The following is a 57,671-nucleotide window of genomic DNA, read 5'->3' as shown; positions in this document are numbered from 1 at the left end:
AAAATTTAGCCCCAGCTAAACCCTCAGAGAGTTCACGAATCGATAAGCGATGTAAATCTGTCATGAGAAATGTCTTTACGTTAATTTTTACAAAATAATGGTTTAACTGAATAGAAATTATTCAATCACGCGAGGAACTAGGTACAAACCGTCTTGCACTTGCGGTGCAATGGCTTGATATTCATCACGATGATTGGTTTCTGAAACCACATCTTCACGTAAGGGTTGTGGGTGATCAAATGGGCTTTTAAGCGGCTCAACACCATTGGTGTCGATGCCTTTTAAGGTTTCCATCATGCCTAAAATTTTATTTAGACTTTGAGCATATTCAGCAGATTGCGTATCATCTAGCGACAATCGAGCAAGATTGGCGATTGCTGAAACTGTTTGTGCATTTAAATCTGCAGAATGCTGTGCATCCGATGTAGACATAACATCACCTGAGTCAGTATTAAAAAATTTCAAAATATCGTGCGTTATAATAAGCGATTGACTTGTTCAAATCATCACATTTAGTTAAAGTTGCCACCTTGCGTCCACATAAAGTTTAATCGAGAACGTCTCCGTGATTCTAAAAAGACTAATTGGCTTGTTTTCGCCCGATCTAGCCATTGATTTAGGTACAGCAAATACACTTATTTATGCACCAGGACGAGGCATTATATTAAATGAACCGACAGTTGTGGCGATTCGTCACAGTGGTTCACAAAAAATCGTTGCCGCGGTAGGTCTTGATGCAAAGCAAATGCTGGGCCGTACACCTGCAAATATCTCTGCCATTCGTCCAATGAAGGATGGTGTGATTGCCGATTTTGAAGTGACCGAAACTATGCTGAACCAATTTATTGGTAAAGTACATGAAAAACGTCTGTTCCCACCTGCACCTCGTGTTGTGGTGTGTGTGCCTTGTAAATCAACTTTGGTTGAACGTCGTGCTATTCGTGAAGCTGTATTTAATGCAGGCGCGCGTGATGTTCGTTTGATTGAAGAGCCAATGGCTGCTGCAATTGGTGCCGGTATGCCAGTTGAACAAGCATGCGGCTCTATGGTGGTAGATGTTGGTGGTGGTACAACTGAAATTGCGATCATTTCGCTTCAAGGTTGTGTCTATGCTGACTCACTACGTATTGGTGGTGATGTATTTGATGAACAAATCATTAACTACGTACGTAAAGCACATGGTTGCGTGATTGGTGAAACCACCGCTGAAATTATCAAGAAAGAAGTGGGTATGGCTTTACCAGAACCTGATTCTAAAACACTTGAAATTGAAGTTCGCGGCCGTAACCTTGCTGAAGGTGTGCCACGTGCGATCACTGTGACTTCGGACGAAATCACGCAAGCGATTTCTGATCCATTACAAAGTATTGTTTCAGCTGTGAAATCTGCACTTGAGCAAACGCCTCCTGAGCTGTCTTCAGACATCGCTGAGCGCGGTATAGTATTGACAGGTGGTGGTGCATTACTGCGTAACCTCGATAAACTTCTTGCGCAAGAAACAGGCTTACCTGTTGTGGTTGCAGAAGATCCTCTAACGTGCGTCACTCGTGGTGGTGGTAAAGTTTTAGAATTCTTCGATAATCCAAATCACGACATGTTATTTGTAGGCTAATAAAGGAATCGGCGGGTGCAAACAAATCTGTTTTCCAGACAACCGCCATCTTTTCGCTCATTTATCATTGCAGTGATCACATGCTTGGTCGTGCTGTTTTTTAACTGGCGCATGCCGCATGTGATTCAACCTGCAAGAGATGTCTTGTACGCCGCTTATAATCCAATTTATGCCGTAGCAAGTTATCCCGTGTTATCGCGAGAGTGGCTGAATCAACAAACCAAGTCTGAAGCTCAATTGCGCCGTGAAAATACCGCGATGCAAGCCGAGTTATTGCAGGCGCAGGTGCGTTTACAAAAATTATCTGAATTATCTGCGGAAAATACGCGTTTACGCGGTCTGTTAGATACACCTTTGATCATTGATGGTCGTATGGAAATTGCAGAAGTCATTGGGACAGATGCCGATCCATTGCGTCATATTATTGTGGTAAACCGTGGTGCCAACAGTCAGTTGAAGGTCGGGCAAACCGTGCTCGATGACAAAGGTATTATGGGACAGATTATTAATGTCTATCCGCATAGTAGTCGTGTCATGTTGCTTTCAGATAAAGAACATTCTCTTTCGGTTCGCTTAGAGCGATCTGGAATGCGTGCCATTGTTTCAGGGACTGGAGATTTGGGTCATTTGAAAATGGAATACGTGCCGACCAGTGCCGAAATCAAAGTGGGTGAAAAAGTGTATAGCTCTGGTTTAGGTGAGCATTTTCCAGCAGGTTATCTGGTGGGCACCATTTCAAAAATCAGTCGTCATAATTCAGGCGAGTTTGCTCAAATTGATGTTGTTCCTGCTGCACAGTTAGCGGGTGGGCATCATGTCGTTGTGTTATTTTCCGATTCTTTAGCGATGGAGCAACCACATGCCGATCGCTAAACTTCGTGCTGCCAAACAGCGTGACCCCTTATTTCCGATCATTTTTTCGGTGATCATTGCTTCAGTGTTGATGGTTTATCCCTTGTCTTATGCGCTCTCTGGTTGGCGTCCACTGTTTATGATGATGGTGATGCTGTTTTGGGTGCTATGCCAGCCGACATGGAGCGGGATTTGGTTTGCCTTTGCAGTCGGGATTTTCACCGATTTACTACTTGATGCACCTTTGGGCTTAAACGCGCTCAGCTTTGTCCTGATTACATTTGTGTCCCGTTTTTTAACGCGGGAACGTCGAATTATGACCTTTGCCAATATTTGGGTCATCGCTACCTTGGCTGTGATCGCGCATTTGTTTATTACCTGGATCGCACAAATTATGATTGGGGCACAGTTTTCCCTTGCACGTCATTGGCAACCGTTGTTGAGTAGTGTGCTGACTTTCCCTATGGTCTATTTCATCTTGAAGAAATGGCGCGTTTAATTTTAGCATCCAGTTCGCCCCGTCGCCGTGAGCTGCTTGAGCAGCTCGGTCTAGTATTTGATATCTATAGTCCAGATATTGATGAGTCTGTACAAGCAGGCGAGTCGGTAGCTCATTATGTGGAGCGACTGGCATGTGCCAAAGCTGAGGCAGTGCAGCTTCAATATCCTGATGCAATTGTGATTGCTGCCGATACCAGTTTAGGGGTCGATCAAGAGATTTTAGGCAAACCAGAATCTAAGCAGCATGCATTTGAAATGTGGGAAAAAATTTCCGGGCGTAAGCATGATGTATATACTGCGGTTTGTGTCCGTACAAATACGCAAATTTCAAGTATAGTAGTTCGTACTGAAGTCGAATTTCAGCATTTAAGCCTGAATGATATGGAAGCATATTGGGCTACATCTGAACCCATTGGCAAGACGGGAGCCTATGCTATACAAGGCATTGCAGCACGTTATATTCCACGTATAGAGGGAAGCTATAGCAATGTCGTGGGACTTCCGTTGCATGAAACGGTACAATTATTACAGGCAGTTAAGGCACTAAATTAACTGTCTCAAAAGATTTTTTATAATGTTTTGAGTTTGTTATGTCTGACGAGTTATTAATTAACGTCACGCCTATGGAATGTCGCGTCGCGTTAATTGAAAACGGCACGGTCAATGAATTATTTATTGAGCGTACGGTGAAACGTGGTTTAGTGGGCAATATTTATAAAGGTAAAGTGGTTCGTGTTCTTCCGGGAATGCAGGCTGCTTTTGTCGATATCGGGCTGTCACGAACTGCTTTTTTACATATTAATGATATGGTTTGGTCACGTAATCAACCCACCCCGAATGTTTTTGAGCTCTTACAGCCGGGACAAATTCTTACTGTTCAAGTCATGAAAGATATGCTGGGAACCAAAGGGGCTCGGCTTTCAACCGACCTTTCTATTCCTTCGCGCTATTTAGTGATGATGCCTTATGGCAATCATACGGGTGTGTCTCAACGCATTGAGTCTGAAGCTGAACGTGATCGTTTACGTTCGATGATTGAGCGTATTCAAGCGGAACATAAGCTCCCAGGTTCAGTGATTGTTCGTACCGCCGCTGATGGAATTGCGGAAGCTGCTATTGCACAAGATATGGCTTATTTGGCAAAACTTTGGGAATTTATTCAGCGCAAGCAAATCAGTATTGCGGTGCCATCGTTAATTTTTGAAGAACTGCCTTTACCCCAACGCATTATTCGCGATCTTGCGAGTGAAAAGACCGCTAAAATTTCAGTCGACTCGCGTGAAATACATGGCAAGCTCCAAGAGTTCGTAGAAGAATTTGTCCCGAATATCAAAGAACGTCTCATTCACTATCCGGGTGAGCGCCCAATTTTTGACTTGTATAATGTCGAAGAAGACATTCAAAGAGCACTACAGACGCGTGTTGCGTTGAAGTCTGGCGGTTATTTGATGATAGACCAGACTGAAGCTATGACGACTATTGATGTCAATACAGGGTCATATGTGGGTGGCCGCTCTTTAGAAGATACTGTGTTTAAAACCAATATGGAAGCGACACAGGTCATTGCGCGCCAGCTGAGACTACGCAATTTAGGCGGTATTATTATTATCGACTTTATTGACATGCAAGAGCAGGAACATCGAACTGAGGTCATGACTCAGTTTGAGCGGATGCTTGAGCAAGACCATGCAAAAACCAAAATTACACAGGTTTCTGAGCTTGGTTTGGTCGAAATGACACGTAAACGTACGCGTGAATCATTAGAGCACTTATTATGTGAATCTTGCCCGACCTGTCAGGGACGAGGTTATGTGAAAACAGCTGAGTCTGTATGTTACGAAATCTTTCGAGAAATCATGAGATATACACGTGCGTATCAATCTCAGACTGGCTTTACTGTCGTTGCGCATCCATCGGTGATTGACCGCTTATTAACCGCAGAAGCGCCAGCAGTCGCGGATTTAGAGCATTTCATTGGTCGTGTGATTAAATTTCAGGTGGAAAATTTATATACGCAAGAGCAATACGATATCATTCTGAGCTGAAATTGTAACAATATATGGTTAAATAGTTGTTACAACTGAAATTTTACTTTCGATCTTAGATTTTTAATACTAGAAACACGGAAATAGCCAAAGCTTATTCTCCCAAATAGGTTTAGCAAATGAGGTGTGATATGGGTGTTAGAGAAGCAATTATTCAACCTAGTTTGAAACATTTATTAGATGCGAAAGTAACGCATAATGCGTATATTGTGGATGATCAGGGTAAAGAAGTACAAATTACAACTGCCATGATTCGTACTGCGTGTCATCAATTATTAAAACAATGTCGTAGCATTAAAAACTAAGGGGCTTATCGAAGCCCCTTAGTTTTATTGATTATTCTTGTATTTCTGATTCGTTTTGCGGCATCAACTGACCGCTTGCAACTTTGGGCCTTCGACCCCCACAATCGCTTCAAAGCGTTGAATCTCTTCTTCTAAGTGCGTGAGTAGATTCTGCATCTTCGGCAGTGCATTTCGGCAAGCAGTCAAACCAACTTCAAGTTTATCTAAATAACTGGTCATAGTGATGTTGAGTGCCTGACCATCCAAAATGATTGAGGCAGGGTATAGCGCATCGAGTCGTGCCCCGTTCCAATACAATGGTTCACGTGGGCCAGGAACATTTGAAATCACTAGATTAAACGCTTGGCGCTTAGGCAGTAAGCCTGAGGCAATGTTGAGTCCAGCCGCACTATAAACAAACGCACTATAGTTCAAAATTTGGTTTGAGTTCATGCGTTTGAACTTTTCTTTGGCATTTTGCACACTGCGACGAACAATTGCAAGGCGCTCTAAAGGATCCTCTTTATGCGTGCCTAAATTTGCCAAAATCATGGTGATACGATTCGACATAGACGAATCATCATCGCGAACCGAGGCAGGCACCATGGCTATTAAAGGCTTTTTAGGAAGTGCGTCTTGGGACAATAAATATTCACGTAAGGCACCTGAACAAATAGCCAGTACGATGTCATTAATCGTGACACCCAAACTTTTAGAAATATGACGTAAACGGTCAAACTCAAAAGACTGTGCTGCAAAACGGCGGGAGGAGCTAACCCGCTGGTTAAGAATAGAGCTGGGTGCTTGGAAGCTTGAAACATAATCAGGATTACGTCCCATGTCTTTCATGACGGTTTGTGACAATTCATACATGACACGCGGTGTGGACTCAAGCTGGCCCATTACGCCATTCATTATTTTCTTAAAGCGACTAACATTCGGTTCTTTTAAACGCTTCGCACGAGGGCCTTCAACACACCATGGTGGCACAATACTCTTTGCGTTTGGATCTTGTGATAATGATTTTTCCACCAAACGCATACCCGCAATACCATCCACCATCGCATGGTGAATTTTGAAGTACATGGCAAAACGATTCCCTTCAATGCCTTCAATAATATGACAGGTCCATAACGGTTTAGCGCGGTCAATTAAACTACTGTGTTCCTGTGAAATGTAAGTGAGCAGTTCAAGAATACGCCCCGGTTGTGGGAGTGCGATATGACGAAAATGGTGATCAAGATCAAACTCTTCATCTTCATCCCAAAATAAACCGTTGAGTTTGTTGTTAAATGGAGGAATAGGAATAGATTTGGAGTTACGAATATCTGCAACTAAATTTTGAATGAAGCTGGCAGGTGCATTTTCAGGGATTTGGAATAAGAATAATCCACCGACATGCATGGGTTGCTGGCGTTTTTCAAGCGATAAAAAAATAAAGTCAATCGGATGTAATGGACGCATAGTCTGGATTGCCTCACTGCAATATCTGACCGCTCCTATGTGAGCAATCTTGTTAGAATTATAGAACTTAAAGCTAGTATATCGATTTTTTTTAACAATGGGAGCGCTTTGTGTGTATCCATTGGTTGCGAAAAACCACTGCGAAGCAGTGGTTTTGGTCTTTACTTTTTCAAATTACCTGCATGCAGGCCACATTCTTTGTGTGTCGCTTCCTCCCACCACCAACGTCCTTCACGTTCATGTTGGTTTGGTAGCACTGGACGTGTACATGGTTCACAGCCGATAGAAATAAAACCGCGTTCATGTAATGGGTTATAAGGCACTTCCATCATGCGGATGTAGCTCCACACATCGGCACTGGACCAGTTGGCAAGAGGATTGTATTTAATCAACTGTTTGCCTTCACCTGAAAATCCTACATCTGCTTGAACAACTGGAATCTCAGTTCGTGTGCCGGGACTTTGGTCTTTACGTTGACCCGTAATCCAACCATCTAAAGTCGCCAATTTTTTACGTAAAGGCTGAACTTTACGGATACCACAACACTCTTTATGATCATCTTGATAAAAGCTGAATAAACCTTTTTCATTGACCAGTTGTTGAACGGCATCTGCTTCTGGGAAACAAATTTCGATATTAATGTTGTAGTGTTTACGTACAGTCTCGATAAATTGATAGGTTTCTGCATGTAAACGTCCAGTGTCTAAGCTAAAGACACGAAAGGGTTTACCTAAGTTAGCAGCCATATCAATAAGTACGACATCTTCTGCACCTGAAAACGAGATGGCAATTTCACCCGTTTGATTTAGTGCGAGTGCTAAAATTTCACTTGGCGATTTATCAGCATATTCAGCTGCGAGAGCATCAACAAGATCAATAGTTGGAATGGTTGTCATGAGTATCCTGGCAATAGGCTTGGAATCTAACAAGACCTATATTACGTTATTTGCTGCGTATTTTAATAGAGTTGAAATAAGCCACTTATCACTAAAAAATAAATGCTTATGAAAAAAATAGATTTAAAAAACATCAATGCATTAGACAAATATTAAGCTATGATAGTTCAAAATTTTTCCACGTAAATAAAAGGGAGTATTCATGGAAGTTGTTTGCCTTGATCTAGAAGGGGTGTTAGTTCCAGAGATTTGGATTAACTTTGCTAAAAAAACAGGCATTAAAGCGCTTGAAGCAACCACACGTGATATTCCTGATTATGATGTGCTCATGACACAGCGTTTGAATATATTAAAAGAACATGGTTTAGGCTTAAATGATATTCAAGAAGTCATTGCTGAGATGGGCCCATTTCCAGGCGCAAAAGAATTTGTTGAATGGTTACGTACACATTTTCAGCTGATTATTTTGTCAGACACTTTCTATGAGTTTGCACACCCATTAATGAAACAACTGGGCTGGCCAACGATTTTTTGCCATAAGTTAGAAACTGATGAAAAGGGTATGATTACAGCCTATAAGCTCCGCCAACCTGACCAAAAACGTGAAGCAGTTAAAGGATTGCATGGACTAAATTACCGTGTGATTGCCGCAGGTGATTCTTATAATGACACGACTATGTTAGGTGAAGCGGATAAAGGTTTTTTGTTTGATGCACCAGAAAATGTGATTAAAGAGTTCCCGCAATTCCCTGCAATTCATGGTTATGAAGCTTTAAAAGAGGCAATTCGTAATGCTTCAGTTCGTGATATCCCGGCTTAAAACAAACAAGCCATATCCACGAAAATAAAAAGGCGCATCTCAATAGATGCGCCTTTTTATTGGATCTGATGCTACGGTTTAGAATTTATAACCAAATTTTAAACCATAAGCGATAGCATCATTATCGCTGAAGTCGCCAACAACTGTACCGCCAGTTTGAGCTTTTGCATCACCCAACCAGAAGTATTTTACACCTGCTTGTACGAAATAGTTTTCAGCTGGGCTGTATTGACCACCTAAACCTACGCTCCAGAAGCCTTCAACAGGACCTAAAGTGGTTACAGGGTTACCGGCACCAGAATCCCAACCTACAGATGCAGAACCAGACCATTTGCTAGTAAATTTATGACCTACACCAACGGTTGCAGAAATTTGATCATCTGAGTAGTCAATTAAATTCTGAGCCTTACCTTTAGCGAGTTTACTGGCACTTGCTAAAGCTGCTGGGCTTACTGCAAACTGATCCCAATGTACCCAACGTACATTAGCAAAAGCTAAAGTATCTTTTGCAATACCTGTTTGGAAATCAAGGTTCACAGATTGTGGTGTAACCACTTCTGTTTGGCTTGTCACAGAACGTAGATCAATACCGTATGATGGAATATAGATATTTGATGTTTCAGTTGTATCTAATTCATGTTTAATTTCAGAACGGTAAGTAACAGCAGCTTTTAGTGCAATTTCAGGGATTTGGTAAGCTGCACCAGCTAACCAACCAACTGCATCATCTTCTTTTAGGTCAATGTTGTAGCCAGAAAGTAATGAGTAGGCTGTACCGCGTAAAGATACATTACCTTTAACTGTTTGGTAAACAGGACCTGCGTAGATGTTCCAGTTTTCGGTTGGCTGGTAACCTACAATTAATGAAAGATTATTGGTGCGTACTTTTACACTTGTTCCTTCAGTACCATCACCAAAAGCGCCTAGATCTGATGAATATTGTGAGTCAGCACCATAAGGTTGGTCATAAAGTAAACCGAAAGAAAAATGGTCGGTTGCTTGAACTTTAAGTGCAGCAGATGGGAAATAATAGTCATCCGCCATGTCAGTAACAGTTGCGCCGTTGTTGCTTTTGCCACTTACACTTGGGTCGAGCACACTAATCGATGCTTCTGCATAATTTCCAGATTGTAGAAATGGCAGAATAGATTGACCTGAACGATCAAGACCTGCAGCAAATACTGAAGTTGTTGGGATTAAGCTGAGCAAAATAGCAGAGCGAAGAGCTGTAAGCTTCATAGGGAACATTCCTTGTTGTAGCTTTATGTAAGTGATTGGCACGAAAAGTAACATAAATACAAAAAGAGTAAATGCTCAACTACGGTTGTAAAATGAACTGAAAAGTTAAAAATTGTACTTGTGTAGAGTAAAAACACTAAAAAAAAATATTAATTTTATGATTTATATGGATTTATTTTTAGATGCTGAGTGGCTGATTGAATATTATGCAAAATGTTTAAGTGTTTATTTGTTGCTCAAATGAATCACAAGTGTATAAAAAAGAGCGTGGATGTCATTGTTGAAAAGGAAAAAACCATCTTTACAGATGGTTTTTTCCTTTTTAGAAATTAGAAGCGGTAACCGATCTTTAAGCCGTATGCTAAAGCATCGTTGTCTTCAAAAGTGCCCGCTGCTGAATGTGCTCCTGTTTGAGCATCAGCATCGCCTAACCAGAAGTACTTTACACCACCAGCAATAAAGGTTGCTGGGGTTGGGCTATATTGAACACCTAAACCTACATTCCAGTAGCCTTCAGTTGGACCAAGAGTGGTTACAGGGTTGCCTGCACCAGAGTCCCAACCTACAGAAACGTTACCCGCCCATTGATCATTTAGTTTACGTCCTACACCAGTAGTTACTGACCATTGATCATCAGAGTAATCAACTAAATTAAAGCCATTTGGTTTCCCTAATGCAGGAAGTAATCCGCCAGCCAACTGTGATAGTGCGCCGAATTGAGTTGGTTGGATTTTAAAGTCTTTCCAATTGACCCAGCGGATATTGGCAAAGGCAACAGTATTTTCCATAATGCCAGATTGCAAGTCTAAATTGACAGATTGTGGTGTCGTAATGCGCGTTTTGCCATCTGCATTTTTAATAGCATCAACTTGGCTTTGAGTAACAGCACCGCCAGAAACCAATAATGTACCAAGTGGGTCAATTAAAGGAATATTTTCTTTAGCATCGACATCATGATCAATTTCAGAGCGATAAGTAATAGAAGCCTTTAATGCAATTTCAGGAATTTGATAAGCAATACCTGCTAGCCAGCCCACATCACCTGTTTCTTTGATACCTGCATCGTAGCCATTATATAAGCTATATGCTTGGCCTCGGAGTGAAACACTTCCTTTAATCGTCTGATAGACTGCGCCACCATAAAGGTTCCAGTTTTCAGTCGGCTGATAACCAAAAATAAAGTTCAGGCTTTGAGTATCCACTTCAACAGAAGTATTGCCTTCGATTGGTGTAGCTAAACCTATTGCAACAGGTACACCATTCACGACTATAGGCCCCAACGCTGACCCACCAGTCACTACTGGTAAGCCACCTGTTAATGCTGTTCCAGGCATTACACCGTCTGATGCGCTGGCAACAAAGTTATTTTTACCAGTATATTCTGCATCTGCACCAAATGGTTGGTCGTATAATAAACCAAAAGAGATATGATCGGTCAGTTGTAGTTTAAGCGCAGCGCTAGGGAAATAATAGTCACCCGCCATATCACCTGTATTATTGCCAGAATTATCTTTACCAGATACATCTGGATCTAATACAGAAATACCCGCTTCAAAGTAGTTACCCGGTTGTAAGAATGCAGAGATAGACTGACCTGAACGATCTAGAGCAGCGGCAAATGCTCCTGTCATTGGTACAGTTGCTAGAATCATTGCTGTAGTTAAAGTCTTTAATTTCATTCTACGTCTTTCCTTGAGGTGCAAATGCAAATGTTTGTTGCTCATTTTGTGTTTATGTTTTTTGGCTTTTGGAGAAGTCGGTTAACCGAAATCATTTGTTACTCCGTGTCACAAAAATAGCACAATTAAAATAAGAGTAAATGCTCTAGACATAACTAATCAGTTCAAAAAGTGATCACAATAGAGTTTTTATACTAAAAAAACATATTTTTTAAACTTAAGTTAATGAAAAATATAAATATATAATTTGAAATATAAAATTTATTTTTTGGTTAAAAATTACTCAATTAAGCGTGAACATAAATCCTTTTTGCGATGCGTATCACTGTTTTTCTTTACTGTTTTATAATACAAAATTATATTTTTTAAATCATTTATCGATTATTTTTATATAAGATCAAGTTATTGTTCTTTACATGATTAATATTGTCTACAGCAGCAATGATAATTGTTGCGGAATATTGTGCTGTGTTATAAAAAATATATAAAAGTTGAATCAAATATTAAGAGCAAAAATCCTTAGTTTTAAATATAGATGAATGAAGACAGATGGTCATTAAGCGGTGTAATCAGCACTCTATCTTGGCTTAAATAAGTTATCGTTTTGTTATACTGTTAAAAGCATAATTTATTAAAAAATTTAGAGTTTTAGTTCGCTATCGCTCTACTGTGAACCATAAATGATTAGAAGGATGGGCTTTGTTGTACAAACCTATTCTTAAAGCCATCTTTAGCAATATAATTTCCGAATGAAGAAGCCAGCACCTAAAATTTACCGTACAAGCAATTGCTCCACATATAACCGAGTTCTCATTAATCGTGGAAATATTGCCATTTGGTTTGATCTTGAAACTCAGAGGTATGCTCATTATTGAACAAAGTAGCAAAACCAGAAGTCATACAATATGGCTTCGACTTTTGTCTCTTAACTCGGTTGGAGGAACGCCAAACCAACTTTTAAAGTTGCGACTAAAAATAGATAACTCTGCATAGCCCAACTGTAGAGCAATATCCGTCAAATTCACATTGCCTGCATCAAGCATACGAAGTGCTTCTTTTTTTCGGACATTTTCGAGTATATCTCGATAGTTTGTTCCTTGCATTTTTAAAGTGCGTTGAAGCTTTTTCGGATGCATGCCCATACATAGTGCGATATTTTCAATGCTGCAGTCTCCTGTCGCCATCAGCATGCGGACTGAACTCTCTATCAGTGCCGTATTATCTTCAGTTTTGGTACTGCTTTGTGTTTCAAGCTGTTGTACGATCAGCTGATTGATGGCATCTTCATTAAAATTATAGGGTTTATAACTTAAAAAGCTTGCGGGAAAATAAAGCGCATCCTCATCGGTTTCAAACTCTACCTGACATGAAAAATGTGCTTGGAAAGTTTGAGCACTTTTTTGTGGTGCTTTTTGCTTGAAGCAAATTTTTTCTGCATGCCACTGTGGGCCAATCAAATCTTTGAGAATATTCGCGACAAGGCAAATGGCCAGTTGTGATTTTTGTGGTACATCGGTGTTGTATTCACTTAATCGAACAAAGTTCAACTTACAGAGTAGAGCATTATGCTGCGAAACGTGGAAGACAATGCCTTCAGCATGTAAATAGACATATTTTTGCGCCACGCTTAAGGCTTCAAGTATGCTCGTTTGTCGGGACATGTAGACGCCAATCAAACCGATTGTGCTAATATTTTGGAGTGCGCCGAGTTTTAAACCGAAGCAGTCATCCTGACAGGCTAAGGCCGCTTTTTCCAATAAATTTAAATAATGATCATAATGAATAAATGAATCTGGATCGCGGAGTAAAGCAGGTAAAATCCCGATCTCTTTCAAGATTTCTATAGGGTTGATGCCATAACTACGGACTAAGTCTTCAAAACCGCCGAGGCTGGCTGCACGAATATAACTTCCCATCACAACATTCCGTGTTGTCCTAAAAGATCAATTTAGTGTCCTAAAAAGTCAAGCATAATTCAAGCCATTTGTTAAAGTAGGATAAGAGATTATCTCAACCAACATAGAAAAGAAGTATTAAATCACCATTTTTAGCCGTGAAAGGAAAAGCATATGCAACTTACGGTTCAGCCTCATATCGAGCAAACAGTGATAGAACAGACATTACACGATTGTTTTCAATTGCAGCGCAAAAGCTTTCATCAACAAGGCATTGAAACAATTGCGCAACGCAAGCAACATTTACTGAATTTAAAAGCGCTGATTAATGATCACCGTGAAGCAATTATTGAAGCCCTGAATCGCGATTATGGCAATCGTTCACGCCATGAAACCTTACTGGCAGAAATTATTACGGTCACAGATGATATTAACGGCAGCATCAAACACTTGAAACAGTGGACTAAAGTACAAAAAAGACATGTCGATCATAGCTTGTATTTTGGTGCGAAGAACCGCGTAATTCCTCAGCCACTGGGGGTGATTGGAATTATTGTGCCGTGGAATTTCCCCATCAATTTGATGTTTTCACAGTTGTCGGCCGTGTTTGCTGCGGGAAATACGGCTATGGTTAAAATGTCTGAAAATTCAAGACATTTGGCTGAATTGCTGATTGAATTAAGCCCCAAATATTTTAAAGCGGAAAAATTACAGATTTTCGATGAGACTGGTGAAGTGGGCATCACTTTTTCAAAACTGCCGTTTGACCACCTGATGTTTACTGGCTCTGGTGCGACAGGGCGTAAAGTCATGGCTGCTGCAGCGCAAAACTTAACCCCTGTGACTCTGGAGCTAGGCGGAAAATCTCCTGCGGTGATAGACCCTGAGTATCCCATCGATAAAGCTGTAGAACGCATTATGTTTGTGAAACAGTTTAATGCGGGACAAATTTGTACCAATGTCGATTATTTATTTGTACATGAGTCGAAGTTACAAGCGTTTATTCAAGCGACATCAGTTTGGGTGCAGGAACATGTGCCTGATATTCATAGCAAAGATTATACTTCTGTGATTGATGAGCGCGCATTTCAGCGCTTAGTACATAGCTTGGCAGATGCTGAAGCCAAAGGGGCCAGTTTGATTAATTTAAATCGGCAAGAGCCTGATGCTGCGACACGAAAATTTCCACTGACTTTGGTGTTGAACAGTAATGATGAGATGGAAATTGATACGCGTGAAACCTTTGGCCCGATCTTGATGGTCAAAACCTACCAAAAGCCTGAAGATGTGGTTGACTATATTGTTCAGCGTGATCGTCCATTGGCCTTTTATCCATTTAGCAATAATAAAAGCTTAGTCGAATTTTATATCAGCCGAGTTATGTCGGGCGGGGTTTCGGTCAATGATGCCTTATTTCATGTTGGGCAGCATGACTTACCCTTTGGTGGGGTCGGCCCCAGTGGCATGGGGCACTATCATGGTTATGAAGGCTTTTTGACTTTTTCTAAAATGCGCCCTGTGTTTTATCAGGCAGGTTTTTCAAGTTTGAAGTTTCTCGCGCCACCGTATGGGAAATTTGCCAATTGGCTGTTGAATTTATTGATTCGGATGAAGTCATAAGCGCTTAAATTTTAAAACCTCAACATCACTTTTCACTTCAAGATGGATATTTTGAAGTGAAGGAATTAGTGTATTTAAAAACAGAAAAATAAAACTATTAAAGGAGTTAATAGGATGAATAATAAAGATTTTGATTTTGATTTTGATTTTGATTTTGATCAAATCGTGATTGGCTCAGGCTTTGGTGGATCGGTCAGTGCTTTACGCCTCAGTGAAAAAGGCTATAAAGTCCTGATTTTGGAGAAAGGCTTACGCCGTGAAGACAAGGATTTTCCAACCACCAATTTAGACACCAAAAACTATTTGTGGCGGCCTGAACTGGGATTCAGAGGTACGATGCAATTTACTTTCACCAGTAAAACCACCATTTTGCATGGGGTGGGCGTCGGTGGGGGCTCACAAATTTATGCCAATGTACATTTAATTCCACCTGATGCAGTTTTTGAGTCAGAGGCATGGACCAAGATTCGTAAAGACTGGAAAGAAACCTTAAAGCCGTTTTATGGTCTCGCTCAACGTATGTTGGGTACAGCGAATAATACTTATACCAATATTGCAGACGACACTTTAAAAGAAGTTGCGAGTGAAATTGGATATGCAGACTCTTTTAAAACGGTCAACACAGGGGTATTCTTTTCGCAAGCAGCTGGTCAGGAAGGTCAATTAGCGAAAGACCCGTATTTTAATGGAGAGGGGCCAGATCGTAACTCCTGTATTTATTGTGGCGCTTGTATGTTGGGGTGTCGCAGTAATGCCAAAAATACCCTCATGAAAAATTACTTGTATTTTGCTGAACGTAATGGCGTTGAAATTCGTCCAAGTTCTGAAGTGGTGAAAATTACACCACTGAATGAGGATGGTAGCGCAGGTTACGAAGTAATAGTCAAAGAAACTTTAGGAAAGAATGTTCGTCAGTATAGTTTGCGCAGTCGTGGGGTGGTGTTATCTGCGGGTGTAATGGGCACTGTACCGATGTTGTTAAAAATGCGTGATCAGCATAAAACTTTACCCAATATTTCTTCATTGCTGGGACAGGAAGTTCGGACGAATTCGGAAACCCTAACCACAGTAAACAACACAGGAAAAAAACTGGATGATGGGGTAGCAATCAGCTCTTTTATTTCGGTCGATGCAGATACCAATATCGAGGTCACACGTTTCCCTGAAGGTGCGGATGCTTCATGGATTTATATTCCATACGTGCCGATGGTGACCGGTCAGGGCTTTATGCGCTTTATGAAGTTTGTGTTCAATACACTGTTACATCCCTTAAAAACCTTTAAAGTACTGCGTTATAAGGGTAAAGCCAAAGATTCGATCATTTTATTGGTAATGCAGAAGTCTGAAGCATTCATTCATTTTGAATGGCGTAGAAAGTGGTATCGATTATTCCAGAATAGTATCACTGCCGTGCAAAAAGAAGGGGACACGCCACTCACCGTTTCATTCCCTGCGGCCGAAGAAGCCACTAAAATGATTGCACAAAAGTTAGGTGGAGAACCGGGTTCTGCACTTACCGAAATTTTACTGGGAACGCCAACAACAGCACATATTATGAGTGGTGTCGCGATGGGCAATGATAAGTCGAATGGCGTTGTGGACTTCACAGGTCAAGTCTTTGGTTATCAAAATTTACGCGTATTAGATGGTTCGATTGTACCTGGAAATTTAGGTGTGAATCCCTCACTGACCATTACCGCACTGTCCGAATTTGCGATGAGTCAAATCCCAGTGTTCTCCGCAGAGCGGGCAGCAAAGATTCAGCGTATCGAATTTAGTCGGCCTTTGGAGGGACAGGTGTCTGACTTGAAGGGTACTGGTGATTTAGCCAGTGCATTAAGTAATGCTTAAAAAAGGGAATATGGTTTGGGCTGGTGATGGTGCCTAATAAGGCAAAATAGACAGCCGAAGCAATACAATCTTTAGATCATTATCCCTCTAACGCTGTATTACAGCGTTAGAGGTCGTTGCTGATTTTATGGGCTATAATTCAGAAATTCCTAAGCTAAGAAGAGAGCAAAAAGCTATCTTACCTTTTTACCGATTAATTGGGGGGCATTACTGAGTCTATTCATAGACCCAAAAGCCATAGTTTATTTTTTCTTGTTATAAAATATGACTAGTAAAATCAAAATAATAACTAAGATCAAAGTAATCATGACTGTTTCCATAGTTTGACCTCTAAATCTTATATTTTATCTAATTTTAACATGCTCATTCGATCACTATATATTCAAAATAGATCATTTTTCATTCTTTAAATATGGAGTTGCATATATATGATTATACATATATAAATATATGTAAAGATTCCATTGAGTTTGAGTAAATGACTGCTACTCCAAAAGTGAAGATCTATCACAATCCTGAATGTGGTACATCACGTAATACATTGGCGTTAATCCGTAATGCCAATATTGAACCTGAAGTGATTGAGTACCTTGTAACACCTCCATCTAAAAATGAACTGATTCAAATGATCGCGGATGCAGGTTTAACGGTGAGAGAAGCGATTCGTAAAAATGTTGCTCCATATACAGAATTAGGAATTGATCAAGAGGATTGGACTGAAGATCAATTGCTTAACTTTATGCTTCAGTATCCAATTTTGATTAACCGCCCATTCGTGGTGACTGAACTAGGAACTCGTTTAAGTCGTCCGTCAGAACTGGTTTTAGAAATTCTGCCACTCCCACAAAAGGGTGCTTTCACTAAAGAAGATGGTGAACAAGTGTTGGATGCAAATGGACAGCGATTAAAATAAATATGTACTGGGTATCTGTAAGTATTGCTATATCCAGAGGTTTGAGTAGGTGAAAGTATGGATCAAATCAATTTTTTTAAATGTTTAGCTGATGAAACGCGATTCAATATCGTCATGTTGGTTCTTGGAAATAATGAACAGTGTGTTTGTGATTTGACTGAAAAACTACAACTCAGCCAACCTAAGATTTCGCGGCATTTAGCCTTACTGCGTTCTTCAGGTCTTTTACAAGATCGACGTCAAGGGCAATGGGTCTATTACAGTCTCAATCCTAATTTACCCACTTGGTGCGTAGACGTCTTAAATACCCTCAAAAATGCTGATTTACAGCCCCAAATTGAACGCCCTTTTTCGCAAATAAAGAGTTATTGCGAGTAGAACAATATGAAATTTCTTTTTTTATGCACAGGAAATAGCTGTCGCAGTATTTTGTCCGAAGTGTTGTTTAATAGTCGTGCCCTAGAGGGTTGGAAAGCCTATAGTGCAGGCAGCCAGCCATCTGGACAGGTGAATCCGTTGACCATTGAAACTCTAGAAAATCTTGCTCTTTCAACAGATGGCTTGTGGAGTAAAACCATTGATGAATGCGAACAATACCAACCTGACGTGGTGATTACGGTTTGTGATTCAGCAGCACAAGAAGCGTGTCCACTTTATTTGGGTGGTGCGATCAAAGCACATTGGGGCTTGGCTGATCCATCACATTTAGATTTACCGAAAGAAGAAAAGCTCAAAGCTTTCCAAGTGACAGTCGACCATATCAATCGCCGTTTAGATGCTTTACTTGCACTTGATACAGCATATATGTCTCGTCCTGAGTTGATTGCAGCGATCAATCAAATTTCGCATATTGAATGAGATCATCATGGCTCAACAAAGATTATCCTTTTTAGATCGTAACCTCACGCTATGGATTTTTATTGCCATGGCTTTAGGGATAGCGATAGGTGTGTTCTTTCCACAAGCCTCAGTGGCATTGGATAAAATGAGTGTGGATTCCGTTAATATTCCAATTGCGATTGGTTTAATTTTGATGATGTACCCACCATTAGCCAAAGTGGATTATGCAGCTTTGCCACAGGTGTTTAAAGATAAGAAAACGCTGACGCTATCCTTAGTACAAAACTGGCTCATCGCACCTGTTCTGATGTTTGCATTAGCCATCATTTTTCTACACAGCTATCCTGAATACATGACAGGCTTAATCTTGATAGGACTGGCTCGTTGTATTGCGATGGTCTTGGTGTGGAACGGTTTGGCCTGTGGGGATAACCAATATGTTGCTGCATTGGTGGCTTTTAACAGTATCTTCCAAATCTTATTCTTCAGTACCTATGCTTGGCTATTCTTAACCTTCTTGCCACCTTATTTTGGTGTTGCAGGACAGGTAATCAATGTAGATTTCTGGACCATTACCCATGCGGTACTGGTGTACTTAGGGATTCCATTTTTTCTTGGCTTTATGACCCGATTTATTTTGGTTCGTACGAAAGGTTTGGCTTGGTATCTAAATACCTTTTTACCCAAGATTAGTCCGCTGAGTTTACTGGCGTTATTGTTCACGATTGTGGCGATGTTTAGCCTTAAAGGAAACGATGTAGTGAGCTTGCCACTCGATGTCTTGCGTATTGCGATTCCATTGACGATTTACTTTATTGTGATGTTTTTCATTAGTTTCTTTATGAGTAAGTGGATGGGGAACGACTATCCTAAAACCACAGCTATTTCATTTACTGCTGCGGGAAATAACTTTGAACTCGCTTTAGCTGTCGCGATTGCAACCTTTGGTTTGGCTTCACCCGTCGCATTCACGACGGTGATTGGTCCACTGGTTGAAGTACCCGTGTTGATTGCTTTAGTCAGTGTGTCTTTGTGGCTTAGAAAAAAGTTTTTTAAAGCAGAGGTGTAATTTCTATGACTCTCCCAAATGTAGATATGAATCTTCTCGATCAACCTACTTTAGAAAAAGTACAAGCTAAAGCGCTGGATCATCCACCGCGTATTTTGCTGCTGTATGGTTCAAACCGTGAGCGCTCATACAGCCGATTGGCGGTGATGGAAGCAGGACGTATTTTGGAGCACTTTGGCGCTGAAGTAAAAATCTTTCATCCAAAAGGCCTACCCTTACCCGAAGATGCAGACACAGAACATCCAAAGGTTAAAGAATTGCATGATTTACTGGCTTGGTCAGAAGGTATGGTGTGGTGTTCGCCGGAACGTCATGGCTCAATGAGTTCAATTTTCAAATCGCAAATTGACTGGATACCTCTAGCGGGTGGTGCAATTCGTGCAACACAAGGAAAGACTTTGGCTTTGATGCAAGTCAGTGGTGGTTCGCAGTCCTTTAACAGCTTAAACCAGATGCGTATTTTAGGCCGTTGGATGCGCATGATCACCATTCCAAACCAATCGTCTATTCCCAAAGCTTTTTTAGAGTTTGAAGAAGATGGCAGGATGAAACCTTCAGCTTTCTATGATCGAATTGTCGATGTCATGGAGGAGCTGTATAAGTTCACCCTGCTCACCCGCGGACAAAGTCAGTACCTCACAAATCGTTATTCAGAACGAAAAGAGTCGGCAGAAGAATTATCTAAGCGTGTCAATCAACGGAGTTTATAAACTCTAGATGATCAAAGATGTTGAAAAGTAGCTTGTGCAATTGAAAAGCCCAATTACAGATTTGATCAATTTTTAAAAGTCGCTTAGTTTGTTGAATAGACTGAGATTTTTTAATTATGAATATGGCTTCACTATAGCAAATGGGAGAGTGGCTTTGGCACAACTACAAGCAGAAGTCGATGTGGTTATCATCGGTGGTGGTCAGTCGGCACTTGCTACAGCTTATTTTCTCAAACGTAAAAAAGTTTCATTTGTGATTTTAGATGATCAATCGCAAGCTGGCGGTGCATGGCTGCATGCATGGCAGTCGCTACGTCTTTTTTCACCGCATACATGGAGTTCGTTGTCGGGTTGGATGATGCCAACGACTGAACACACCTACCCAACGCGAAATGAAGTGATCGAATATTTGTCGGCATACGAGCAACGCTATCAATTTCCGACCATTCGGCCAGTCCATGTCGATCATATTGAACAAAAAGATGACTATTTAGATGTGTATGCTGGAGATCAATATTGGCGGGCAAAGGCTGTGGTCAGTGCAACAGGTACATGGAGCCAGCCTCATATTCCTAATGATATTGGACGTGAAAAATTTAAAGGAATACAGCTTCATTCAGCGGACTATGTCAATGCAGCGCCTTTTAAAAATAAGAAAGTCATCGTTGTCGGTGGTGGTAACTCAGGCGCACAAATTCTTGCCGAAGTTTCAAAAGTGGCAGAAACGACTTGGGTCACGATGACAGCACCAGCATTTTTATCAGATGATGTGGATGGGCGGGTCTTGTTTCTTCGTGCAACGGAGCGTTTAAAAGCACAACAGGAAGGTCGGAGTTTGGAACAGCTCGCAGGTGGGTTGGGAGATATTGTCATGATTGACAGTGTCAAAGAGGCAAGAACACGAGGAGTTTTGCACAGTCGAGAGCCTTTTGTAGCATTTGCTGAGCATTCGGTTATTTGGGCTGATGGTTCAACACAAGTGGTAGATGCTGTCATTTGGTGTACAGGATTTAACCCTGCACTTAATCATTTAAGAGGTCTTAGTGTGGTAGAGCCTGATCAAACGGTTGCTGTTCATAATGGGCGTTCAATGAAAGTAAATAACTTATGGTTGGTTGGCTATGGTGAGTGGACAGGCATGGCATCGGCGACTTTAATTGGAGTGTCCAGAACAGCAAGAGCTGCGGCTGATGAAATTGCTGCCTATTTGACTGGTGCTTAAACCTATAAGTTTAAAGGGATGCATAGACAGGTTTCATGCATGAACAATTTGATTCGATACGGATGAGGACGGAAATAGGATTCGCCGTGAAGCAAATGGAAAGCAATTATTGATGATTGATAGGAGATTTAAGGTACTCTAAGTAGCTAATTAAAATAAGAAATCCTATCTATTTAAATCATAAAAGCAGCCGAAGCTGCTTTGCGTTTTTTATCATCGTTGAAGTTGCCTCTAAGGCATTCACCATCAGCACAACTTCCGCCAGACTTAAGCGTCTACTTTGGCGGTACGAGAGTTTTGGCTTAATTCATCTGCATGTAGGAAGTGCGTATGCTGCGGTGCGCGTTTGGTTTTGCTCCATTCTTCCAGCATGTCATATTTCATTTGTTCTGTAATCATGGCAATTTTTTGTGGCGCTTTTTCATCGTCATAGGCCAGTTCCAAACGGTGGCCATTTGGATCAAAGAAATAAATTGAGTGGAAAATACCATGATTGGTAATGCCCAAGACCTCTATACCATTGGCTTCTAGGTGTTCTTTAGCATCAATCAGTGCCTGACGGTCTTTGACTTTGAGTGCAATGTGCTGCACCCATTTTGGGGTGTTTTCATCGCGGCCCATTTCAGGCTGGGTTGGCAGTTCAAAGAAAGCCAGAACATTACCATTTCCTGCGTCTAGGAATAGGTGCATATAGGGATCAAAGGCTTTGGTTGAAGGTACATGGTCTTCAGCAAAGGCGAGAATGAAATCCATATTTAGGTTTTTTTTGTACCATTCCACCGTTTCTTTGGCATCTTTACAACGGTAGGCCACGTGGTGGATTTTTTCAATTTGAATGGTCATTTTTATATCCTTATAAAAAACTTAAGCGGCTTCAGGCTGCATTTCAGGTGCAGCGTGTTGAAAGGCTTCTAAAGTGTTGCAATGGGTGTAAATCGAACAAATTTTTGGATAGGACGATAAATCAAGATTAAAACGTAGAGCGTTATAGACTTGTGGAATCAGGCAGCAGTCCGCTAGGGTAGGCTGATTGCCAAAACAGAATTTGCCATTTGACTGTTCTAGCTGTGCTTCAAGGGCTTTAAAGCCCGTTAAAACCCAGTGTTTATACCAAGCTATTTTCTGCGCATCACTTACTTCCAATGTACCCACCAGATACTGAAGTACCCGTAGGTTGTTGAGCGGATGGGTGTCGCAGGCGATACTTAAACTAAATGCACGGATCAAAGCACGCTGCTGCAAGTCTTGAGGGAGCAGGGCCGTGTCTGGGAATTTTTCTTCTAAATATTCAAGAATACTTAGCGATTGGGTCAAGACAAAATCTTGCTCTGCCCATGTGGGCACCAGCTCACTTGCATTGAGCTCACGGTAGCTTTCACTATGCTGTTCACCGCCATTATTGACTAAGTGGACAGGTACATGTTCAGCAGTCAGACCTTTTAAATTCAGGCCAATACGAACTCGGTAAGCCGCAGAACTACGAAAATAGGTATACAGTTTCATCAGCAACATCCTAGTCTGCAATTATTGGGTAAAACCAAAATCCACTGCTGGCAGAATTTTGCCACTGACTTCACCAAAGCCAATCCGTAAATCATCTTTTTCGCAATAGCCTTTTATAATGACGGTATCGCCGTCTTGAATGAAGTTACGCTGTTCGCCATTTGATAGCATTAAAGGTTTGGTGGCATTCCATGTGATTTCGAGCAATGAACCATAAGAATCTGGAGTTGGTCCTGAAATGGTCCCTGAACCCATCAAATCACCGACCTGCAAGTTACAGCCCGCAATCGTATGATGTGTGAGCTGCTGAGCCATGGACCAATACATATATTTAAAGTTGGTTGTGCAGATCACATCACTTTTGTCGTCATTCTCAGGCTGAATTTCTACCGAAAGATGAATGTCATAGCTGTTGCTGCTGTTGTCTTCACGTAGATAAGCCAAAGGTTTCGGTTCTTGTTCAGGTGAACTGGTTTTAAATGGCTCAAGTGCTTCTAGCGTCACAATCCAAGGTGAAATGGACGACGCAAAAGTTTTGGCATTAAATGGGCCAAGTGGCACGTATTCCCATTGTTGCAAGTCACGTGCAGACCAGTCATTAAACAGCACCATACCGAAAATATGATCCCAAGCGTTTTCAATTGAAACAGGTTGACCCAGTTGACTTGATTTGCCTACGATAAAACCAGTTTCCAGTTCAAAGTCGAGTTTACGACAAGCAGAAAATACAGGACGTTCTGAATCTGGCAGCTTGATTTGTCCTGATGGACGGACAATATCTGTACCACTCACAATGACCGAACTGGCACGACCGTTATAACCAACAGGGAGTTCTGACCAGTTGGGCAGCAGCGCATTTTTCGGGTCACGGAACATGCAACCGACATTGGTGGCATGTTCTTTAGATGAATAGAAATCGGTATAGCCTGAAATGTGTACCGGCATATGCATTTTGACGTCTGATTGTTTGAAGAAAACCTGATCACGCAGGGCCTGATTGTCACGAAGTTCAGGATTATCTGCGGACAACAAAGCTTGTAATTCTGCGCGGACCTGAGACCAATTGGCTTTACCTGATTCAATAAACGTGTTCAGTGTCGGCTGATTAAAGACCAGTTTGCCAGCTGCCACTTTGCAATAACCATGCGCTTCCAGTACTGCTAGATCAACCACCCATTCTCCCAGTGCTACGCCAGCACGGGCCTGTGAATTGTGTTTTTCACTAAAAATGCCATAAGGCAGGTTTTCTAGCGGGAAATCTGAATGTGCAGCAATTTCAACAAATGACTTCAAGCGTTTGCTCATGGATATTGATCCTTTCCGTGGAAAATTTAAGTTCTAGATAGAATCATACTTATATTTTTAAATTACGCAATAAATAATTTATTTATGAATAATGTAAATTATTAAGCTATACTCCTCTGAATGAGAGAGTCAGGTTTAGATGGCTCACATTTTTGATTTAAGTAGTACAATTCAGCGATGGAGTTATGACAACTAATGCAGCTAGCAGGGTAAAGCGATGAGTGTTGAGGAAGAAAAAATACAGGGAGGGGTTCAGTCTCTGGAAGTTGGATTAACCGTATTAGATGCATTAACTGCACATAATGCACCGATGATGTTAAAAGAGCTGTCCGAAGTTTTATCCATGCATCCGGCCAAAGTACACCGTTATGTGGTGAGCTTGATTCGTAAAGGCTATGCTCAGCAATTAACGGATGGGCGTTATAGTTTAGGTGAGCGTGCACATGCTTTTGGGGTGAATGCACTCAAACGAACAGATATGCTGGAATTAAGCCAGCGTTATATTCAGGACATTCAGCAACATCTGAATTGCAGTATTCATGTCAGTAAATGGTTTGCCGATGGCGCGGTCGTGGTTCAGTCTCTAGAATCTAACCATGTCTTTAATATTATTACCCGAGTCGGTTCACGCATGCCGCTGCTGAAATCTGCGACAGGGCGCTTGCATGCCTGCTATCAGTCTGAGCACATCATCAAGCCATTATTGGAAAAAGAATGGGAAAGTAGCGTTAAGTCAGAGCAGTATCCTGCAAATTGGGAGGATTTTTTAGAGCTGAAAGCGAAAATCCTGAGTCAAGGTTATGCTTCAGTCACAGGAGATATGATGGCTGGGATCAATGCGATTAGTATTCCAGTCTTTAATTTCACGCAGCAACTGGATCATGTCATTACTTGTATTGGCACAGAAGATCAGTTACCCGAAGGACAAATGCAGCAAGCAACTGATTATGTTCTTGGCGTACAGCGTCAGATCGATGCTTTATTTCATCCCGCCGCTGCCATATAAAAGCGTCGATGACATTGAAAAGATGAATTAAGTTTTAAATCCACCCTTTGGTGGATTTTTTTATTGGGCTGTGGAGCTTGGCAGTCGAAATATTTGATTTTTTACTGCGCTGTCTAAAGGCGAAGGGGGGAAGCACGAACTAGGTAGCTAAGCTGAAACCCGTAGACTTTGGTTGCCTTGATTCAAGTTCCGAATAATAACGATAAAAAAGGCTTCTGACCCTAGAGTGAGAAGCCTAAGTGAACATGATATATTTTAAGCAAGCACAGACTCAGCGGAGCTTGCAGCTTTAAGCACAGTTGCCATCGAGTCAGCCACATAATCAATATTGTTTAAATTCAAGCCAGCAGTACACATACGCCCGCTGCGGACTAAATAAATACCATAATCGTGTTTCAGCAAATCGACCTGTTCTGCACTTAAGCCCGTATAACTAAACATACCTTGTTGCTGGGTCAGATAGCTAAAGTCCATATCTGGTAGCGCTTGACTGAGTTTGTCTTCAAGTAAGCGACGCATCAGTAAAATACGCTGACGCATTTCTTCTAATTCAGACTGCCATAGCTGAGACAACGCTGTGTCATTTAATACCTGACTCACCAATAACGCACCGTTGGCTGCTGGGCTAGAATAAATGCGGCGGACTGTCGCTTTAAGCTGACCCAATACATTTTGGGCAATGTTTGCGTCATCACAGACAAAGCTTAAGCTACCAACGCGTTCGCCATATAGGGAGAAAATCTTGGAAAAAGAATGGCTGACAATAAAGTTCATACCAGACCGATCTAGCGCGTGTATCGCATAAGCATCTTGCTCCAAGCCTTGACCAAAGCCTTGATAGGCCATGTCCAAGAAAGGAATCAAGTCATTTGCTTTTAGAACCTCAATCACTTGATCCCATTCGTGAGGTGCTAAATCTGCACCTGTTGGGTTATGACAGCAAGGATGCAGTAGTACGATACTTTGAGCAGGCAGCTGCTTTAAGGTATCTAGCATCGCCGTGAGATTCACGGCATGGGTGTCCGCATCATAATAAGGGTAGAAATGGGTTTGAACACCCGCGCCATTAAAGATCGCAATATGGTTTTCCCAAGTCGGCTGACTGACCCAGATCTCGGACTGCGGAAAATATTTGTTCAAGAAGTCTGCACCCACTTTGAGTGCACCAGAACCACCCAAAGTCTGAATGGTGACGACACGGCCTTGCTGACGGGCAGGGCTAGCCTGACCGAAAATGAGTTCTTGTGCAGCCTGATTAAAGCTCTTGAGCCCATCCATCGGCAAATAGACTCGGACTTTGTCATAGTCAGGAATTAAATGAGTATAGGCTTTTTGAACCGACTGTAGCTGCGGCACGATATTATCTTCATTATAATAAAGTCCGATACTGAGATTGACCTTATTCTGGCGCGCATCTTTGCTGAACTCCTCCATCAGAGAAAGAATCGGGTCACCTGCATAGGCATCAATATGTTGAAACATGAATACATCCTAATATGATAAATACGATATTACGCTTCTGGTAAGGAAGTGATTTTACTTTTTTCAAGCAACGCAACATGATCTTCTTGCTTCCGTTTAAAGAGGTAAGCTGTCAGTAAAATCGCAATCCAGACTGGAATCATGAGAACTGCGATTTGCATATCTGGGCTACGACTCATAATGAGCAGAATACTCACCATGAAGGCAATACATAAATAATTGGTAAATGGATAGGCCACACTTGGAAAGTGAGTTTTTACCTGCATGCGATTCATGGCTTTTTTAAACTTTAAATGTGTATAAGAAATCACGACCCAGTTAATCACAATAGCCGCTACGACCAGCATCATGAGTAAGTTAAATGCTTTTTCAGGAAATAAATAGTTAATCAGAACACATATTAAAGTAAAGAAAGCTGAAACCATAATGGCATTTACAGGAATACCACGCGGATTAATTTTGCTTAAAAATTTTGGGGCATTGCCTTGTTGTGCCAGTCCAAGCAGCATTCGGCTGGTACAGTAATTGGTGCTGTTATAGACAGAAACAGCCGCAGTCAAAACTACAAAATTCAAAACAGCGGCCACGGTCTGGCTGCCTAAAGAGTCGAAAATCAATACAAAAGGACTACCGCCTTCAGCCATCATATTCCATGGATAAAGTGACAAAATTACGACTAGGCTTAAGATATAAAATAACAAGACGCGGTAAACAATTTGATTAACGGCTTTTGGAAGGGTTTTCTGAGGATTATCTGTCTCTGCTGCCGCAATACCTACTAGCTCAATTCCACCGAAAGCAAACATAATCATGGCCATAGCCATCACTAAGCCTGTAACACCATTCGGGAAGAAGCCACCGAGCTGCCATAAATTTTGTAAGCTAGACTGGCTATGACCACTACCGCTAGCCAGCAAGTAACTACCAAAAGCAATCATGGCAATAATTGCCACGACCTTAATGATGGCTAGCCAAAACTCCATTTCACCAAATAATTTCACGTGCAGTAAATTAATGACATTAATGAAAATAAAGAAACCCAACGCAGAAACCCAAGTTGGAATATCAGGCCACCAGTAATGGATATAGAGGCCGACAGCACTGAGTTCAGCCATACACACTAAAATATTCAGTACCCAATAATTCCAGCCAGACATAAAGCCCGCAAATTTGCCCCAGTATTTATAAGCAAAATGACTAAAAGAACCACTCACGGGTTCATGCACAATCATTTCACCAAGTTGGCGCATCATGAGGAAGGCAATGAGGCCTGCGATGGCATAGCCTAAAATAACAGAAGGTCCTGCGAGTTTGATGGTTTGTGAGATACCGAGGAATAGCCCTGTGCCGATAGAACCACCGAGGGCGATGAGCTGAATATGACGATTACTTAAACCTTTTTTCAGGTTTCCTTGTTCAATGTGCTGCATTTTTATTCTTCATCCATGTGAGATAAAGCCTTGAACCATGATGATGTTTCGTTATTTTTATATTGTCATCGGAGCAGACTTTAATTTTACGAGTATAGTTCTTGCACAAAAGTTAAATTTCCCTGTACATAAAACTATATGTACAGGGAAATTCTAGAAATCGTTTAAGCTTTAGATACATCTAAAACGCCACGTTTAATTTGGTCGCGTTCAATCGACTCAAATAGCGCTTTAAAGTTGCCTTCACCAAAACCATCGTCATCTTTACGTTGAATAAATTCAAAGAAGACAGGGCCTAGCATATTTTGGGAGAAAATTTGCAACAAGAGGCGTTTATTACCGTCTTTAGTATTGCCATCCAGCAAAATGCCCCGTTTTTGTAGTTCATCAGCAGGTTCACCGTGGTTAGGCAAACGCTCATCTAGCATTTCATAATAGGTATTTGGCGGAGGTGTCATGAACTTGGCACCTAAAGCTTTTAACTTGTCCCAAGTGCTAATCAGGTCATCACAAATGAAGGCAATATGCTGAATGCCTTCACCGTTAAACTCATTGAGGAATTCGGCAATCTGACCATTTCCTTTATCCGAATCTTCATTGAGCGGAATACGGATTTTGCCATCTGGCGCCGTGAGTGCCTTGGACGTCAGGCCAGTATATTCACCTTTAATATCGAAGTAGCGAATTTCTTGGAAGTTAAAAATCTTTTCATAGAAATCAGACCAATACTGCATACGGCCTTTATACACATTGTGGGTCAAATGGTCGATTTCATATAAACCTGTGCCGACAGGATGAGAGGGTACATCATCAAAGAAAATGAAGTCATTTTGGTAAATGTCACAATCGACGAGGAAAATAGGAGAGCCGCCAATCCCTTTAATTGCTGGGATATTCAGCTCCATCGGGCCAACTTGGTTGTAAATTGGTTCTGCACCAATTTCTATTGCCTTTTTAAATGCCTTTGCCGCATTCTTGGTGTGAAAACCCATTGCACAGGCAGAAGGGCCATGTTCTTTATAGAAATAAGCTGCATATGATTCAGGCTGATAATTAAGAATGATATTAATTTTGCCCTGACGCCATAAATACGCATTTTTAGACTTATGCTTTGCCACTTTGCTGAACCCAATGGTTTCAAACACCGCATCTAGCTGACCATCTTTAGAAACAAATTCAATAAATTCGAATCCACACAATTCTAATGGGTTGGCTAATTCATTCATACAACGTCCTCATTTCTTTTTTAAGCAATCCTATTGCTTATCTTTTTAACGATTCCTTTCAGAGCTAACGGACTGGTCGCTACAATTCTAGAGCGAGAGAGACAAATCCGTTTGTCTGACATGGGACACTTGTTCAGCAGCATTCTCAATGTTGAGTGAGCAAGTGTAGAAGTTTTAATTCATCATACTTGATCTAAATTATTATTCAATACGTAATTTAATTACGTAATAAATAAAATTGGTAAATGATTAACCTATAAATTAAATTAATATTATTCATAAAAATATTTTTTAAAATATGGGGGCTTTGTTATACCAAGATTTCAGAATGAAATCTGTGCTATAGGACTAAAATAGAAGGGAAAAATTGGGTATGAAATTTGGCTCATTCAGTGCATCTATTGAGAACAGCTATTTGAAAATGAAACAGCCAAGCAATTGATTTGAGCACGAAAATTAATTGTAAAATATCAAGAACAGTTTGACTTACTAAAACCTGACTTGAAAATCCAGATGTAGGTGGCGCCGCGAGCGAGTTTCTTCACGCTGAATTTTTTGCATCAGTTTGAGCGGCTGTTGAATCAGCGTCCAATATTGAAGGGGATTATTAGTATCACAGTGTGATAAATCGAATTTTTAGTGTTTATGATTAGGCTTAGAGAGGTTGAAAACAACCATAAAATGGTGCGCTCTGCGGGACTCGAATCATTGTGCTATCTAATTGAATTTTATGTTGATAATTTATTAGGTGAATTTATTTTACCGCAAAATATACCGTAAAAAATAAAAGTACTATTTTTATAATTGGGCATTGATCTGATAGCGAGTATTTCGTCCACGACCTTCTAACTAGATTATACACTCTTTTTTGAGCAAGTCAGACAAGTGGTGGGGAACTGTTGCTTTACAGACTTTCGCAACCTTTTGATATTGTGAGACGCTGATATTATGTTCGAAGCCTTTCTCTGCATGATCTAGTAACTATTTTTAACCTGTTCATACATTTGTGTTAGGGTACAGTCTATGAATGTATGTTTAAAGCGACTATAGCGATGAAGAATGATAATTTTTCTTTAAGTGAGTCTTCAAAATGTATGGTTTGATATCTATTGAATCGAAAAAAATTGCATAGTTCTTGAATTTCTTGTTTTGCCTATTCGTACACGCTGTGCCATTCAATTCTCATTTATTGCAGCATGCCAATCCAAGATTAACACGCTGTTTCTTTCGATGTACCAAATAGATAAGCTATTGAAATCAGCTTTCAATATTCACTCGGTTTTATTTAGAGAAGCCTTTTAGTATTTTAAATTTCCTCGCTCATCACACATGAGATCTTGATATTCTCTTTTTAATAGATCCTCCATGACTTCAGCTTCACTTTTATTTTTAAATTCAGCTAATTTCTCTAAAAAACTTTTAGCTTGCTTAGTTAATGGTAAATGATATTTATTTTTTACTTTATTGGAGGCTTTAAATTTATACTGTGACCAAGATTTTTTTAATCGTTCTATATAAATTATATAAGATTCAGTAGTTTCAAAGTTAATTGAGTCAATTAAAACCAATACCATAAGCGGTGTAATTTTTTTTTCAAGATTGATGATTGGGGAGTGTGATTCTTTCTTTGAAATGTAGTTGTAGCACCAAAAAAGCATGTTTTGATCTAAATTTTCTAACCACTGGGAAAACTTGTCTGTTTGAATTATCCAGTTATTCCATTCTATTTTAATATTCTCAATGAATTTAACTTTTTTATCTTGCATGTTTAAGGCAGATTGAAGGAGTGAATGATTATTAATTTGAGGGTTTATTGAATCAATCTTATCAAAAGTTAAACATAATCTAAATTTGCTATAGCGTATTTTATTATTATTTTTATTCATTCCAAATAGTGATGGAGTATTATTGAGTAATTCAAAGTCAAGTTTATTTTGTACCCAGATTAAATTCCTAATATCTGAATCAGGAACCCAATTGAAAAAAGTTTCTGAAATTTTTATTAAAATCTCTAGTTTATTTAAAATCTCTCTTTGCATATTTTTTTCATGCTTCAATAAATTTAAACATTCATTATGTAAAGATTCAATATTTCCAATATTTCTTTCACTATGTTTATGTGGAAATAAGTATTCATGCAGCCAATATAATTGATCTTCGGAAAGGTTATAGAACATATCGTTTATTACTAATTTACTTCCTGGGTTAAAGCCACTCATTTTAAACCTTAGATTCACATATACTTTTATTTCTAATTATTATTAAATTTCAAGATAAATCAAGCATAATTTATGAAAAATTATTACTATAATTTTATATGTTTTTAGTGATATTTTAATGATATTTGAGTGATTGTTCGTGGGTTTTTTGAGTTTAATTTATCGTAAGTATTTGATTGTTAATTGTTGGTGACTTTAGCTTCCTTTGTGTTAGATAAATTTCTATGTATATGAGACATTGTCGATGAGGAGATGGCTGTTTTCTGATGATTCTTATTGTATTTCTGAGTGTACTAAGTTGGTTACTTATACTATTAATTCATCCTAAGACTGATCTTCAAGAAATCTTGGTTTGTATCACTAACGAGGTATGTGTATTTACTCATGCCTTATTACCTTATAAGTGACCTTTATCTAGTTATGACTATTTTTATATATGAAGTTTTAAAGGTGTATTTATCTATTAGCTTCTTTCAATAAGTTGAATAACTTAAGATGAAAGTTGAATAATTAAAAAAAACAGAAATGACTGATGACATGGTTATAAACACTTTTAGGAGTAACCATGAAAAACACTACATTTAACACCAAGTCTTATTCTGAAACTGAAATTCTATTTGCAGTTGAAAACTTTGTTATTAATATTCATCTGGCTGGTTTCAATCATTCTCAAAAACAAGAGTTTAAAGAGCTGCTTGAACTATTTGATAAAATTTACAATATAGATTACTGTTACAGTGATTATATTACAGCCTTCATTACGTTGAAGTTGTATATTGACCAAATCCGTTTTGATCCACTTGTAACGCAAACTGATAGTTATGATTTTGTTTTAGAATTCGATGATGAGCAACTAGCATTTTATAAAAAGATGCTCAAGATGTTGAAAGGTGAGATTGAGCGAGATCTACATCAGTTTAGGCTACAAGAAAAGGACAATACAGAAAGCTTGAAGGAATATGTTGAAGAGCTATTTAATCACTATACAAAGCTTCTAATTGTTCGTGTTGACTTAGGATATTTAAACGATTCAAAACAGCAAATTACCATAGAGCAATTCTATCGGCATTTTGAAATCATGCGTAATCGCCTTTCTAATCAAGATACCTTCTTTAGTAATCTTCATGGATATTCATGGGCAATTGAGCAAGGGAAGGAGCGAGGTTATCACGTACATCTATTGCTTATGTATGATGGAACCAAAGTACAGAATGGCTCTTATTATGCGCAGCGTGTAGGGGAGAAATGGCAACAAATTACCCAAGGGCATGGTAGCTATTTTAACCTTCATAGCAAGGATTATATTAATAAGCTACGCATGGCAGGCTGTGATATCGGTATCGGGATGGTATCGAGAAAAAACGAAGGTGACTGGGAAAGAGTGGTTACCGTAATTGAATATCTGACAGACCCCGCTAAGGACGAACAGCGTCTCAGAGTAAAGTGTTTTAGGAACATGCAAACTTTTGGGAAAGGGCAGTTTGAGAATAGCAAGCGTAGAGGGATCAAGAAGTAACTCAAGTTAAAATTCTTGACTTATACATTATTAGCTAAAAAAGCCTTTGGGAACATTAGTCAAAATTATAGGTAGAGATTGTCACAAGCAACTCTACCTTATTTCAATATTGATTATCTGAAGGGCGATAGCCCGTTGATTATAAGACAACCTGAGAGACACAGATTGTCGTACTGAATCATTTGAATGTTGATTAAAGAATCTATTTTGAATAAAAATCAATCAATGTCATTAATTAGGTTTGAATCATGGAAATAATTCACAATGTATTTGTTTGGATTGTCAATTTTATTCTAAGTGGAAGAGCAAAAGCCATTGGTGTTGCATTCTTAGGTTTAGGTGTTTCATACCTTTTATTTCAAGGAGCTTCATTATTCCTTAATACATTTATGTCTTTGTCACCCCAATTCCAAGAATATGTATTCAATCACAGAATTTGGTTTATGGTAGGTCTATTTGTTTTGGGCATGATACCAGCTGGTATTGGTTGCTATATGTGTTACAACGAATTGGAATACATTGATAATAAACAGTTATATAGATAAATTATGGTATCAGTCTATAAGAATAATTTCAGATTTTCAAATTTGACCTGAGATACGAGTTTTTGAAAAAACTACTTGTTTGGACAACAATATTTCGAGAAGTTTAATGACATTTAATGATTTCCGAGAATCTTTAAAGGATAAAGATTTAAAAGGGCTGGATTCAGAGTTTACTTATTCTACTAGGAGACTAGTTGCTTTATTTAGTGCTGAGGGTGCTCACCTGAATCGATGGTGGGTTATGACTCCAGTAGATTGGTTTTGTCCTTGTTGTAAAAGAACAAAAGGCCAAATTGTTCGTTTAAATAAAAATAATTACTTAACATGTCAGTTACACGAACACCATGACCATATGGAAGAAGTAGTAAAAACGCTATTTGAAAAATATGCCATAGCTAGAAATCAACAAATCGCTGATGAGCTTTCTGAAAGATTTGCAATTAAGTCTGCCTTTTCACTATCTGCATATGACAAAACTATTGTTTGTTTTGATTGTAACAAGGCTGATGCTGATGCAAAAAAAATAGTGAAAGCGCACAATTATTTTTCATTTTCTCCAAAAGAAATATCAGAATTTGTAATTTCTTCTCCGAATCATGAACATAAAATTAATGAAGAAATTGCAAAACAAGTATGGGAAAGAGTACAACCAATATTTCACATACGTATGGAAATGGCTGAAAAGTTTGCGATGATCGCAGCAGAAAAAAAAGATTGGTATCAGCCCTCATTAGAGACATCAAAACAAATAGAAAGACGTTCCAAATGGTTGTTTGAATACAATGGTTTATTAGAATTAGATAAATATGAGCCCGAAAAAATACTTTATAACACTGAGCACTTTAAAGGAAACAATAACTCTTGGCGGTTGAAAAATAATCCAGTCATAATGAAGCGTCCTTCTACACAAGAGCTATCCCATCTTATTTCTACTAGAGGAAAGTACTGGGAACGGTATGATTATAGTTGGAGGTGTCCTTGCTGTGAAAGGAAAAAATATGAATGTGTTAGACCTTCTAATAAAAATACATGGGTGCTAGAAATAAAATCAGCACCATTATTTTCTGATGAGGTACTTGAAATTAATAATAGAGCCGAACCTATGTGTGTAGATTGCATGAATACAGCACTAGAACTAGGTCGAGAAGTAATTAAAGAGAGTGGAAAGACTTTAGATTTTCCAAGTTCTGTTGTTAGACTGAGTGAGCTTAAAAAAGTTGTAATCGCAAGAGTCCATTCAAAGCATTTGTTTAAAAATGATGTAATTGATCAATTAATTCCAAGTATGGTAAAGAGGTTTTTAAGCTTTTTAGAAAAAACAAAAAATTAGAAAACTCATAGAACAACCTGCATGATAGTCAGCATTTACCTATACTTATCACTGCAAATTAGCTCGATGGGTAGGTAGAGTAGAGATGGATGAAATCACGGAAGTGCTTGGTTATTATTGGAATTGCCATACGAATAAACATGCGGATGAAGATTTGGAAGGCAGTGCCACGATGTTAGCGAATATAGATAGCATTCAGAAAAAGGAAAGTTATAAATATTTTAATGGGTTGGGGATGATTGAGCGTAAAGATCCAAGAGGATTAGAAAGGCTAGAAGCTGTGTATAGCTATTTAGCTCGAATGACGGTTGAAAAAATTGAGCAACGTCTCAGGGTACGTGTGAAAGGTATGAGGTCTTTTAGCTATTCTTCATGCTGATTATGTACTGAAGCGGTATAACGCAATACAGTAGGATAGAGTTATACATTATTAGCTAAAAAAGGCATTTGGATATGCTAAAGAAATGTTAGGTGTGCTCCAAAATTTTAGCATTTAAATATTGATAAGTTGGTTTTATCTTGAAAACCAACTTATCATAGATTTTATATTTTTATATCCCAATTTATAAAATCTTCAAATAATTTAGACATTTGATAGCCCTCACTTGATGATGAAATAATCGAGCTGTAATGGATTTGTATTGGGTTTGGTTCTATGAAAAATTCATGTGAGTTATTTATAACAGTATAAATTGGGTACGTATCTGGCAAGGATGCACTAGAAACGTTGAGGGAGGTATTAATCGTTTTTAGCCAAGAAAAACATATGACCCGTTTTGCCCCTGCTTTTTTAAGCAGTAAAGATGCTGCATCAAATGAATATCCTGATGTGGCAATATCATCAATTAGTAAGATTACTTTGTTCTTATAAGGGTTACCTTTTAATGGTTTGATAGAACCAAACTTTACTGGGTTTCTATTTAATCTTAAAGTATTCAAATGGTTGTAAATACCTAATAGATGTCCATTACCTTGTGTTCTTGCTGTCTGTGACTTTATGGATGCCGTATGTCGAATAAGTGCATCATGTAAGTAAGCTAACCTAAAACATTTAGTTAAGGTATTTAATGCGTCATCCATTATAGGATTGCCGAAACCTGGCTGATGACCAGGGAAGGTAATAATAGTATTTATTTCGTCATATAGCCCTGAAAAGTAAATTTTGGCAATAAGTAGCATTAACCAAAAATCAGGTTCTGCTGAATGTGTTAACTTTTTTGCAGTACTCCTCGCTGAAGTAGAGTAAGTTTGAAACTCAGGTTTATAAGTTGAAAATGGAGATAGGGTATAATATTCTATGTGCTCATCTTTATAATTAATTAAGTTGTGTTCATTGGCTTGAAGACAACAAATATCTATAAATCGAGCTAAAGCAGCCATATCGTCGAAACTAAATCCATAAGGGATTTCAGTTGCATTTTTAATCCAGTTAGCTTTTATAAATAGAATTTTAGCATTTACACATGCTCGCCAATCATTGTCATTACAACCTACATATATGATTTCATTAGGTAATAATTCTTCATGATATAAGATATATGGTATTGCATCAGCTCTTGGCTTTCTAGGCATTTGTGGATGATCAGATCTGTTATAGTATTGAATATCCTGATTTGTTACCTCTGAAAGGTACTTTGCAAGAGTCTTATTGCCGTCACGAATAAACCATCGATTATTACTATGTAAAATAACCCTCACCCCTTTGTGAGCGAGATGAATGATTAAATTGATTAAGATTTTTAATTGATCTTCATTTAATTGTCGGTCTAGGTCATTAAAAAAAACATTTCTAAGCGAAAAAACAACTGCTTTTAGTTGAGCCATTAATAGAATCCTTATATTTAAAAATCTAAACCAATTTGCGTAGGCTGTTTAAAAGACTCACCTTCTTGTTGATTCGAAGTTGTATTGGGAGGGAAGACAATTCTCGAATCAATTTTGAGGCCTAAACTTTCTACTAAATTATTTATGGCGTTAGGTAGGACAAATATTTCTCCACCATAATTGCGTTGAGCGCTAGAGTTTGCTAAAGCATGTTCAGTAAAGAAGGTTCTACAAGTTGATGTTTCAATAAAACATATTTTCTTTTTCATTTCATACGCAAAACGAATAGTGTGCGCTGTGCCGCTTTTTTGTTTCCATTGAATAGGGATCACTACACTAGCTAAAGCAGCTTGAATTCTATTTCTATTAACAAAGGATTCTTTATTGGGTTTCATATTTGGGAAATACTCTGTAATTATGGTACCTCCAGATTTAATGATATCTTGCCGTAATTTTTGTGAATTAGCTGGATAGTTCTCATCTAAACCATTACCTAAAACAGCAATTGTTGGAATTCTTAACAATAGTGAAAGTTCATGAACTATTTGATCTATACCTGCGGCTAAGCCACTGATTGTTACGATAGGCTCTTTAATACTACTAATACCAAACAAAAGGGTTTGGGCTAAAAAATATCCTATTTGTGAAGATTCTCTAGAACCAATTAGGGTTAAAGCATTTCTGATATGTAAATTCTCTAAGCGCCCTTCGATGAATAGCCAATAAATTGGTTTCTTCATATTTGATGGAAAATTAGGGAATTGATAATCGTCATGTAATAAAAACTTGATACCTTGATCACCAAGTTTTTGAAAAAGAGTTTCGCCTTTTGTAACGATATCTGTAAGGAAGTTACTAAAATTATCATTCTTGCTAGTTATTGAACGCCCCAAAAGATTTGTAAAGTCCTTTAAACTTTCTGTTCTCATGAGATCTGAAAGAGATTTTCCATCATTAAAATAGTTGTAAATAGTTTGAAATCCTACCCCTTCTAATTGTATTAAACCTAAAAAGATAAAATGGGGCGGTATAGGAGTTTCTTCTTCAAGCATAGAATACCTTTATCCAATTTGACTTTAATAACAACTTATACCGTTGAAAATTTAGTACAAGGCTATATTTATTACCTTATTTATGAATTGTATAGTATCAATATTCAGAAATAAATTCAGAAATCAACTTAAAGAAATTACAGGGTTGTGATTCTAGCCAAAATTCTTGACTTATACATTTTTAGCTAAAAATGCTGTTTCGGTATCATAAGGAATTGAGCCACTACTGGGTCAATTCCTACAGGTAAAATCTAGACTCTCTAATTTAGTTAGTATTTCATTTTTTATATGAAAGATTTATATGCTAAGAAAAGCAGGAGTTTGTCTTTAGCCTAAGTAGTCCTTTTTTAAACTAAGTTTTGAGGCTTTATTTTTTGCATCAATATTGTATTTTAAAGAAAATTCACATAGAATTTGATTGCCTTCGAACTGACGTTGCGGAGAGTTGGATGTTTAAGATGTCAAGTACTTTATCAAGTACTTGCAGCACAATGTAAATCTTCGTGAGAAGTTGTTGGTTTAGCTGTTTAACTTTATTGTTAGGTATCATTAGGTACTCCTTGAGTTTATACTAAGTTGTTATATGCGTTTTGGTTTTAACTTAGATTAAGTCGTTCCCCCAGATGGATTTTTATCGGCGCGAGATATTTGCTATCTGGGGTTTACTATATGAAATATGAAGATTATTACGACGAAATATATTCAAAGAAGCATGAAAAAGTAGTTAATAATGTTAAAAAGCCAAAGAGTTTATTACATTTTGATTATGCTCTTGGGCCTAAAGAGGCATTTAAATTAGTTTCTAATCCTGAGAATGTTGAAAAACATTGGTTCCTTCCAATGCTTGGGTTTAACTTATCAATTAGAAGAACCTACCTAGAAGAGAATAAACCAGGAAATGTAGTTAAAAAAAGAAAAAATAAAGATCGACCTATTAGATATGCCTCTAATAGGGATGCATATATTTATACTTATTATTCTTACATGTTTAATAAACAATATGAGGAGTACCTTAGTGATAAAAGTTTCTATCACTCTCCAATTGCATACCGATCACTAGAAAAAAATAATATTGATTTCGCTCACACGGTTTTTAATAAAATCAAAGAAATAGGAGAGTGTACTGTCGTATGTATGGATCTAACAAGTTTCTTTGATACTTTGGATCACACTATCTTATATCAAAATACATTAAAAATATTAGGACAAACTAAATTTAGGCCAGATCAAGAAAAAGTTCTTAACTCTTTAACGAAATATTCATTTTTTGATAAAGATTCAGTAATTCGTGAATTAGGTTGGACTCTTCAGGAGTTTCGAGAAATAAGGAGTTCTATCCTTTATAAAAAGGGGCTAACCCCTGATGATTCTTTCTTTAGTTTTAAGCAGATCCGGAGTAATAAGGATAGTAATGGTGAATGGATTATTAAAAAAAATCCGAATAGAGATAATAAAAAAATGGTTGGAATCCCACAAGGAACCCCTATTTCGGCTCTACTATCTAATATATATATGATAGATTTTGATCAAGAAATATTTGAATATACTGCTTCTAAGAAAGGCTATTATGTAAGATATTGTGATGATGTCTTAGTTATATTACCAGGTCAAAATTGTTATCGAGATATTGTTACAACTATTAAGGAAATTTTAGTTAGAACTGCTGGAAATAGTTTAAAAATCAATGAAGGTAAAACTGAGGCTATTCAATTTTATGTAGCCAAAGAAGGGTTAGATTATACAAATCTACTTCATCCTGAAAAGAACTTTGAGTTGCAATATTTAGGCTTTAATTTTAATGGAAAAAGAACAGTCATTCGGCATAGCAGTATTGCTAGATACTATAGAAAACTTAAATCAAAGCTTAATACTGTAAAATATCGTGCATCTAAAAATGAAAAAAAATCAACGCCTTACTTAAGAGATATTTACCAAAAATATAGCCACGTTTCTAATAAAAAAACATTTATTAGTTACGTGAAATTAGCTTCTGATGTTATGGGGGAAAAGAAAATCATGCGACAGGTGAAAAATCATATGAAGTTTATTAAAAAGGTAGCATCTGAGAAAACTTGATAATATTAAAAAGCATTTTAATTTAATTTTAGGAACTCATTCTTGATTGGTTCAGTTGTATTGAGCAATTGATGAAAAAGGCTGTATGTATCTGCTAAATGCCTGCATTAATCATTGATGCTTATTTTTTATTTATTTTTAAGAGGGTGTAAATAATTATGAGTAAATAGAGTATTAAAATACTTAATTACACGTTTTTCAAACATGATGCTAAAGCGATTTATGGCAACTTTCCAAATGGCAAAGTCTCGCTTAGAATGGCTGGAGAGTGTGTGTAATAAAGAACTTAATTTAGAATCAAGCAAAATTTTGAGACAGTCAGAAATTAAATATTCTGAAAAATTTAGATGCTCTATTTGGGGTTACTGTTTGAAATATCAAATGTTTTGTTTTTAAATTAATATAAGATATTAAAATATATAGATAAAAATAAAAAAATATAGGTATAATGTCAACGTATCTACACTTAGCAAATAATATCATTAAAAATTTTAAGAGGGGGAGCGAAATGTCAAAAACAGCGTATATTGTAAAATGGGTTGATTCAAAAGCACCATCTTCTGTTATCAGCACACCTATTCAAGCGAGTTCAGCGCAAGAAGCTAAAGCTCTGCTTGAAGCAAAGCAAAGAGGCAAATCAATAAAAATTATTTCTGCAAATCCACAGTAATTTTTACTAATACTGATTATGTGAAAGGCTCTAAAGAGCCTTTTTGTTTTAACCAAACTTTAGTTTTTTACATACTTAAAATATAGAAGCTTAATTATTGACCATTCTTTTTTTTATTTTTTCTAAATTTTTGTTTAAATTGTATAACTCTTTTTCGTAATTTTTATAATTAGTATCAATATCTGAAATTTTTTGAATAATTAAGTTTTCTTCATCAATATTTTTAAAATTGTTAATAGCTTGATTAAGCTCGAATTTATCTCTTCGTAAGTTTTTCATACGTTTAGTAACTATTTTCTTTACGGCTTCTAAAGATGAAATTTTATTTTCAATAAATTCTTTATTTTCTTCCTTATTCTGCTCTTTTGTTTGCCTATCAGCATAATTAAAACTTTTTCTATAATTATCTAAACCTTGTTTCCTTTCATTTATGTCCGATTGTATATTTTCTATGTTATTTAGATAACTTTTTGCTTTCTGCTTATTTTCTATTGTTTCATTTGGATCATTTATTACTTCTTTTGCATTTTTTTTAATTTGATCATTATTAGCCTCAGATAAATTAAGAAGAAGTGATGGGGCTTCTTGGGCTAATTTTGTTGCTCCAGCTACAACTGTTTTTCCAATTACTTCTGCTAAGCCTAAAGTTTTATCTTTTGTTGATTCTGAATTCTTGACTTTATCATTGAATGTGTCTTTTATATTTTTCCAAGAAAACATATTCTATTCCTTAAATAAATTAGCTACGTATAAATATAATTTGTATTAAGTAACTCTACAATTCTTTAAGTGGCTAAAATGACAATTTGATTAAGAAATTTCCTTAAAGTTGGCATGACATGGTATATGGAGTTATTTTTGAAGATTTGAGGAACTTGCTTAGTGTTAGCTAATTGACTTTTCTGATGGTTTATTATATTTCCCCCGTTTTCTAATTAACCAATAGATATATTGAAATATAAAACAAGCCCTATTCCTAAACATCTGAATTGACTTAAATCCACCTCACCATTATTCTTAGCATGCTGACCTACATTGTCAGTTGGTTTTGACAGACCAAGCGTATAGCGTATCAGGTACTTATATTCTTCCTGAGTATAAGTCTTGTGCGAAACCTTCTCGTCCCCCTTTGCGGTAGAACGGGAGGGGGACGCGTTCGCGCGTGCTGGTTCTATATGCCCAGTCTGTCAACCCCTTTTCGTTCTGCCACCATAATCAATTGACAGTGATTTGGTAGAACTTCTTATGCATATAGGAGTCCATCATGGTCATTCAAAACATCCCCTTACTGTACTGAATTCTATTTCAAGCAACTGACTTTTTACCAAGCAGTTGATGGGATTTATTCGTCTCATTTTATTCATTTTCGCACATCTTCCTGATTCGGGAGCATGCGTCGTTGTGTCTTAAATTTTGATTTCAATACAGAACAATACCAAAGGGGAGCTTTATGAGAATTCAAACATTCAGCATGCTTGCTGTATTCCTTTTACCTGTTTTATCTGCCTGTTCGTCTACGGATGCCAAAGACCGTAAAGCCTATATCGAACGATGCATGTATCCAAACGCTGCCATTAAAACCGCAGTTGAAAGTGAAGAAACTTGTAGCTGTCGCTATGACAGTATTCGTGAACAATACGGCAAGCCATTCTTTACAGTACCGATCAGCAATGATGAAGACAGACGTCGTCTGGACTTTGCCAGAGGCTATACCGTAGGCAAATGCAGAGGATAGGCACATGCAAAACAAAAAATTACTTCTCATCATTGCCGTTGCTTTGCTTACAGGTTGTAGCTCCAAACAAGAGAAAGCCTGTCAGGAAGAAGCCAATGTGGCTGAGACTGTGATGCAGGCTCGCTTGACCTACGGTGGTTTTGCTGAAGCGACTTACATGCTTGCAGGCGATAACGATCAGCTGAGAGAACAACTCAGACCGATGATTCATGACGCCTTTGAATATGGTCGAGGTGGTACAGCAACTTTCGAAAAAACCAAACAAGTCTTTAAAGACAAATACTACCAACAATGCATGGATAGACCAGCACCTTGATGTGAATACCTAAGCATATGGGGAATAGGGGGGAAGAGGTAAAATGAAAAAGATCATGATGTTGGCAACCATAGCCATATTGACAGTCGGTTGTGGCAAGCAACAAGAAGCAGTACAAGTACAGAATACCGCAGTGGAAACTGAAACAGCCAAACCCGCAGTTAAAGTTGAAAAACTGACTGAGAAAGAACTACAGGATTTGGAGTCCTTGGAAAAATCACCCAGTGAAGAAACGGCTGCTACCGCAGGCTATTATCTGAGTAATTTGGAAGTGACACCCGTTGCGGAAATACGAGAATTTATTACCAAAGGCTGGGATGAATGGGAAACACTGAATAGACAAGAAGCCGAGAAGGACGCACAGCAAACACCATCCGACCAAGGCGATGTTTCAATGCAATATCGTATTGAAATCAAGAATCAGGTATTTGGTGGAAAGCATGAGGTTGAAACAGCCTATCTACATTTAATCTCACTATCCGATAGCATTACACTAGATCGAGTGGTGGTGAATCGGGGTAACTGTAGAGCAGATTATCGTGATGGCGCTAATCCAATTCTGTATGGAAAATCCATGCGCTTCTTCTTAAATTGTGATCCGCGTAACGTCAGAGAGGTAGTAGCGGTATTGAAGGATGGACGTGAAATTGTGATGACAGCACAATAAAATCAGACAGTTTATAAATGCTATAAATTTGAGGGTTTTAAAGCACATTGGAATAAATTTCACTTATATAACATAAAGATGAAGCAATATAAGAATGCGTTTATTGAGCCTATTACATAGGACTCAATGAGCACATTCACAAGACCAATCTAAATCAGGCTGCTGGACTTCATTCCAATCAAGGGATGGGGTTCAGTAGCCTTTTTGTTTGTAAGGACAAAATTTATGGCACATCAACTTGAACAAATGGCGTATGTAGGTGAAACCCCTTGGCATGGCTTAGGCAACCAGCTCACGCAGAACCAACCGATTGAAGTCTGGGCACAACAAGCAGGCATGGACTGGTGCATTGAATCTTCCAATGTTAGCTATATGGCACAGAATGAACGAGGACAAAGCATCATCATGCCCTATGAAGAACAGCGAGTTTTATATCGTTCTGATACCCATGCCCCTTTATCTGTGGTCAGTCAGCGTTATCAGGAAGTGCAACCAATGGAAATCCTACATTTCTACAAAGACCTGACCGAAAAATCGGGCTTTGAACTGGAAACCGCAGGGGTACTCAAAGGAGGCAAGAAGTTCTGGGCATTGGCACGAACAGGACAGACTTCAGCTTTAAAGGGTAAAGATGTCAGCAATGGCTATATTCTCTTAGCCACAGCTTGTGATGGCACCTTAGCCACCACCGCGCAATTCACCAGTATCCGTGTGGTGTGTAACAATACTTTAGCCATTGCCCTGAAAGGACAAAGCTCAAGTGCGGGCGTGGTCAAAGTACCACACAGTACCAAGTTCGATGCAGAGAAGATTAAACAGCAACTCGGTATTTCAGTACGAGCATGGGAGGATCACATGTATGAAATGAAGCAACTGAGTCAACGTAAAGTCACACAGCAGGAAGCAGCAGCTTACTTTGATGCGGTGTTTAATAACACTAGCCTAAGCAATGCAGAACAAGATGAGGGCATTATTCAGTTCTACCGTAATGTGGCATCACAAGCCAACCACACAACCAAAGCTGAAAACAAGACTGAACCGAATGGCCGAGCGATGTCTAAAGTCATGACCATGTTTAACGGGCATGGTCGTGGGGCAGAACTGAGCTCAGCTAAAGACACCGCGTATGGGCTGCTATGCAGTATCACCGAATTTTCTGACCATGAACGTCGAGCTATGAGTCAGGATCACCGACTCGATTCTGCTTGGTTTGGTGCAGGAGCAGGCTTAAAGCAACGCGGACTAGAACAAGCTTTACGCATGTTGGCTTAATAGATTAATCGGACAGAAAGTATTGAGCTGAAATGTGGTGGAGAATAGAGGCTGAATGATCAGAAATAAATGTACTATTGTAATTATTTATACACTATAGTAAATTCATCAACTGGTAATTATTCATTCTAGAGGAATTCTTCACCAAAATTTTAATTTAAGAATGAGAGAAACAAAATGTTAAAGATTCGAATGTCACGTCCAGATGAGGGAGATCAAGTGGTTGCCATCTGGAGAAGTTCTGTTGATGCGACACATGATTTTCTTAGTGCAGATGATCGTAAAGAAATTGAAAAAGAAGTCGTTGGCTTTTTTTCAAAGACCCCTGTATGGGTTGCGACCAATGCTGAGGATCAAGCCCTAGGTTTTATGTTTTTACATGATGGGCATCTGGAAGCATTATTCATTGATGCTGCTGCAAGAGGTTTAGGTGTAGGGAAGGCACTACTATTGCATGCGTTAAGTTTATATCCAAATTTAACTGTTGATGTAAATGAACAAAATCAGCAAGCAGTTGGTTTTTACCAACATATGGGATTTGAGGTTTCGGGTCGTTCACCCGTTGATAGTCAAGGTCGAGCTTATCCATTGTTGCACTTAAGCATGACCCCTTCAGTTTAAGCAGTTTTACACCATTCGGTAGTAAATGTGTTTAGACCTAAGACTTCTTTTGACTAAACGCAACGACATAAACACAAGGTAACTGATGATCAGGGTTTTGTAGTTTGCAGTCGGCTGGAGCCGTCAGCGCAATACAGTCTCCCGATTCTAAATGAAATAATTGTGTGTCAATTTGAATATCAAGCTGTCCGCTTAAAAGCCATATGGTTTGACCCTTTAGATGTTCATATGCACTTGCAGGCATTAAGAGCTCACCTGATGCCGGAATCTCAATTTTAATCAACTCTGGATTTGCTCCAGCAGGAGAGATTGACCATCGTGTAATACCAAATTGGTTGTCTGTCCAATGCTGTTGCGTTTGTTTCTTAGAGAACAAGACATGGGTGTTTTGGCTTAGTTCAGCTTCAGCAAAAAGTTTAGATAGGGTAATACCGAGCGCATTTGCTAAGCGGCCAAGTATTGCAGCACTTGGACTAGAGGCACCACGTTCGACTTTACTGATCATAGCTTGGCTCACGCCTGAGTATTCTGCTAACTCAGCGACAGTCCAACCTTTGCTCTTTCTCTGCTTTAGCAATAATCGAGCAATTTCAGTATCAAGTACTTGCGTGTCAGCTTTGTCAGCCATTATACGACCCTGTGATTTCAAACCTTTGTATTATGCGATAGAAACTCAATATTGTTGTATAAAATCAGCATTGTATTTTCTATCCAATATTGTCAATTCATCTCAGTAATATTTTACATCGATATACAGCACCCTAATTAACTACATAAGCCACATCTCCGGATGTGGCTTTTTTATGCCCAAAATTTAACAATTACAGGAAAACATTATGAACTCTGCCGTAATTCATCCAAACAACGTAACACTGAATATCCACACCAATCGCCCAAAACTCTTCACCGCAAAACGCTTCGTAGAGACTAAAAATATGACTCAAGCCGAATGGCTAGAAGTACGACGCAAGGGCATTGGCAGCAGTGACTGTGCCGCAGCTTGTGGGCTCAATCCGTATATGTCGATGCTAGAACTATGGATGATCAAGACAGGTCGGATTAAACAAAACATTAAAGATGATAGCGAAGGCCATGCACCTCTGTACTGGGGCAAGCAGTTAGAACCCTTGGTCGCCGAATACTACAGCATGCATACCAACAGCAAAGTGCGTCGCGTCAATGCAGTCCTGCAACATCCTGATCCAGATAAACACTTTATGTTAGCCAACTTGGATTACTCCGTGGTGAGTAGCGATGAGGTACAAATCCTAGAATGCAAAACCGCAGGAGAGTACGGGGCTAAGCTCTGGCGAGAGGGTGTGCCGCTCTATGTCCTTTGTCAAGTACAACACCAACTGGCCGTTACAGGCAAGAAAGCCGCGCATATCTGTGTCTTAATTTGTGGACATGAAACCCGAATCTTTAAAGTCACCCGTTCAGAATCGGTGATTCAACATATTGTGAATGCAGAGCGTTACTTCTGGGAATGTGTGGAAAAGGATACCCCACCTGAAGCGGATGCCAGCGAATCAGCAGCCAAAGCATTACAACTGCTTTATCCAGAACATATCCCCCTAAGCACCACGGATCTTTCTGAAAATGAAGACGCCAATCAACAGTTTGAACAACTGATCCGAGTACGCAATCAAGTTGAAAAGCACCAAGAGCAATTTGACCTACTTAAACACCAGCTTCAAGCCAAGATGCAAGAGGCTGAACGTGCCACCTTTAAAGCGGGTTCTGTGACGTGGAAGAAGTCGAAGGACTCGATCTGTTTAGACAGTAAAGCTTTACTCAAATCACATCCTGAGTATTTAAATCAGTTTCCACAAGCCAAGCAAGGGACACGGCGTTTTCAGATTTATGCCAATGGTGGATAAGTCAAATTTTATCCACATCAACATCACGCAGAGATGCAAACAAGCAAACTCATATCTGCCCATGCCCATAGCATGGGCTTTTTTATGCTTATTCAATTTACATAAAAAGGAAATCAATATGATCAAAGGTTTAGCGATTACACCACCAATACTCGGGCGAATTAGTATCGGGAAGATGGTGGAGAAGAATGGTAAACGCATCCCTGAAAAGGATGACCAGTTTACCTTGACCTCTCAAATCCAAAACAAAGAGGGTTGGGTAAAACATCCACTCGATGAACAACTCCGTGCCAAAGCACCCAATCAAAAACTGCGAAGCATTCCAGTACGGATGATTTTCAATGATCCAGAACTCAATCTACGCGCTGACTACAGCTTATTTGATCGTCAGACAGGTAGGCCAGTATGTGTGGGTAATGGAGAAACTTGTCAGCGGTTGACTAATCAAGGAGTAGAGCAGCATCCATGTCCATCACCTGACCTTTGTCCATTGGCACAAGGTGGGTTATGTAAGCCGTATGGACGTTTGTATGTCAATTTAGATGAATCCGATGAATTGGGCAGATTCATTTTTAGAACCACAGGTTTTAACAGTATTCGAACTTTAACAGCGCGACTGAGTTATTACCATGCAGCATCAAATGGCTTGCTCTCATGTCTACCACTGCAACTCATTCTTAGAGGCAAGTCCACGACCCTAAGCTACCGTACACCTGTGTATTACGTCGATTTAACACTCAGAGATGGCATCAACCTTCAACAGGCGATGCAAATGGCAACAGATATTGATCAACAAAGTAAACAGAGCGGGTTTAATCAAACGGCATTAGATCAAATGGCACAGTATGGTTATGGCAATGCGAGGTTTGAGGTGAATTCGGAAGAGGGATTGGATTTGGTCGAGGAGTTTTATGCGGATGAGTTTGTTGAGTCTGAACAGGCACAACCTGGGCCTAAAGGTAGGGCTAAGCCTAGATTTGATCAAAAAGATGGTCTTGTGAAGGATATTCAGAAAGGCTTACAGCAGCATGTACGGGCTGTGAATTAGATGGGGGTGGACGAGATTGGACTCAGTAAAATTTTATTGGACTGCCTTATGATCTGAGCGAATACACGCTCGCATCAATGATCAGGAGTAAACATCATGAATGCGTTCACAGGTCAGACTTTTCAGATGAATCAAATTATTAGCTTGAAAGACGTGATTCGAATTACAGGTTTAAGTCGTGCAACGATTTATAACATTATGGATGAGCGTCATAAGCAATACGATCCAACATTTCCCAAACAGATGAATTTAACAGTTGGTCGTGTAGGCTGGTCTGCTTGGGAAATCAATCAATGGATTGAGTCTAAGTTGGCGAGTCGTTGATGATGGGGAGCTTCGGCTCCCTTATTTTTTGTTATATTAAAATTAGTTTTTTAAATTTTAGCTTTAAAAAATTCAGTAATAAACTTAAAAGATTGTGAGATCGAGCAATTATATTAAAAATCTATTTTCTATGGAGATTACTTTAGTTTTACTATTAGCATGCATGGCATATGACGGCTCTTTAATTTTAGATTTTTTTAGTTAGAGTGACATCCTCACCTTTCACTAAATATTTCTATTGATAAAATGAGGAGAACTACAAGTTTGTGGCCGACTACACGTGAATTCAGATGAATCGAACGTAAGAAGTGGTTGAAATTACACTTTCACGTAGTAAGGTATTATGGGAACTTAGATTTTAATTGAAATATTTTTTGTGAAAAAGGCCATGCTAAAGCATGGCCTTTTTATTCAGTTAAGATTATCCAATACAAATTGTGGTGACTTAATAAACAATTTGATTAAAGCCTGTGCCGAGCTTGAAGGATGCCGAACACCTCTTTCCCAACTTTCTAGGGTTCTTGGAGATATGCCAAGTTTAGATGCTAACTGTTGTTGAGAGATATTCATTTTTTTGCGTGCCCTAATGATTTCCTGAGCTAATGTTAAATTAACGATATATGGGAAATCATGATTAAAATTCACATGGTGCTGTTGAAGTAGATGCATAAATATCCTCTTCTTTCCAAGTACCTAATAAGCAAGTTGAAGTAAGAATCTAAAGCTCATAGCAATCACCAATAAACTTAAGAAACCTACTAGCCATAACAAGATGAACCATTGAAATTTAGATAATTTCATTAGCAATTCCTTTAATGATAACCTTCATCCCCAACACGAACTTTATCTCTAAATACCCAATATGATAGGGCGGTATAGACCAGTATGATTGGAATTAAGATTAGTGCGCCTATCAGTGCGAATAGTTGGCTATTGGCTGGTGCAGCAGCATCCCAAATGGTGATTGAGGGCGGGATAATGTAAGGAAAAATACTGATACAGAATCCTGTGTAAGCCAGAAATACGAGTCCTAAGGTATATAAAAAGGGCAGAGCTTGATTTTGCTTGATACATGAGCGCACCGCTAAAACGGTACAAACTAGAACAAGCAAAGGGACTGGGCTAAAATAAATCAATTGAGTGGGATTAAACCAGCGCTCAGCAATTTGTGGATGTGCGATTGGCGTATAGATACTGACAGCAATGAAAATAACCAATAAGCCAATCAAAAGCTTGGGCATTAATTTATACATATGCTTTTGTAGTTCGTCATCAGTCTTCATGATGAGCCAACCACATCCCAATGCTGCATAAACGACTACAACTCCCAAACCTGTAAATAATGAAAAGGGTGTTAACCAGTCAAAGCCACCACCAGCGTAGCGATTATCAACAATATCAATACCCTGAATATAAGCGCCTAAGATTACACCTTGTAAGAAACTGGCAACAATAGAGCCCCAAATAAATGCATTATCCCAAATGTACTTTGTTCGAGTAGCTTTGAAACGAAACTCAAAAGCCACGCCTCTAAAAATCAACGCTATTACCATCAAGATGATAGGTAAATATAAGGCTGACAGAACCGCTGAATAGACAATAGGGAAAGCCGCAAAAAGACCAGCACCACCTAAAACCATCCATGTCTCATTACCATCCCAAACGGGGGCAACGGTGTTCATCATGACATCACGTTCTTGCTGATTTTTAATAAAGGGGAATAAAATCCCGATACCTAAATCAAAGCCATCAAGTACAACGTAAATAAAAACACCAACTGCAATAATGACAATCCAGATTAAAGATAAATCAATCATGAAGATGCTCCTTGATCCTGATCATCAATTTTTTCATCAATGGCACTCAGAGGTCGCATTGGTGTTTTGAAATGACCAACGCCTCCAATTTCTTCTGGTGCGTTATGTAAAAACTCAGGTCCTTTATGCATGAGTTTGAGCATGTAATAAATGCCCACACCAAAGACAATGAAATACACGATCACAAAAATAATCAGAGTTAATCCAACCTGTTCCGCCGAAACAGGAGAAAGGGCATCTTTTGTCCTCATAACGCCATATATAATCCATGGCTGACGTCCTACTTCTGTGGTGAACCAACCAGCGAGTAACGCGATGAAGCCTGATGGGCCCATCAGAATTGCAAAGCGATGAAACCACTTACTCTCATAGAGGCTGCCTTTTTTTCTGAGCCATAGAGCAGTGACCGCAAGGAAGAGCATAAGCATGCCTAGCCCAACCATAATACGGAAACTCCAGAATACGATTGTTGAATTTGGACGATCTTCAGGAGCAAAGTCTTTCAATCCTTTCACCGTACCATTCATGGAATGGGTCAAAATTAGGCTTCCTAAATATGGAATTGCAATCGCATATTTCGTGCGTTCTTCTTGCATATCAGGAATACCAAATAAATATAAGGGCATACCATGATCATGGTTCGTTTCCCAATGGCCTTCCATAGCAGCAAGTTTGGCTGGTTGATGTTTTAGGGTATTTAAACCATGGGCATCACCTATAAGAACTTGGAGGGGAGCTAAAATGAGGATTAACCAAAGTGCCATAGAAAATGATGTTTTGACTAATGCATCTCTACGCCCTTTGAGTAAGTGCCAAGCGGCAGTAGCAGCAACAAGAAGAGCTGCCACTAAAAATGCTGCAAGTGCCATATGGAATAAGCGATAGATAAAGGACGGGTTAAAAACAATAGCAAACCAATCTTGAGGTACTACAATTCCATTTTCAATGGTGAAGCCTTGAGGTGTCTGCATCCAACTGTTTGAAGACAAAATCCAGAACATTGAAATACATGTACCGATGGCGACCATCAGTGTGGCAAAAAAGTGTGCTTTTTTACCGACACGTCCCCATCCAAAAAGCATAATGCCTAAAAATCCTGCTTCTAAGAAGAAAGCACTTAGAACTTCGTAGCTCAGTAATGGGCCTGTTACTCCTCCTGCAAATCGAGAAAACTCACTCCAGTTTGTACCAAATTGGTAGCTCATCACGACACCAGAAACGACACCCATGCCGAATGACAATGCAAATACTTTCACCCAGAATTTGAATAAATCATGATAAATAGAATCGTTTGTTCTAAGCCATCGCCATTCTAAAACCGCAAGAAAGCTTGCAAGCCCAATAGAAATCGCAGGGAAAATAATATGAAATGACACAGTGAATGCAAACTGAATACGTGCTAACTCAAGTGCCGTAAAACCTAAGGTCATAGCAACTCTCCACATCCGAAGCGTGCTCTAGATTGCATATGCTCTGATATGAGTGTGCCTACACAGATACGTGCATTTTTTAAAAGTAAAAACATAGCGATTAGTCTCTTCAACTAATTAAATTTCAAAACAATAAGGAATTGCCAATAAATTTAGACAGCAAAAGAGACAGGAGGTGCTCGACCTTGAGGGATCAGAAATAATTGTTTTAAAAGAAAGAAGATATGAAAGAAAGCTTCTTTAAAAGCTAATAACCGAACTTGAATTCTCACGACTACTTCTTTAACATCCATGTCCGGTAGTGGAACGACGTGTGCGTAAACTACACAGTACTGACATTGATGATTTGCATCGTGATGATGGCTAGATGAAGCTTTTTGTTTGAGATATGCATGATTAAGCTTTTCAGTATCATGATTAGCTAAATCCAACTCTTGATGAGAGTGATTATGCGTAGAATGATCTGAGCCATGTTCATGGTGAGAAGTATCTAATTGAAGTGCATGGACAATAGTTTCACAGACAGGAGAAATTTGATATTTCTCTGGAAGTAAAGGCTGTAGAAAAACAGCAATCTGTAACAAGATTGCAGAGAATGCTAGCAATCTTCCTAAAAGCATGATCACTTAGATGGTCTCAATTATCCAAGTAAGGAAAATGGATTGTAGCAGAATATATATTTATTAAAAGTACATTGTATTAAATTGAAAGACTTTGATTTTTATTTAATTTTATCTTCTTAAAATATTTGAAAAGTATATTTTTATAATTAAGTAATTGATTTTAATCTGAATTAATTCAGATTAAAATCGTGCATGATTAATTTTGCTTTTAAAAAATAATGATTAAAATTTATAAAGTAAAGTAGGTGATAGTATTTTCCCTACATTGTAGGGGTATTTATTACACATTCGATTATTATCTAAATCTTTGTGCTTTAAGATTTTCGATTTTTTAAAATTAAATTATTTCATCAGTTTTACTCATTAGATATCTTAAAGTAATAATGGTATTGTAAATTATGATTTTACAATTTATGTGTTGAATTGAGAGCTGCATTTGTCCTTGCGGTAGTTGCGATGTTGTTGCAAATAACCGTTTTTATGCAACCTTTACTACCAGAGAAATTTCAATTCTCACTGGTATGCGTAACTATTTCCGATTTAAAAGCTCAGATACAAAATCAAGAACTACAACATCAACATGTATCACACCATCACGATGTTGATACTGTTAAGTTAGAAACCGCAAAAACCGCACATCATCATCAGTTGGATCATCAATGTATGTTCTGTACTGCATATGGTCATTTGGTCGCAAATTTAGAGATTGATCTAAACCCTATTTTGGATCGTATTCAAATTCGTTTAATGTCTTTTCAGAAAGCATTTAAACATGTCTATTTTGTACTCCAGCGCCTTTTTTTAACGCCTCAGGGGCGTGCACCTCCTTTATTTGCTTAGATTCCAACCTCTTATGTAAATGGTACATTGATGAAATGTTCCAATGGAAACTTATGCTTAAAAGGAATTGAAATGCCTCAATTCAAATTGAACCCTTATTTAAAAGGGAATCATTCTATTGTTTCGCCTCAAGTAACAGGGCTTAAACACAATCAAGCCTTAATTGATTTAGTACAGCGTTCTGTTGTTGCACTATCAATTTGTGGTTTTGGTTTACAACTAAGCTATGCTCAAGATAGCTCAGCGCAATCTATGCAATTGCCTGTTTTAGTGATTGAAGCTCAAAAACAAAGTACTGCTGATCCACTCCAACTGAAACAAGTCAACTCAACGGGCAGTCGCTTAGGATTAACAGCTCAAGAAACCCCTGCAACAGTTCAAACCATCACTCAAGAAGATTTACAAGAAAAAGGCTTAAGAACGGTTAAAGAGGCATTTGGCAATGTGACAGGTGCGACTGTAGGTAATGTGCCGGGTAACCCCGCTGTGCTTACTATGCGTGGTTTTTCTGGTAATGCCAACACGGTATTGCAGGATGGCATTCGTGTGGGGGCTTCTACCTTCGTAACAAGGGATTTAGATGTTTGGAAGTATGAAAAGATTGAGGTTTTAAAAGGACCCTCATCTGTACTTTTTGGTGAAGGTGCTTTAGGCGGTGCAGTTAATTTAGTCACCCGAAAACCTAATTTAGAAAATAAAATTGTAGAAGGGCTGCTTAACTATGGCAGTTTTAATACGGTAAGAGCCGCTACAGGTGGGAATCTGCCGATAGATGATGAGTTGGCTATTCGCTCTGATGTGAGTTATCTCAAATCAGATAGTCTGTATGATATTGATGATCAAGAAACGACTAAATTCGGTGCGGCATTGAGTCTGCTGTACAAACCTAATGACGATTTATCAATGCTGTTTTCAGCAAATTTTGATCATGACAAAGAAACTTCAAGCTATAATGGCTCACCATTAGTTTCAGCTTCTACAGCCAAAAATCCTAGTCACGTCGTAGATAATCCTTATGGTCTAGTCGTGGATAAGGCAACAAGGCATAAAAATTATAATCCAGACGGTGGTGAGTTAAGTGCAGATACTACTACTCTCTCTTGGTCGACGGATTATCACCTTTCGCCATCATGGACGTTCAATAATATTGCAACGTATTACCACGCAGATCGAAAATTCTATCTATCCCCAGAACAAAATTTTGACAGTCAAACAGGACTATTCAAACGGACAGTACAGCGTTGGAGCCATGATCATGATGTATGGAGTGATCGCTTCAGTTTCGGTCATGATCAATTGATTGCAGGGAAGTATCGTAATCGACTGAGCATAGGCTCTGAATATAGCTATACCGATTTTAGTAGTCCCAGACCTAGTGGCAACCTAAGCGCTGTAGATCCATATCATCCAAATGTTGGAGAGATGCCTACCAGTGATTGGACTGAATGGACAAGTTACAATAAATTCTCAACTCAGATTAAGAATTGGTCTGTTTTTGCAGAGGATGCTTTTAATATAACGCCAGATTGGCTTGTTGTCGGTGGGGCACGCTATGAACGTCTCGATGTAGAGCGCACAATAGATAACATCCTAACCGATAGTCAGCAGCAATTTAATCCTACTTTTAACCCATTCTCTTGGCGTATAGGCAGTGTTTACAATCTAACTCCAGATACTCAGCTGTATGGTCAATATAGTACAGCGGTTACCCCCGTTTCTTCTTTACTTGTGATCTCGACAGCGAATGGAAGTTTCGATTTATCAAAAGGTAAATCGGCTGAACTTGGTTTTAAGTCGAGTGTATTAGACGGCAAGCTGGACATGATTGGTTCAGTTTACTGGATTGAATTAAATGATATTTTAACTCGTGAACCGAACAATATTAATTTAACTGTTCAGGGAGGACAGCAGGTATCTAAAGGTGCTGAATTTACAGCCTCTGCTGCGATTACACCGCAGTTAAAAGCGAACTTAGGTTTGGCTTGGGTTGATGCAGAATACAAGAAATTAATAGAAGCGGGCGGTGCGAATCGTTCAGGCAATCAGCCGATTAATGTTCCCGAAAAAGTTGCCAATGTCTCATTAAGTTACCAGCTTAGTACTTTACCAATTACGGTGAGTGGATTTGCAAAATATGCAAGTGGTTTCTACACAGATACAGCGAATACATATTTCGTAGATGGTCATACCACGTACGATGCGTCCTTAGCATATGACCTAAAAAATATGACTTTTACACTATGGGGTCGAAACCTGACCGATGAATTTTATGGTGAGTATTCAGGCTACTCCGCGAAGCAAATTTATATTGGTGCACCAAGAAGTGTTGAACTTGGCGTCACATTTAAATTTTAAGCACCAGATTTCATAACCCTATATCAGCATATACGCATACAGAGTCACTTATGTCTAAATTTTTATTTCATCCACTCACGTGGAGTATTTTACTTGTTCAACTTTCAACCCATGCTGTATCGGCCGAAAATGAATCTACTTCAAATCAAATTGTAGCTCAACTGCCGAGTATCACGATGACCGCAGAAAAGCAGGATGAAAGACATAGTTCTTCACAAGCGATTACGCAGTTCAATCATGACCTGTTAGAAGTACCTTTTACTAAATCACATGTTTCAGCACAAGACATTCAAAACCATAATGTTCAACGTATCAGTGATGCGCTGTCGTTTGTAAATGGTGTGGTTTACCAAGATAGTTATGGTGGAGGTTTTTGGGACAATTACTCATTTCGTGGATTTAGTACCGATCCAAACATGGGTACAATTTACATGCGTAATGGTTTGAGTTCTGTGAGTGGTATCCATACCGCACGAGATATGGTGAATATCCAAGCTATTGATTTCTTGAAAGGCCCAATGGCGGCGATGTATGGGCAAGGTGCAATAGGAGGGATTATGAATATCACCACTAAGCAACCTGAATGGGAGAAAAAAAGTAATTTAAGTATGAGTGGAAGTACGCTTGAAGAATATCGAGCAGCCTTAGATACCACGGGTGCGATTAATCAGGATTTGGCTTATCGCCTAGGGCTTGCCTATGAAGATAATCAAAGCTTCCGTGATCATGTTGATAATCAGCATTATTACATTGCCCCACAATTAGCATGGAAAGTTTCTGAGCAAACCCAGTTGAACTTGGATACTGAGTTTTCAGAGTCTAAAGGCGTTTTTGATCGTGGCGTACCGATGGTCAATGGGAAACTTCCAGTCAATAAGAAAACCTTTTTAGGCGAGCCAAGCGATGGTGATATTGAGATTAAAGATCAAATGTATCAACTACGTTTAAACCATGAATTTAATGATGATTGGAACAATACAACGGCAATCACTTATAGTCATGGTGAGCGTGCAGGTACATCAACCGAAATTTCGTCCATTGCATCAGATGGAAGAACGGCAAATCGCTTCCGCCGCTCCCGTCAATTTGAGACAGACACCACAAACTTTCAATCTATCTTAAGAGGTAAGTTTGATACTGGGGTAATCAGACATGAACTGGTTACAAATGTCGAAGCAGGTCATTATACGATTGATCAACTGCAACGTCGGAGTGCTGTTGGGGCTTCGAGTCAGATTGATATTTATAATCCCGTGTACGGTCAAAATATTTTGCTATTAACCCGAATCACTAAAGATACAAAAGAAATTCAAGATATGTTTGGTTTTAACATTCAAGATCAAATTTTCTTGAATGATCAATGGAATGTACTGGTAGGCGGTCGTTTTAATCGTTTAGAACAACAAATTGATGATCATCGAACTGGAAAGACATCAAAGCAAGCTTTCACACCATTTACACCACGTGCAGGGATAAATTATCAGCCCACTGAGCAGTTGTCTTTTTATAGTAACTGGGGGAAGGCATTTGAACTGAATACAGGGTTGAATAAGGACAATGAACTGTATGAACCAGAGAAAACAGAAAGCTGGGAAGTGGGTGGTAAATATAAGTTTTTACCACAAAGTTGGTTCGGTCTAACGTATTTTGATATGGAAAAACAACACCTACTCACTGAAGGCATTACTGATAGCTATGTAGATAGTGGAAGAGTAGAAAGCCGTGGTGTTGAGTTAGAACTACAACATCAATTCACGGACAAGCTACGTGTTAATGCTAACTATACTTTTACAGATGCTGAAATTGTAGAAAGTGAAGTTGAGGATAAGGGCGCAAGGCTAAAAAATATTCCAAAACATACGGCAAACTTAAGTACTGACTATCAATTTGACCTTGCAGGGCATGATGCGGGCTTGGTTGGCAACATTAATTACTACGGTAAACGCAGTGCAAATTATATTGATAACGGAACCAGTCTTCCTGATTTTACTATCGTTAATATTGGGGGCTATATACAGCTACGACCAGACCTGCGCGCGCAACTGAA

The 57,671-nt window shown here is 38.8% G+C and carries 54 protein-coding genes and 3 pseudogenes (2 of these 57 only partly in view); 34 read left to right on the top strand and 23 right to left on the bottom strand.

What is annotated here, in order from left to right; genetic code table 11:
* Window positions 1-64, bottom strand: partial view of an Asp-tRNA(Asn)/Glu-tRNA(Gln) amidotransferase subunit GatA gene (gene gatA, locus JZ787_RS03120; protein ID WP_346311624.1) — the 5' end (the start) only. The gene continues 1,415 nt to the left of window position 1, outside the view; the window shows 64 of its 1,479 coding nt (coding positions 1-64); it begins with the start codon at window positions 62-64; its stop codon lies beyond the left edge, outside the window.
* Between the two features lie 53 nt (window positions 65-117).
* A complete protein-coding gene (gene gatC, locus JZ787_RS03115; protein ID WP_062034404.1) occupies window positions 118-432 on the bottom strand; it encodes an Asp-tRNA(Asn)/Glu-tRNA(Gln) amidotransferase subunit GatC in 315 nt (104 codons plus the stop codon).
* Window positions 433-565: 133 nt separating this feature from the next.
* On the opposite strand from gatC, the gene JZ787_RS03110 reads away from it, so the two are divergent.
* The 6 genes from JZ787_RS03110 (at window position 566) to JZ787_RS03085 (ending at window position 5,315) form a co-directional block, all read left to right on the top strand.
* Entirely contained in the window at window positions 566-1,612 is a 1,047-nt protein-coding gene (locus tag JZ787_RS03110; RefSeq protein ID WP_087527717.1) for a rod shape-determining protein, read from the top strand.
* A gap of 15 nt (window positions 1,613-1,627) precedes the next feature.
* A complete protein-coding gene (gene mreC, locus JZ787_RS03105) occupies window positions 1,628-2,485 on the top strand; it encodes a rod shape-determining protein MreC (RefSeq protein WP_004694667.1) in 858 nt (285 codons plus the stop codon).
* Complete coding sequence (gene mreD / locus JZ787_RS03100) at window positions 2,472-2,963, top strand: rod shape-determining protein MreD (protein WP_058952196.1); 492 nt, start codon at window positions 2,472-2,474, stop codon at window positions 2,961-2,963. Before mreC ends, mreD begins: the two co-directional genes overlap by 14 nt.
* On the top strand, window positions 2,951-3,517 hold the full coding sequence (locus JZ787_RS03095; protein WP_346311623.1) for a Maf family nucleotide pyrophosphatase: 567 nt from the start codon (window positions 2,951-2,953) through the stop codon (window positions 3,515-3,517). The genes mreD and JZ787_RS03095 overlap by 13 nt, the downstream gene beginning before the upstream one ends.
* 38 nt (window positions 3,518-3,555) lie before the next feature.
* On the top strand, window positions 3,556-5,010 hold the full coding sequence (gene rng / locus JZ787_RS03090; RefSeq protein ID WP_004981336.1) for a ribonuclease G: 1,455 nt from the start codon (window positions 3,556-3,558) through the stop codon (window positions 5,008-5,010).
* Between the two features lie 131 nt (window positions 5,011-5,141).
* Window positions 5,142-5,315 carry a PA1571 family protein gene (locus JZ787_RS03085; RefSeq protein WP_162841312.1) on the top strand — a complete coding sequence of 58 codons (174 nt, stop codon included), beginning with the start codon at window positions 5,142-5,144 and terminating at the stop codon, window positions 5,313-5,315.
* A gap of 63 nt (window positions 5,316-5,378) precedes the next feature.
* On the opposite strand, the gene JZ787_RS03080 is transcribed toward JZ787_RS03085, so the two are convergent.
* Both JZ787_RS03080 and JZ787_RS03075 read right to left on the bottom strand, forming a co-directional pair.
* The gene (locus tag JZ787_RS03080; RefSeq protein ID WP_178896256.1) at window positions 5,379-6,758 is read right to left on the bottom strand and encodes a wax ester/triacylglycerol synthase family O-acyltransferase; all 1,380 of its coding nucleotides are present in this window, start codon (window positions 6,756-6,758) and stop codon (window positions 5,379-5,381) included.
* Between the two features lie 161 nt (window positions 6,759-6,919).
* A complete protein-coding gene (locus JZ787_RS03075) occupies window positions 6,920-7,654 on the bottom strand; it encodes a phosphoadenylyl-sulfate reductase (protein ID WP_004694654.1) in 735 nt (244 codons plus the stop codon).
* Between the two features lie 202 nt (window positions 7,655-7,856).
* On the opposite strand from JZ787_RS03075, the gene thrH reads away from it, so the two are divergent.
* Window positions 7,857-8,474: a bifunctional phosphoserine phosphatase/homoserine phosphotransferase ThrH gene (gene thrH / locus JZ787_RS03070; RefSeq protein ID WP_078426022.1), complete on the top strand. Its 618-nt coding sequence runs from the start codon at window positions 7,857-7,859 to the stop codon at window positions 8,472-8,474.
* Window positions 8,475-8,552: 78 nt separating this feature from the next.
* On the opposite strand, the gene JZ787_RS03065 is transcribed toward thrH, so the two are convergent.
* Together JZ787_RS03065 and JZ787_RS03060 are read right to left on the bottom strand one after the other, a co-directional pair.
* Complete coding sequence (locus JZ787_RS03065) at window positions 8,553-9,713, bottom strand: outer membrane protein transport protein (RefSeq protein ID WP_346311622.1); 1,161 nt, start codon at window positions 9,711-9,713, stop codon at window positions 8,553-8,555.
* A 329-nt stretch (window positions 9,714-10,042) separates the two neighbouring features.
* Entirely contained in the window at window positions 10,043-11,392 is a 1,350-nt protein-coding gene (locus JZ787_RS03060) for an outer membrane protein transport protein (protein WP_346311621.1), read from the bottom strand.
* Window positions 11,393-12,141: 749 nt separating this feature from the next.
* Here JZ787_RS03060 and JZ787_RS03055 point away from each other — a divergent pair.
* Window positions 12,142-12,258 (top strand): annotated as a pseudogene (locus JZ787_RS03055) (IS5/IS1182 family transposase); the annotation flags it as partial.
* Between the two features lie 30 nt (window positions 12,259-12,288).
* On the opposite strand, the gene JZ787_RS03050 reads toward JZ787_RS03055, so the two are convergent.
* Window positions 12,289-13,308 carry an AraC family transcriptional regulator gene (locus JZ787_RS03050; RefSeq protein ID WP_346311620.1) on the bottom strand — a complete coding sequence of 340 codons (1,020 nt, stop codon included), beginning with the start codon at window positions 13,306-13,308 and terminating at the stop codon, window positions 12,289-12,291.
* A 153-nt stretch (window positions 13,309-13,461) separates the two neighbouring features.
* Between JZ787_RS03050 and JZ787_RS03045 the strand changes: the two genes are divergently transcribed.
* From JZ787_RS03045 to JZ787_RS03010, 8 genes are all read left to right on the top strand, one after another.
* Complete coding sequence (locus JZ787_RS03045; RefSeq protein WP_346311619.1) at window positions 13,462-14,907, top strand: coniferyl aldehyde dehydrogenase; 1,446 nt, start codon at window positions 13,462-13,464, stop codon at window positions 14,905-14,907.
* Window positions 14,908-15,021: 114 nt separating this feature from the next.
* Entirely contained in the window at window positions 15,022-16,758 is a 1,737-nt protein-coding gene (locus JZ787_RS03040) for a GMC family oxidoreductase (protein WP_346311618.1), read from the top strand.
* A gap of 478 nt (window positions 16,759-17,236) precedes the next feature.
* Window positions 17,237-17,671: an arsenate reductase (glutaredoxin) gene (arsC, locus tag JZ787_RS03035; RefSeq protein WP_234951333.1), complete on the top strand. Its 435-nt coding sequence runs from the start codon at window positions 17,237-17,239 to the stop codon at window positions 17,669-17,671.
* Between the two features lie 57 nt (window positions 17,672-17,728).
* Window positions 17,729-18,049, top strand: a complete 321-nt coding sequence (locus tag JZ787_RS03030) for a metalloregulator ArsR/SmtB family transcription factor (RefSeq protein WP_062034393.1) — start codon at window positions 17,729-17,731, stop codon at window positions 18,047-18,049.
* A gap of 6 nt (window positions 18,050-18,055) precedes the next feature.
* Window positions 18,056-18,529 (top strand): arsenate reductase ArsC, encoded by a 474-nt coding sequence (locus tag JZ787_RS03025; RefSeq protein WP_346311617.1) that lies wholly within the window; start codon window positions 18,056-18,058, stop codon window positions 18,527-18,529.
* 7 nt (window positions 18,530-18,536) lie between these two features.
* Window positions 18,537-19,580 (top strand): ACR3 family arsenite efflux transporter, encoded by a 1,044-nt coding sequence (gene arsB / locus JZ787_RS03020; protein ID WP_346311616.1) that lies wholly within the window; start codon window positions 18,537-18,539, stop codon window positions 19,578-19,580.
* Between the two features lie 5 nt (window positions 19,581-19,585).
* A complete protein-coding gene (gene arsH, locus JZ787_RS03015) occupies window positions 19,586-20,290 on the top strand; it encodes an arsenical resistance protein ArsH (protein ID WP_346311615.1) in 705 nt (234 codons plus the stop codon).
* A gap of 154 nt (window positions 20,291-20,444) precedes the next feature.
* Window positions 20,445-21,512, top strand: a complete 1,068-nt coding sequence (locus tag JZ787_RS03010) for an ArsO family NAD(P)H-dependent flavin-containing monooxygenase (protein ID WP_346311614.1) — start codon at window positions 20,445-20,447, stop codon at window positions 21,510-21,512.
* A gap of 267 nt (window positions 21,513-21,779) precedes the next feature.
* On the opposite strand, the gene JZ787_RS03005 is transcribed toward JZ787_RS03010, so the two are convergent.
* Genes JZ787_RS03005 through fahA form a run of 3 tightly spaced genes read right to left on the bottom strand, consistent with a single transcriptional unit; the run spans window position 21,780 to window position 24,320 of the window.
* Window positions 21,780-22,355, bottom strand: a complete 576-nt coding sequence (locus tag JZ787_RS03005; protein ID WP_058952186.1) for a VOC family protein — start codon at window positions 22,353-22,355, stop codon at window positions 21,780-21,782.
* Between the two features lie 21 nt (window positions 22,356-22,376).
* Window positions 22,377-23,015 (bottom strand): maleylacetoacetate isomerase, encoded by a 639-nt coding sequence (maiA, locus tag JZ787_RS03000; protein WP_346311613.1) that lies wholly within the window; start codon window positions 23,013-23,015, stop codon window positions 22,377-22,379.
* 21 nt (window positions 23,016-23,036) lie between these two features.
* Window positions 23,037-24,320, bottom strand: coding sequence for a fumarylacetoacetase (gene fahA / locus JZ787_RS02995; protein ID WP_346311612.1), 1,284 nt, complete (start codon window positions 24,318-24,320; stop codon window positions 23,037-23,039).
* A gap of 217 nt (window positions 24,321-24,537) precedes the next feature.
* Between fahA and JZ787_RS02990 the strand changes: the two genes are divergently transcribed.
* Complete coding sequence (locus JZ787_RS02990) at window positions 24,538-25,326, top strand: IclR family transcriptional regulator (protein ID WP_168158404.1); 789 nt, start codon at window positions 24,538-24,540, stop codon at window positions 25,324-25,326.
* A gap of 255 nt (window positions 25,327-25,581) precedes the next feature.
* Here JZ787_RS02990 and JZ787_RS02985 read toward each other — a convergent pair whose 3' ends face one another.
* The 5 genes and pseudogenes from JZ787_RS02985 to JZ787_RS02965 all read right to left on the bottom strand — a co-directional run bounded on the left by JZ787_RS02985 (window position 25,582) and on the right by JZ787_RS02965 (window position 31,683).
* Window positions 25,582-26,808: an amino acid aminotransferase gene (locus tag JZ787_RS02985; protein WP_346311611.1), complete on the bottom strand. Its 1,227-nt coding sequence runs from the start codon at window positions 26,806-26,808 to the stop codon at window positions 25,582-25,584.
* 29 nt (window positions 26,809-26,837) lie between these two features.
* Window positions 26,838-28,238 (bottom strand): amino acid permease, encoded by a 1,401-nt coding sequence (locus tag JZ787_RS02980; RefSeq protein ID WP_346311610.1) that lies wholly within the window; start codon window positions 28,236-28,238, stop codon window positions 26,838-26,840.
* Between the two features lie 164 nt (window positions 28,239-28,402).
* Entirely contained in the window at window positions 28,403-29,464 is a 1,062-nt protein-coding gene (hppD, locus tag JZ787_RS02975) for a 4-hydroxyphenylpyruvate dioxygenase (protein ID WP_346311609.1), read from the bottom strand.
* An 849-nt stretch (window positions 29,465-30,313) separates the two neighbouring features.
* Window positions 30,314-30,459 (bottom strand): annotated as a pseudogene (locus JZ787_RS02970) (DUF4172 domain-containing protein); the annotation flags it as partial.
* Window positions 30,460-30,762: 303 nt separating this feature from the next.
* Window positions 30,763-31,683, bottom strand: a complete 921-nt coding sequence (locus JZ787_RS02965) for a hypothetical protein (protein WP_346311608.1) — start codon at window positions 31,681-31,683, stop codon at window positions 30,763-30,765.
* A gap of 565 nt (window positions 31,684-32,248) precedes the next feature.
* Between JZ787_RS02965 and JZ787_RS02960 the strand changes: the two genes are divergently transcribed.
* From JZ787_RS02960 to JZ787_RS02945, 4 genes and pseudogenes are all read left to right on the top strand, one after another.
* Complete coding sequence (locus JZ787_RS02960; RefSeq protein ID WP_346311607.1) at window positions 32,249-33,199, top strand: inovirus-type Gp2 protein; 951 nt, start codon at window positions 32,249-32,251, stop codon at window positions 33,197-33,199.
* 248 nt (window positions 33,200-33,447) lie between these two features.
* Entirely contained in the window at window positions 33,448-33,744 is a 297-nt protein-coding gene (locus JZ787_RS02955) for a hypothetical protein (RefSeq protein WP_346311606.1), read from the top strand.
* 106 nt (window positions 33,745-33,850) lie between these two features.
* Window positions 33,851-35,074 carry a hypothetical protein gene (locus JZ787_RS02950; protein WP_346311605.1) on the top strand — a complete coding sequence of 408 codons (1,224 nt, stop codon included), beginning with the start codon at window positions 33,851-33,853 and terminating at the stop codon, window positions 35,072-35,074.
* Window positions 35,075-35,111: 37 nt separating this feature from the next.
* Window positions 35,112-35,453: pseudogene (locus JZ787_RS02945) on the top strand (hypothetical protein); the annotation flags it as partial.
* 164 nt (window positions 35,454-35,617) lie between these two features.
* On the opposite strand, the gene JZ787_RS02940 reads toward JZ787_RS02945, so the two are convergent.
* Together JZ787_RS02940 and JZ787_RS02935 are read right to left on the bottom strand one after the other, a co-directional pair.
* A complete protein-coding gene (locus JZ787_RS02940) occupies window positions 35,618-36,898 on the bottom strand; it encodes a hypothetical protein (RefSeq protein WP_346311604.1) in 1,281 nt (426 codons plus the stop codon).
* 17 nt (window positions 36,899-36,915) lie between these two features.
* Entirely contained in the window at window positions 36,916-37,950 is a 1,035-nt protein-coding gene (locus JZ787_RS02935; RefSeq protein ID WP_346311603.1) for a DNA-processing protein DprA, read from the bottom strand.
* 669 nt (window positions 37,951-38,619) lie between these two features.
* Here JZ787_RS02935 and drt2 point away from each other — a divergent pair.
* On the top strand, window positions 38,620-40,026 hold the full coding sequence (drt2, locus tag JZ787_RS02930; protein ID WP_346311602.1) for an antiviral reverse transcriptase Drt2: 1,407 nt from the start codon (window positions 38,620-38,622) through the stop codon (window positions 40,024-40,026).
* A gap of 508 nt (window positions 40,027-40,534) precedes the next feature.
* The gene (locus JZ787_RS02925) at window positions 40,535-40,696 is read left to right on the top strand and encodes a hypothetical protein (RefSeq protein ID WP_009585603.1); all 162 of its coding nucleotides are present in this window, start codon (window positions 40,535-40,537) and stop codon (window positions 40,694-40,696) included.
* Window positions 40,697-40,786: 90 nt separating this feature from the next.
* Here the strand turns inward: JZ787_RS02925 and JZ787_RS02920 are convergent, their stop codons facing one another.
* Window positions 40,787-41,416 carry a hypothetical protein gene (locus JZ787_RS02920; RefSeq protein ID WP_346311601.1) on the bottom strand — a complete coding sequence of 210 codons (630 nt, stop codon included), beginning with the start codon at window positions 41,414-41,416 and terminating at the stop codon, window positions 40,787-40,789.
* 730 nt (window positions 41,417-42,146) lie between these two features.
* Between JZ787_RS02920 and JZ787_RS02915 the strand changes: the two genes are divergently transcribed.
* The 5 genes from JZ787_RS02915 (at window position 42,147) to JZ787_RS02895 (ending at window position 45,307) form a co-directional block, all read left to right on the top strand.
* Window positions 42,147-42,431, top strand: coding sequence for a hypothetical protein (locus JZ787_RS02915; RefSeq protein ID WP_346311600.1), 285 nt, complete (start codon window positions 42,147-42,149; stop codon window positions 42,429-42,431).
* A gap of 4 nt (window positions 42,432-42,435) precedes the next feature.
* On the top strand, window positions 42,436-42,747 hold the full coding sequence (locus tag JZ787_RS02910) for a hypothetical protein (RefSeq protein WP_346311599.1): 312 nt from the start codon (window positions 42,436-42,438) through the stop codon (window positions 42,745-42,747).
* A 43-nt stretch (window positions 42,748-42,790) separates the two neighbouring features.
* A complete protein-coding gene (locus JZ787_RS02905; protein ID WP_346311598.1) occupies window positions 42,791-43,414 on the top strand; it encodes a hypothetical protein in 624 nt (207 codons plus the stop codon).
* Window positions 43,415-43,639: 225 nt separating this feature from the next.
* Window positions 43,640-44,686, top strand: coding sequence for a DUF932 domain-containing protein (locus JZ787_RS02900; protein ID WP_346311597.1), 1,047 nt, complete (start codon window positions 43,640-43,642; stop codon window positions 44,684-44,686).
* Between the two features lie 177 nt (window positions 44,687-44,863).
* Complete coding sequence (locus JZ787_RS02895; protein ID WP_346311596.1) at window positions 44,864-45,307, top strand: acetyltransferase; 444 nt, start codon at window positions 44,864-44,866, stop codon at window positions 45,305-45,307.
* 37 nt (window positions 45,308-45,344) lie between these two features.
* Here the strand turns inward: JZ787_RS02895 and JZ787_RS02890 are convergent, their stop codons facing one another.
* Window positions 45,345-45,935: an XRE family transcriptional regulator gene (locus JZ787_RS02890; RefSeq protein ID WP_346311595.1), complete on the bottom strand. Its 591-nt coding sequence runs from the start codon at window positions 45,933-45,935 to the stop codon at window positions 45,345-45,347.
* Window positions 45,936-46,143: 208 nt separating this feature from the next.
* Here JZ787_RS02890 and JZ787_RS02885 point away from each other — a divergent pair, with 208 nt between their 5' ends.
* The 3 genes from JZ787_RS02885 to JZ787_RS02875 all read left to right on the top strand — a co-directional run bounded on the left by JZ787_RS02885 (window position 46,144) and on the right by JZ787_RS02875 (window position 48,559).
* Complete coding sequence (locus JZ787_RS02885) at window positions 46,144-47,187, top strand: lambda-exonuclease family protein (protein WP_346311594.1); 1,044 nt, start codon at window positions 46,144-46,146, stop codon at window positions 47,185-47,187.
* A gap of 118 nt (window positions 47,188-47,305) precedes the next feature.
* On the top strand, window positions 47,306-48,235 hold the full coding sequence (locus tag JZ787_RS02880) for a hydrolase or metal-binding protein (protein ID WP_346311593.1): 930 nt from the start codon (window positions 47,306-47,308) through the stop codon (window positions 48,233-48,235).
* A 96-nt stretch (window positions 48,236-48,331) separates the two neighbouring features.
* Complete coding sequence (locus JZ787_RS02875) at window positions 48,332-48,559, top strand: AlpA family phage regulatory protein (RefSeq protein ID WP_346311592.1); 228 nt, start codon at window positions 48,332-48,334, stop codon at window positions 48,557-48,559.
* 411 nt (window positions 48,560-48,970) lie between these two features.
* Here JZ787_RS02875 and JZ787_RS02870 read toward each other — a convergent pair whose 3' ends face one another.
* From JZ787_RS02870 to JZ787_RS02855, 4 genes are all read right to left on the bottom strand, one after another.
* Window positions 48,971-49,228: a helix-turn-helix domain-containing protein gene (locus tag JZ787_RS02870; protein ID WP_317455413.1), complete on the bottom strand. Its 258-nt coding sequence runs from the start codon at window positions 49,226-49,228 to the stop codon at window positions 48,971-48,973.
* A 143-nt stretch (window positions 49,229-49,371) separates the two neighbouring features.
* Window positions 49,372-50,376, bottom strand: coding sequence for a cytochrome d ubiquinol oxidase subunit II (cydB, locus tag JZ787_RS02865; RefSeq protein ID WP_346311591.1), 1,005 nt, complete (start codon window positions 50,374-50,376; stop codon window positions 49,372-49,374).
* Entirely contained in the window at window positions 50,373-51,806 is a 1,434-nt protein-coding gene (locus tag JZ787_RS02860; RefSeq protein ID WP_346311590.1) for a cytochrome ubiquinol oxidase subunit I, read from the bottom strand. The genes cydB and JZ787_RS02860 overlap by 4 nt, the downstream gene beginning before the upstream one ends.
* Window positions 51,807-51,958: 152 nt before the next feature.
* Window positions 51,959-52,426 carry a DUF2946 domain-containing protein gene (locus tag JZ787_RS02855; RefSeq protein WP_346311686.1) on the bottom strand — a complete coding sequence of 156 codons (468 nt, stop codon included), beginning with the start codon at window positions 52,424-52,426 and terminating at the stop codon, window positions 51,959-51,961.
* A gap of 459 nt (window positions 52,427-52,885) precedes the next feature.
* On the opposite strand from JZ787_RS02855, the gene JZ787_RS02850 reads away from it, so the two are divergent.
* From JZ787_RS02850 to JZ787_RS02840, 3 genes are all read left to right on the top strand, one after another.
* On the top strand, window positions 52,886-53,269 hold the full coding sequence (locus JZ787_RS02850) for a DUF2946 domain-containing protein (RefSeq protein WP_346311685.1): 384 nt from the start codon (window positions 52,886-52,888) through the stop codon (window positions 53,267-53,269).
* A gap of 72 nt (window positions 53,270-53,341) precedes the next feature.
* Window positions 53,342-55,624: a TonB-dependent siderophore receptor gene (locus JZ787_RS02845; protein ID WP_346311589.1), complete on the top strand. Its 2,283-nt coding sequence runs from the start codon at window positions 53,342-53,344 to the stop codon at window positions 55,622-55,624.
* Between the two features lie 50 nt (window positions 55,625-55,674).
* Window positions 55,675-57,671, top strand: partial view of a TonB-dependent siderophore receptor gene (locus JZ787_RS02840; protein WP_346311588.1) — the 5' portion only. It continues 109 nt past the right edge of the window; the window shows 1,997 of its 2,106 coding nt (coding positions 1-1,997); its start codon is at window positions 55,675-55,677; the stop codon falls past the right edge of the window.

This window comes from Acinetobacter sp. BWR-L5, assembly GCF_039655985.1.
Taxonomy (GTDB): Bacteria; Pseudomonadota; Gammaproteobacteria; order Pseudomonadales; family Moraxellaceae; genus Acinetobacter; species Acinetobacter johnsonii.
This window is presented reverse-complemented; position numbering and strand designations above follow the sequence as displayed.

Coding starts and splice junctions, on each gene's coding strand:
- gatC (WP_062034404.1), bottom strand. CDS start 432: ATGTCTACATCGGATGCACAGCATTCTGCAGATTTAAATGCACAAACA.
- mreD (WP_058952196.1), top strand. CDS start 2,472: ATGCCGATCGCTAAACTTCGTGCTGCCAAACAGCGTGACCCCTTATTT.
- JZ787_RS03095 (WP_346311623.1), top strand. CDS start 2,951: ATGGCGCGTTTAATTTTAGCATCCAGTTCGCCCCGTCGCCGTGAGCTG.
- rng (WP_004981336.1), top strand. CDS start 3,556: ATGTCTGACGAGTTATTAATTAACGTCACGCCTATGGAATGTCGCGTC.
- JZ787_RS03085 (WP_162841312.1), top strand. CDS start 5,142: ATGGGTGTTAGAGAAGCAATTATTCAACCTAGTTTGAAACATTTATTA.
- JZ787_RS03080 (WP_178896256.1), bottom strand. CDS start 6,758: ATGCGTCCATTACATCCGATTGACTTTATTTTTTTATCGCTTGAAAAA.
- JZ787_RS03075 (WP_004694654.1), bottom strand. CDS start 7,654: ATGACAACCATTCCAACTATTGATCTTGTTGATGCTCTCGCAGCTGAA.
- thrH (WP_078426022.1), top strand. CDS start 7,857: ATGGAAGTTGTTTGCCTTGATCTAGAAGGGGTGTTAGTTCCAGAGATT.
- JZ787_RS03065 (WP_346311622.1), bottom strand. CDS start 9,713: ATGAAGCTTACAGCTCTTCGCTCTGCTATTTTGCTCAGCTTAATCCCA.
- JZ787_RS03060 (WP_346311621.1), bottom strand. CDS start 11,392: ATGAAATTAAAGACTTTAACTACAGCAATGATTCTAGCAACTGTACCA.
- JZ787_RS03050 (WP_346311620.1), bottom strand. CDS start 13,308: ATGGGAAGTTATATTCGTGCAGCCAGCCTCGGCGGTTTTGAAGACTTA.
- JZ787_RS03045 (WP_346311619.1), top strand. CDS start 13,462: ATGCAACTTACGGTTCAGCCTCATATCGAGCAAACAGTGATAGAACAG.
- JZ787_RS03040 (WP_346311618.1), top strand. CDS start 15,022: ATGAATAATAAAGATTTTGATTTTGATTTTGATTTTGATTTTGATCAA.
- arsC (WP_234951333.1), top strand. CDS start 17,237: ATGACTGCTACTCCAAAAGTGAAGATCTATCACAATCCTGAATGTGGT.
- JZ787_RS03030 (WP_062034393.1), top strand. CDS start 17,729: ATGGATCAAATCAATTTTTTTAAATGTTTAGCTGATGAAACGCGATTC.
- JZ787_RS03025 (WP_346311617.1), top strand. CDS start 18,056: ATGAAATTTCTTTTTTTATGCACAGGAAATAGCTGTCGCAGTATTTTG.
- arsB (WP_346311616.1), top strand. CDS start 18,537: ATGGCTCAACAAAGATTATCCTTTTTAGATCGTAACCTCACGCTATGG.
- arsH (WP_346311615.1), top strand. CDS start 19,586: ATGACTCTCCCAAATGTAGATATGAATCTTCTCGATCAACCTACTTTA.
- JZ787_RS03005 (WP_058952186.1), bottom strand. CDS start 22,355: ATGACCATTCAAATTGAAAAAATCCACCACGTGGCCTACCGTTGTAAA.
- maiA (WP_346311613.1), bottom strand. CDS start 23,015: ATGAAACTGTATACCTATTTTCGTAGTTCTGCGGCTTACCGAGTTCGT.
- fahA (WP_346311612.1), bottom strand. CDS start 24,320: ATGAGCAAACGCTTGAAGTCATTTGTTGAAATTGCTGCACATTCAGAT.
- JZ787_RS02990 (WP_168158404.1), top strand. CDS start 24,538: ATGAGTGTTGAGGAAGAAAAAATACAGGGAGGGGTTCAGTCTCTGGAA.
- JZ787_RS02985 (WP_346311611.1), bottom strand. CDS start 26,808: ATGTTTCAACATATTGATGCCTATGCAGGTGACCCGATTCTTTCTCTG.
- JZ787_RS02980 (WP_346311610.1), bottom strand. CDS start 28,238: ATGCAGCACATTGAACAAGGAAACCTGAAAAAAGGTTTAAGTAATCGT.
- hppD (WP_346311609.1), bottom strand. CDS start 29,464: ATGAATGAATTAGCCAACCCATTAGAATTGTGTGGATTCGAATTTATT.
- JZ787_RS02965 (WP_346311608.1), bottom strand. CDS start 31,683: ATGAGTGGCTTTAACCCAGGAAGTAAATTAGTAATAAACGATATGTTC.
- JZ787_RS02960 (WP_346311607.1), top strand. CDS start 32,249: ATGAAAAACACTACATTTAACACCAAGTCTTATTCTGAAACTGAAATT.
- JZ787_RS02955 (WP_346311606.1), top strand. CDS start 33,448: ATGGAAATAATTCACAATGTATTTGTTTGGATTGTCAATTTTATTCTA.
- JZ787_RS02950 (WP_346311605.1), top strand. CDS start 33,851: ATGACATTTAATGATTTCCGAGAATCTTTAAAGGATAAAGATTTAAAA.
- JZ787_RS02940 (WP_346311604.1), bottom strand. CDS start 36,898: ATGGCTCAACTAAAAGCAGTTGTTTTTTCGCTTAGAAATGTTTTTTTT.
- JZ787_RS02935 (WP_346311603.1), bottom strand. CDS start 37,950: ATGCTTGAAGAAGAAACTCCTATACCGCCCCATTTTATCTTTTTAGGT.
- drt2 (WP_346311602.1), top strand. CDS start 38,620: ATGAAATATGAAGATTATTACGACGAAATATATTCAAAGAAGCATGAA.
- JZ787_RS02925 (WP_009585603.1), top strand. CDS start 40,535: ATGTCAAAAACAGCGTATATTGTAAAATGGGTTGATTCAAAAGCACCA.
- JZ787_RS02920 (WP_346311601.1), bottom strand. CDS start 41,416: ATGTTTTCTTGGAAAAATATAAAAGACACATTCAATGATAAAGTCAAG.
- JZ787_RS02915 (WP_346311600.1), top strand. CDS start 42,147: ATGAGAATTCAAACATTCAGCATGCTTGCTGTATTCCTTTTACCTGTT.
- JZ787_RS02910 (WP_346311599.1), top strand. CDS start 42,436: ATGCAAAACAAAAAATTACTTCTCATCATTGCCGTTGCTTTGCTTACA.
- JZ787_RS02905 (WP_346311598.1), top strand. CDS start 42,791: ATGAAAAAGATCATGATGTTGGCAACCATAGCCATATTGACAGTCGGT.
- JZ787_RS02900 (WP_346311597.1), top strand. CDS start 43,640: ATGGCACATCAACTTGAACAAATGGCGTATGTAGGTGAAACCCCTTGG.
- JZ787_RS02895 (WP_346311596.1), top strand. CDS start 44,864: ATGTTAAAGATTCGAATGTCACGTCCAGATGAGGGAGATCAAGTGGTT.
- JZ787_RS02890 (WP_346311595.1), bottom strand. CDS start 45,935: ATGGCTGACAAAGCTGACACGCAAGTACTTGATACTGAAATTGCTCGA.
- JZ787_RS02885 (WP_346311594.1), top strand. CDS start 46,144: ATGAACTCTGCCGTAATTCATCCAAACAACGTAACACTGAATATCCAC.
- JZ787_RS02880 (WP_346311593.1), top strand. CDS start 47,306: ATGATCAAAGGTTTAGCGATTACACCACCAATACTCGGGCGAATTAGT.
- JZ787_RS02875 (WP_346311592.1), top strand. CDS start 48,332: ATGAATGCGTTCACAGGTCAGACTTTTCAGATGAATCAAATTATTAGC.
- JZ787_RS02870 (WP_317455413.1), bottom strand. CDS start 49,228: ATGCATCTACTTCAACAGCACCATGTGAATTTTAATCATGATTTCCCA.
- cydB (WP_346311591.1), bottom strand. CDS start 50,376: ATGATTGATTTATCTTTAATCTGGATTGTCATTATTGCAGTTGGTGTT.
- JZ787_RS02860 (WP_346311590.1), bottom strand. CDS start 51,806: ATGACCTTAGGTTTTACGGCACTTGAGTTAGCACGTATTCAGTTTGCA.
- JZ787_RS02855 (WP_346311686.1), bottom strand. CDS start 52,426: ATGCTTTTAGGAAGATTGCTAGCATTCTCTGCAATCTTGTTACAGATT.
- JZ787_RS02850 (WP_346311685.1), top strand. CDS start 52,886: ATGTTGTTGCAAATAACCGTTTTTATGCAACCTTTACTACCAGAGAAA.
- JZ787_RS02845 (WP_346311589.1), top strand. CDS start 53,342: ATGCCTCAATTCAAATTGAACCCTTATTTAAAAGGGAATCATTCTATT.